This window comes from Brevibacillus sp. (assembly GCF_003521185.1).
Lineage (GTDB): Bacteria > Bacillota > Bacilli > Brevibacillales > Brevibacillaceae > Brevibacillus > Brevibacillus parabrevis.
On sequence record NZ_DOTK01000079.1, the window covers coordinates 1 to 57,671 of the forward strand.

Annotated in this window: 55 protein-coding genes (1 of these 55 running past the window's edge); 3 read left to right on the forward strand and 52 right to left on the reverse strand. The window is 52.5% G+C overall.

Features of this window, described 5'->3' with window-relative positions:
• Positions 1-54 precede the first annotated feature (54 nt).
• The 27 genes from DEP07_RS23285 to DEP07_RS23415 all read right to left on the reverse strand — a co-directional run bounded on the left by DEP07_RS23285 (position 55) and on the right by DEP07_RS23415 (position 32,255).
• The gene (locus tag DEP07_RS23285) at positions 55-2,127 is read right to left on the reverse strand and encodes a methyl-accepting chemotaxis protein (RefSeq protein ID WP_122965882.1); all 2,073 of its coding nucleotides are present in this window, start codon (positions 2,125-2,127) and stop codon (positions 55-57) included.
• 178 nt (positions 2,128-2,305) lie between these two features.
• Positions 2,306-3,265, reverse strand: a complete 960-nt coding sequence (locus tag DEP07_RS23290; RefSeq protein WP_122965881.1) for an ABC transporter ATP-binding protein — start codon at positions 3,263-3,265, stop codon at positions 2,306-2,308.
• A 14-nt stretch (positions 3,266-3,279) separates the two neighbouring features.
• A complete protein-coding gene (locus tag DEP07_RS23295) occupies positions 3,280-4,275 on the reverse strand; it encodes an ABC transporter ATP-binding protein (RefSeq protein WP_063226877.1) in 996 nt (331 codons plus the stop codon).
• Between the two features lie 14 nt (positions 4,276-4,289).
• Positions 4,290-5,207 carry an ABC transporter permease gene (locus tag DEP07_RS23300; protein ID WP_122965880.1) on the reverse strand — a complete coding sequence of 306 codons (918 nt, stop codon included), beginning with the start codon at positions 5,205-5,207 and terminating at the stop codon, positions 4,290-4,292.
• Between the two features lie 7 nt (positions 5,208-5,214).
• The gene (locus DEP07_RS23305) at positions 5,215-6,147 is read right to left on the reverse strand and encodes an ABC transporter permease (RefSeq protein ID WP_063226875.1); all 933 of its coding nucleotides are present in this window, start codon (positions 6,145-6,147) and stop codon (positions 5,215-5,217) included.
• A gap of 245 nt (positions 6,148-6,392) precedes the next feature.
• A complete protein-coding gene (locus DEP07_RS23310) occupies positions 6,393-8,048 on the reverse strand; it encodes a peptide ABC transporter substrate-binding protein (RefSeq protein ID WP_173599141.1) in 1,656 nt (551 codons plus the stop codon).
• A 112-nt stretch (positions 8,049-8,160) separates the two neighbouring features.
• Positions 8,161-8,631, reverse strand: coding sequence for an Lrp/AsnC family transcriptional regulator (locus tag DEP07_RS23315; protein WP_063226874.1), 471 nt, complete (start codon positions 8,629-8,631; stop codon positions 8,161-8,163).
• Between the two features lie 329 nt (positions 8,632-8,960).
• Entirely contained in the window at positions 8,961-10,268 is a 1,308-nt protein-coding gene (locus DEP07_RS23320; RefSeq protein ID WP_274875224.1) for a pyrimidine-nucleoside phosphorylase, read from the reverse strand.
• 24 nt (positions 10,269-10,292) lie between these two features.
• On the reverse strand, positions 10,293-11,102 hold the full coding sequence (locus DEP07_RS23325; protein WP_122965878.1) for a purine-nucleoside phosphorylase: 810 nt from the start codon (positions 11,100-11,102) through the stop codon (positions 10,293-10,295).
• Between the two features lie 59 nt (positions 11,103-11,161).
• Positions 11,162-12,334, reverse strand: a complete 1,173-nt coding sequence (gene deoB, locus DEP07_RS23330; RefSeq protein WP_122965877.1) for a phosphopentomutase — start codon at positions 12,332-12,334, stop codon at positions 11,162-11,164.
• Positions 12,335-12,458: 124 nt separating this feature from the next.
• The gene (xerD, locus tag DEP07_RS23335; RefSeq protein WP_122965899.1) at positions 12,459-13,346 is read right to left on the reverse strand and encodes a site-specific tyrosine recombinase XerD; all 888 of its coding nucleotides are present in this window, start codon (positions 13,344-13,346) and stop codon (positions 12,459-12,461) included.
• 91 nt (positions 13,347-13,437) lie between these two features.
• Positions 13,438-13,677, reverse strand: a complete 240-nt coding sequence (locus DEP07_RS23340; RefSeq protein ID WP_122965876.1) for a YqzK family protein — start codon at positions 13,675-13,677, stop codon at positions 13,438-13,440.
• 58 nt (positions 13,678-13,735) lie between these two features.
• A complete protein-coding gene (ald, locus tag DEP07_RS23345) occupies positions 13,736-14,866 on the reverse strand; it encodes an alanine dehydrogenase (protein WP_173599143.1) in 1,131 nt (376 codons plus the stop codon).
• A gap of 116 nt (positions 14,867-14,982) precedes the next feature.
• Positions 14,983-15,447: a ferric iron uptake transcriptional regulator gene (gene fur, locus DEP07_RS23350; protein ID WP_063226868.1), complete on the reverse strand. Its 465-nt coding sequence runs from the start codon at positions 15,445-15,447 to the stop codon at positions 14,983-14,985.
• A 94-nt stretch (positions 15,448-15,541) separates the two neighbouring features.
• On the reverse strand, positions 15,542-16,168 hold the full coding sequence (gene spoIIM, locus DEP07_RS23355; RefSeq protein ID WP_122965874.1) for a stage II sporulation protein M: 627 nt from the start codon (positions 16,166-16,168) through the stop codon (positions 15,542-15,544).
• Between the two features lie 66 nt (positions 16,169-16,234).
• A complete protein-coding gene (locus DEP07_RS23360) occupies positions 16,235-17,404 on the reverse strand; it encodes an endonuclease Q family protein (RefSeq protein WP_173595782.1) in 1,170 nt (389 codons plus the stop codon).
• Positions 17,404-17,967 (reverse strand): NUDIX domain-containing protein, encoded by a 564-nt coding sequence (locus DEP07_RS23365; RefSeq protein WP_122965898.1) that lies wholly within the window; start codon positions 17,965-17,967, stop codon positions 17,404-17,406. The genes DEP07_RS23360 and DEP07_RS23365 overlap by 1 nt, the downstream gene beginning before the upstream one ends.
• A 157-nt stretch (positions 17,968-18,124) precedes the next feature.
• Positions 18,125-19,333 (reverse strand): DUF3866 family protein, encoded by a 1,209-nt coding sequence (locus DEP07_RS23370; RefSeq protein ID WP_280648296.1) that lies wholly within the window; start codon positions 19,331-19,333, stop codon positions 18,125-18,127.
• Between the two features lie 118 nt (positions 19,334-19,451).
• Entirely contained in the window at positions 19,452-20,573 is a 1,122-nt protein-coding gene (locus DEP07_RS23375; protein ID WP_122965870.1) for a M20/M25/M40 family metallo-hydrolase, read from the reverse strand.
• Positions 20,574-20,680: 107 nt separating this feature from the next.
• Positions 20,681-21,118 (reverse strand): methylmalonyl-CoA epimerase, encoded by a 438-nt coding sequence (mce, locus tag DEP07_RS23380; protein WP_173595780.1) that lies wholly within the window; start codon positions 21,116-21,118, stop codon positions 20,681-20,683.
• A gap of 346 nt (positions 21,119-21,464) precedes the next feature.
• Complete coding sequence (locus tag DEP07_RS23385; RefSeq protein ID WP_287103101.1) at positions 21,465-23,603, reverse strand: copper amine oxidase N-terminal domain-containing protein; 2,139 nt, start codon at positions 23,601-23,603, stop codon at positions 21,465-21,467.
• A gap of 249 nt (positions 23,604-23,852) precedes the next feature.
• The gene (locus tag DEP07_RS23390; RefSeq protein WP_280648295.1) at positions 23,853-25,226 is read right to left on the reverse strand and encodes a dihydrolipoamide acetyltransferase family protein; all 1,374 of its coding nucleotides are present in this window, start codon (positions 25,224-25,226) and stop codon (positions 23,853-23,855) included.
• Positions 25,227-25,247: 21 nt separating this feature from the next.
• Entirely contained in the window at positions 25,248-26,231 is a 984-nt protein-coding gene (locus DEP07_RS23395; RefSeq protein WP_063226862.1) for an alpha-ketoacid dehydrogenase subunit beta, read from the reverse strand.
• A gap of 13 nt (positions 26,232-26,244) precedes the next feature.
• A complete protein-coding gene (locus DEP07_RS23400) occupies positions 26,245-27,237 on the reverse strand; it encodes a thiamine pyrophosphate-dependent dehydrogenase E1 component subunit alpha (RefSeq protein WP_063226861.1) in 993 nt (330 codons plus the stop codon).
• Between the two features lie 17 nt (positions 27,238-27,254).
• Positions 27,255-28,676, reverse strand: a complete 1,422-nt coding sequence (gene lpdA / locus DEP07_RS23405) for a dihydrolipoyl dehydrogenase (RefSeq protein WP_280648294.1) — start codon at positions 28,674-28,676, stop codon at positions 27,255-27,257.
• Positions 28,677-28,878: 202 nt separating this feature from the next.
• On the reverse strand, positions 28,879-29,970 hold the full coding sequence (locus DEP07_RS23410; RefSeq protein ID WP_063226859.1) for a Glu/Leu/Phe/Val dehydrogenase dimerization domain-containing protein: 1,092 nt from the start codon (positions 29,968-29,970) through the stop codon (positions 28,879-28,881).
• 209 nt (positions 29,971-30,179) lie between these two features.
• Positions 30,180-32,255, reverse strand: a complete 2,076-nt coding sequence (locus tag DEP07_RS23415; protein WP_122965866.1) for a sigma 54-interacting transcriptional regulator — start codon at positions 32,253-32,255, stop codon at positions 30,180-30,182.
• A gap of 173 nt (positions 32,256-32,428) precedes the next feature.
• Between DEP07_RS23415 and DEP07_RS23420 the strand changes: the two genes are divergently transcribed.
• Positions 32,429-32,689 carry a DUF2627 domain-containing protein gene (locus DEP07_RS23420; RefSeq protein ID WP_063226857.1) on the forward strand — a complete coding sequence of 87 codons (261 nt, stop codon included), beginning with the start codon at positions 32,429-32,431 and terminating at the stop codon, positions 32,687-32,689.
• A gap of 40 nt (positions 32,690-32,729) precedes the next feature.
• Here the strand turns inward: DEP07_RS23420 and DEP07_RS23425 are convergent, their stop codons facing one another.
• The 8 genes from DEP07_RS23425 to DEP07_RS23460 all read right to left on the reverse strand — a co-directional run bounded on the left by DEP07_RS23425 (position 32,730) and on the right by DEP07_RS23460 (position 38,364).
• Positions 32,730-33,593 carry a UDP-N-acetylmuramyl pentapeptide phosphotransferase gene (locus tag DEP07_RS23425; RefSeq protein ID WP_287103171.1) on the reverse strand — a complete coding sequence of 288 codons (864 nt, stop codon included), beginning with the start codon at positions 33,591-33,593 and terminating at the stop codon, positions 32,730-32,732.
• The gene (locus DEP07_RS23430) at positions 33,590-34,273 is read right to left on the reverse strand and encodes a glycosyltransferase family 2 protein (protein ID WP_287103104.1); all 684 of its coding nucleotides are present in this window, start codon (positions 34,271-34,273) and stop codon (positions 33,590-33,592) included. Before DEP07_RS23430 ends, DEP07_RS23425 begins: the two co-directional genes overlap by 4 nt.
• Complete coding sequence (locus DEP07_RS23435; RefSeq protein WP_217021757.1) at positions 34,260-34,817, reverse strand: copper transporter; 558 nt, start codon at positions 34,815-34,817, stop codon at positions 34,260-34,262. The genes DEP07_RS23430 and DEP07_RS23435 overlap by 14 nt, the downstream gene beginning before the upstream one ends.
• Positions 34,818-34,826: 9 nt before the next feature.
• Entirely contained in the window at positions 34,827-35,999 is a 1,173-nt protein-coding gene (gene steA / locus DEP07_RS23440) for a putative cytokinetic ring protein SteA (protein ID WP_287103105.1), read from the reverse strand.
• Positions 36,000-36,111: 112 nt separating this feature from the next.
• Positions 36,112-36,288 carry a DUF2759 family protein gene (locus tag DEP07_RS23445; protein ID WP_122965862.1) on the reverse strand — a complete coding sequence of 59 codons (177 nt, stop codon included), beginning with the start codon at positions 36,286-36,288 and terminating at the stop codon, positions 36,112-36,114.
• Positions 36,289-36,409: 121 nt separating this feature from the next.
• The gene (locus tag DEP07_RS23450) at positions 36,410-37,201 is read right to left on the reverse strand and encodes a class I SAM-dependent methyltransferase (protein ID WP_287103106.1); all 792 of its coding nucleotides are present in this window, start codon (positions 37,199-37,201) and stop codon (positions 36,410-36,412) included.
• A 1-nt stretch (position 37,202) separates the two neighbouring features.
• Entirely contained in the window at positions 37,203-37,577 is a 375-nt protein-coding gene (locus DEP07_RS23455) for a VOC family protein (RefSeq protein ID WP_122965860.1), read from the reverse strand.
• The gene (locus tag DEP07_RS23460; RefSeq protein WP_287103107.1) at positions 37,561-38,364 is read right to left on the reverse strand and encodes a class I SAM-dependent methyltransferase; all 804 of its coding nucleotides are present in this window, start codon (positions 38,362-38,364) and stop codon (positions 37,561-37,563) included. Before DEP07_RS23460 ends, DEP07_RS23455 begins: the two co-directional genes overlap by 17 nt.
• Positions 38,365-38,461: 97 nt before the next feature.
• Here DEP07_RS23460 and DEP07_RS23465 point away from each other — a divergent pair, with 97 nt between their 5' ends.
• Positions 38,462-39,328: a LysR family transcriptional regulator gene (locus DEP07_RS23465; protein ID WP_173595774.1), complete on the forward strand. Its 867-nt coding sequence runs from the start codon at positions 38,462-38,464 to the stop codon at positions 39,326-39,328.
• On the opposite strand, the gene DEP07_RS23470 is transcribed toward DEP07_RS23465, so the two are convergent.
• From DEP07_RS23470 to dxs, 11 genes are all read right to left on the reverse strand, one after another.
• Positions 39,322-40,212, reverse strand: a complete 891-nt coding sequence (locus DEP07_RS23470) for a metallophosphoesterase (RefSeq protein ID WP_122965857.1) — start codon at positions 40,210-40,212, stop codon at positions 39,322-39,324. The genes DEP07_RS23465 and DEP07_RS23470 overlap by 7 nt on opposite strands.
• The gene (locus DEP07_RS23475) at positions 40,181-40,759 is read right to left on the reverse strand and encodes a beta-class carbonic anhydrase (RefSeq protein ID WP_122965856.1); all 579 of its coding nucleotides are present in this window, start codon (positions 40,757-40,759) and stop codon (positions 40,181-40,183) included. Before DEP07_RS23475 ends, DEP07_RS23470 begins: the two co-directional genes overlap by 32 nt.
• A 94-nt stretch (positions 40,760-40,853) precedes the next feature.
• A complete protein-coding gene (locus DEP07_RS23480) occupies positions 40,854-41,081 on the reverse strand; it encodes a hypothetical protein (protein ID WP_122965855.1) in 228 nt (75 codons plus the stop codon).
• A 589-nt stretch (positions 41,082-41,670) separates the two neighbouring features.
• A complete protein-coding gene (locus DEP07_RS23490) occupies positions 41,671-42,042 on the reverse strand; it encodes a hypothetical protein (RefSeq protein ID WP_287103109.1) in 372 nt (123 codons plus the stop codon).
• Positions 42,043-42,406: 364 nt separating this feature from the next.
• The gene (gene spo0A / locus DEP07_RS23495) at positions 42,407-43,195 is read right to left on the reverse strand and encodes a sporulation transcription factor Spo0A (RefSeq protein WP_005827306.1); all 789 of its coding nucleotides are present in this window, start codon (positions 43,193-43,195) and stop codon (positions 42,407-42,409) included.
• Between the two features lie 338 nt (positions 43,196-43,533).
• A complete protein-coding gene (gene spoIVB / locus DEP07_RS23500; RefSeq protein WP_063226844.1) occupies positions 43,534-44,868 on the reverse strand; it encodes a SpoIVB peptidase in 1,335 nt (444 codons plus the stop codon).
• Between the two features lie 164 nt (positions 44,869-45,032).
• Positions 45,033-46,757 carry a DNA repair protein RecN gene (gene recN / locus DEP07_RS23505; protein ID WP_242771795.1) on the reverse strand — a complete coding sequence of 575 codons (1,725 nt, stop codon included), beginning with the start codon at positions 46,755-46,757 and terminating at the stop codon, positions 45,033-45,035.
• Positions 46,758-46,773: 16 nt separating this feature from the next.
• On the reverse strand, positions 46,774-47,223 hold the full coding sequence (ahrC, locus tag DEP07_RS23510; RefSeq protein ID WP_122965851.1) for a transcriptional regulator AhrC/ArgR: 450 nt from the start codon (positions 47,221-47,223) through the stop codon (positions 46,774-46,776).
• Between the two features lie 5 nt (positions 47,224-47,228).
• Entirely contained in the window at positions 47,229-48,086 is an 858-nt protein-coding gene (locus DEP07_RS23515) for an NAD(+)/NADH kinase (RefSeq protein WP_173595769.1), read from the reverse strand.
• 113 nt (positions 48,087-48,199) lie between these two features.
• On the reverse strand, positions 48,200-49,018 hold the full coding sequence (locus DEP07_RS23520; protein WP_122965849.1) for a TlyA family rRNA (cytidine-2'-O)-methyltransferase: 819 nt from the start codon (positions 49,016-49,018) through the stop codon (positions 48,200-48,202).
• Positions 49,015-50,898 carry a 1-deoxy-D-xylulose-5-phosphate synthase gene (gene dxs, locus DEP07_RS23525; RefSeq protein WP_063226839.1) on the reverse strand — a complete coding sequence of 628 codons (1,884 nt, stop codon included), beginning with the start codon at positions 50,896-50,898 and terminating at the stop codon, positions 49,015-49,017. The genes DEP07_RS23520 and dxs overlap by 4 nt, the downstream gene beginning before the upstream one ends.
• Before the next feature lie 255 nt (positions 50,899-51,153).
• Here dxs and DEP07_RS23530 point away from each other — a divergent pair, with 255 nt between their 5' ends.
• Complete coding sequence (locus DEP07_RS23530) at positions 51,154-52,848, forward strand: M3 family oligoendopeptidase (RefSeq protein ID WP_173595768.1); 1,695 nt, start codon at positions 51,154-51,156, stop codon at positions 52,846-52,848.
• A gap of 140 nt (positions 52,849-52,988) precedes the next feature.
• Here the strand turns inward: DEP07_RS23530 and DEP07_RS23535 are convergent, their stop codons facing one another.
• The 6 genes from DEP07_RS23535 to nusB all read right to left on the reverse strand — a co-directional run.
• A complete protein-coding gene (locus DEP07_RS23535; protein ID WP_173599155.1) occupies positions 52,989-53,882 on the reverse strand; it encodes a polyprenyl synthetase family protein in 894 nt (297 codons plus the stop codon).
• Positions 53,883-53,889: 7 nt separating this feature from the next.
• Entirely contained in the window at positions 53,890-54,141 is a 252-nt protein-coding gene (xseB, locus tag DEP07_RS23540; protein WP_005827293.1) for an exodeoxyribonuclease VII small subunit, read from the reverse strand.
• Positions 54,110-55,489 (reverse strand): exodeoxyribonuclease VII large subunit, encoded by a 1,380-nt coding sequence (xseA, locus tag DEP07_RS23545; protein WP_122965845.1) that lies wholly within the window; start codon positions 55,487-55,489, stop codon positions 54,110-54,112. Before xseA ends, xseB begins: the two co-directional genes overlap by 32 nt.
• A 104-nt stretch (positions 55,490-55,593) precedes the next feature.
• Entirely contained in the window at positions 55,594-56,448 is an 855-nt protein-coding gene (folD, locus tag DEP07_RS23550; protein WP_122965844.1) for a bifunctional methylenetetrahydrofolate dehydrogenase/methenyltetrahydrofolate cyclohydrolase FolD, read from the reverse strand.
• Positions 56,449-56,536: 88 nt separating this feature from the next.
• Entirely contained in the window at positions 56,537-57,499 is a 963-nt protein-coding gene (locus DEP07_RS23555; RefSeq protein WP_287103112.1) for an O-sialoglycoprotein endopeptidase, read from the reverse strand.
• A gap of 18 nt (positions 57,500-57,517) precedes the next feature.
• Positions 57,518-57,671 carry the final stretch of a transcription antitermination factor NusB gene (gene nusB, locus DEP07_RS23560; RefSeq protein WP_122965842.1) on the reverse strand. It continues 251 nt past the right edge of the window, so 154 of the gene's 405 nt are visible here — the last part of the coding sequence; its start codon lies off the right edge, out of view; the stop codon is at positions 57,518-57,520.

A 57,671-nucleotide genomic window follows, 5' to 3' on the forward strand; every position in this document is an offset into this window, starting at 1 on the left:
CATGCTGGGCGCACCAAGAAAAAACCCTTCCACATTTCGCAGAAGGGTTTCGTTTTAGATCACAAACCGGCTGACGTTCTCGGTCAAGTCGTCTGCCATCTTTTTCAGTTGTTCCACATTTTCATTGATGCGTGCAATCGAATTGAGCTGTTCGTCGACCGTCTCGACGACGCCTGAGATCGAATCGCTGATCTCATCCGACATGCTTGCCAGACGTTGCATCGAGTTGGTGACCACCTGATTGCCCGCAGCCATTTCCTCGGATGTTGCCGTCATCGATTCGCTCTGCTCGGCAGCCGATTGAATCTCGGCTACAATGTTTTGGAAGGTCGTACCCACAGACTCGACAGACTTCAGTCCGCCGCCGACCATGGTGACGATTTCGTCCATGTGCTTGCTCATGTCCATCGCTTCGTCGTTAATCGAATGGGCAATCGCCGCAATCCGCTCGGAGAAAGAACTGCTCTCCTCGGCCAGCTTGCGCACTTCGCTCGCTACGACAGAGAAGCCGCGTCCGGCATCGCCAGCGCGTGCAGCTTCAATCGCCGCGTTCAACGCCAGCAAATTGGTCTGCGATGCGATACTCGTAATCATTTCGACAATGCTGGTAATCTCGCGCGCACGCTCGCGCAAACTGTGCATCTGCGTAGCGGTACGCTCTACCTCGTCTGTCGCCTTGCGAACGGTATCGATTACGTTTTCCACCAGCTGCATACCGCCCTGGGCACGCTCAAACGTCCGTGTCGTCGCAATAGACGTCGACTCCGCTGCAATCGCTACCTGCTCAACCCCTTGCGAAATCTCGGAGACGGTCGTTGCCGTCGCCTGCACTTCGTTGGTTTGAGTGGACACGCGCTGCGCGATCGTCGAGATGTTATCCGTAATGACGCTGATTGCCCCTTTGTTGTCCTGGGCAAACTGCGTCAGTTCGTCAGTCGCCACGTTCAACTGGGTTGCTTGTCCTTGTACAAGCGCAATCAGCTTGCGCAACTCGGCAGCCATCTCATTCATTTTGCGGCCGACCATCGCCAGCTCGTCATTGCCGTTTACTTTGACATGAACATCGAAGTGACCGGAGCCGATGCGATCCATGTCTCTTGCAATCGCAAACAGCGAGAGGCGAATCCGCTTGGCGAACCACCAGATTGCCCATACAGACAAGCCGATAATCGGCAGGCTGAACAGGACAAAGTACAGCCACATTCCGTTTACTTCCCCGTATACTTCATCGCTGCCTGTCGACAGGACGATATTCCACTTCAACAGTTGAATCGGTGCAAAAGCTGCAAAGGAGCCTTTGCCGTGATCGGAATACAACAAGCTGTTGCTTGTATCGTGCTTCATCAGTTCGAGCATTTCTGCGTAGTCTGCTTGTCCCGCCAAAACAAGCTTGTTGTTGTTTTGCGGGTTTTGGTGCGCCACAACCAGACCATCCTGGCGAACAACAAAAGCGTAGCCATTTTGCATGAAGGAGATTTCAGGGATTTTCTGGATCATTTGATCGATCGTGAATCCGACAATAAACAAGCGGCTCTTGTCGCTGTTTTTCTCTCCTACAGGTGTCGCAATATAAAGAAAACTTTTATTAATGCCTTCAGCGATTTCCTCGTCAGAAATGACCGTTTTCCCGGTACTCATGACCCTTTGGAAATACTGCTTTTGCTTGAAGTCGATTTCGTTTTTCCCGGTCAACGAGTAGAGCGATTTCCCGGTATTGCTGTCTACTAAGTAAATTTTGGAGATTTCCTTATGGGATTGACGCATGAGCGTGAACTGCTCCATGATCAGCGGCTCCAGCTCTGTCATCATCACGCGCTTGGATGCTGTCGATTCGCTCGTTTTGACGATCGTCTGTATCCAGTCTTCCATGCTGGCTGCGTGCTGCTCTGCCAACATTTTTGCTTGCTTGGATGTAATGGAGAACAAAGTTGATTTGGAGAAAGAAAGCGCTATGTATTGCAAAGAACCAATAATGATAAGTACAAGAATCAGGCCAAAGACTATCATCTTTGTTGCCAGGGAGCCGCGCAGTTTTTCCGTTGCGAGCAGGCTCTTGATGTTTACTTTACCTGAAAGCGAGAATCCAGCCCCTTTCTTTTTCCATTTCGGCGACAAAAATCGGCTCATGATGCTGCCCCCTTTTCATACCCTACATTTTACCAGTAATGGTGTTGAAAAAAAATACCCCTGAGAAAGCTATCAAGGGTACTTATACCCCGTTTTCCAAGTGGTAAAACCTCCATTTATGAAAGGGAAGCGAGTCCCGGTCAGACTCAACCGAGAGCTCGCTTTCTTCATGAAAGGACTAGTTGTACAAATGACAAGCAGCGAAGTGTCCTGGCTCGACTTCCTTCCATACTGGCACAGAAGCAGCGCATTCCGGCATTGCTTTCGGGCAACGCGTGCGGAAATGGCAACCGCTTGGCGGGTTCATTGGGCTTGGCACGTCGCCTTGCAGGACGATGCGCTCACGGTTGCGCTCGATCTCTGGGTCTGGAATCGGAATTGCAGACAGCAGAGCTTGCGTATACGGATGAAGCGGCTTTTCATACAAAGCATCACTTTCAGCCAATTCAACCATTTTACCCAGGTACATAACGGCTACACGGTCCGAAATGTATTTTACCATCGACAGGTCATGGGCGATGAACATGTATGTCAGGCCCATTTTTTCCTGAAGCTGCTCAAGCAAGTTGACAACCTGCGCCTGAACGGATACGTCCAGCGCGGAAATCGGCTCGTCACAAACGATGAATTTCGGTTCTACTGCCAGCGCACGGGCAATCCCGATCCGCTGACGCTGACCACCGGAAAATTCATGTGGAAAACGGTTCATATGCTCAGGGTTCAAGCTAACCAAAGAGAGCAGCTCTTGGATGCGCTCTTTGCGCTTTTGCCCGGATGCCAGATTGTGAATGTCCAGCGCTTCGCCGATGATGTCTCCAACCGTCATACGCGGGTTCAAGGAAGCGTACGGGTCTTGGAAAATCATTTGCATGTTTCGGCGCATCGCCTTCATTTCCTGATGATTCAAATTCATGATGCTTTTGCCTTCAAAGAGGACGTCCCCGCCAGTCGCGTCATATAGACGCAAAATCGTACGACCCGCGGTGGACTTCCCACAGCCTGATTCTCCTACAACGCCGAGAGTTTCTCCCCGTTTAATTTCAAACGAGATATCATTCACAGCTTTCAGAGTATTATCTCCAATGGAAAAGAACTTTTTCAAGTTGCGTACTTCAATGAGTGTATCGCGGTTATCCACTGTTTACCCTCCTCCTACGATCCTGCGTGGTTCTGAGCGAGCGGATGCTGCAACCAGCAAGCTGCTCGTTGGGTCGTGCTGATTTCGTTCAACTCAGGATCGATCTCCTGGCAAACACGCATAGCCGATTCGCAGCGAGCGGTAAAACCACAGCCCACTGGCGGACGCAGAAGATCCGGTGGTGTTCCGAAAATCGGCGTCAGCGGCTCGTCGCGGTTCAAGTCCAGGCGCGGTACAGAGCGCAGCAGACCTTTTGTATACGGGTGTTGCGGATTGTAGAAAATGTCATCTACCGTTCCGGTTTCAATCACTTTCCCCGCATACATAACGATAACGCGGTCACACATCTCGGCAACGACACCCAAGTCATGTGTAATGAGGATAATGGAGGTACCCGTTTTCTTTTGGAGATCTTTCATCAAATCCAAAATCTGAGCCTGAATAGTTACATCCAAAGCTGTTGTCGGCTCATCTGCTATCAACAGCTTGGGCGAACAGGCGAGGGAAATAGCGATCATCGCCCGTTGGCGCATACCGCCGGAAAACTCGTGTGGATATTGCTCCACACGTTTTTCCGGTTGCGGAATGCCAACCATGGTCAACAGTTCAATCGCACGATCACGAGCAGCTGCGCGGCTCATGTTTTGGTGCTTGATCAAACCTTCTGTGATTTGGTTCCCGATGGTCATCGTTGGGTTCAACGATGTCATCGGGTCTTGGAAGATCATCCCGATATCTTTCCCGCGGATGGATTCCATTTCTTTATTGGACTTTTTGACGATATTCTCTCCATTGAAGAGGATTTCGCCTTTTTTTATATCGCCTGGCGGCATCGGGATCAGCTTCATGAGGGTTTGAGCGGTTACGGATTTACCGCAACCGGACTCCCCTACAATCGCTACTGCTTCCCCGCGATTTACGTGAAAATTAACGCCTCGTACTGCTTTAACTTCACCTGCATACGTATGGAAGGAAACATGCAGGTCTTTTACTTCGAGAATGCGTTCCATAACGATGATCCCTCCTATTTACGCAGGCGTGGGTCTACTGCATCGCGCAGACCGTCACCAAACAAGTTGAATGCCAAGATGGTCACGGAGATGAAAATGGCCGGGAACATCAGACGCCACGGATAGTACTTCATGGCAGGCAAGCCTTCAGAGGACATGGTTCCCCACGACGCAACCGGCGCCGCTACCCCCAGACCGATAAAGGACAGGAAGGACTCTGCGAAAATCGCAGAAGGTACAGTCAAGCTCAGTGTAACGATGATTGGACCCAAAGCGTTTGGAATCAAGTGTTTGAAGATCAGGCGACCGCTGTCAGCACCAAGGGAGCGAGCTGCCAGGACGAACTCCTGTGATTTGAGCTGCAAAATCTGCCCGCGCACAATCCGGGCCATCCCAATCCACCCCGTTATCGTCAAGGCGATAATAATCGTTCCGACCCCCGGGGATAAGACGACCATCAGCAAAATAACAACGAGCAAGTAAGGAATAGCGAACAAAATATCAGCGAAACGCATCATCAATTCATCTACTTTTCCGCCGTAGAAACCAGCGATACCGCCCCAGATTACACCAATGATCAAGTCGATGAAGGCAGCAGCAAGACCAACCTCCAAGGAAATACGAGCACCATACCAGATACGGACAAACATGTCGCGACCGAGGTCATCGGTACCAAACCAGTGTTCAGCAGACGGCTTTTTGTTTTTGCCCGCCAGGTCTGTAGTGAAATAGTCATTGGAAGACACCATCGGGATGACGATTGCACATACCATCAGTGCAACGATAAAAATCAGGGAAGCCATAGCAACTTTATTCATTTTCAAGCGACGCCATACATCCGCCCAGAAAGAAAGGCTAGGACGCTTGATCGCTTCAGCTTGACGAAGATCGACTGAAACCGGTTGAAAATGCTCTTTAGTCAATTGCTGCATGTTCACATTACTCCTTTCCTGCGTCTGCCAGTTTAATTCGTGGGTCTACCAAGGTATACGCCATGTCTACGATCAGAATCATCACAACGAGGATGATGGAGTAGAAGACCGTTGTCCCCATGATAACCGTGTAGTCACGGTTAGTGATAGACAGTACGAACTCACGACCCAGACCAGGAACACCAAAGATACGCTCGATAACGAATGCACCAGTCAAGATGTTGGCAATCAGTGGACCGAGGTAAGTAATAACAGGCAGCAAGGCGTTACGAATAGCGTGCTTCACTGTGATAGTGAAAGTGTGAAGACCTTTCGCTTTTGCCGTTTTGATGTAGTCTTGTCCAAGAACTTCAATCATATTGGAACGCGTCAAGCGGGCGATAAAGGCCATTGGCGACGCGGCGAGTGCGAGAGATGGCAAAATCGTGTACTCGAAACCTTCCCATTTTGCGATAGGCAGAAGGCCCCATTGAATCGCGAAGAAATACTGATAAAATGATGCCAAGATGAATCCTGGAACGGATAGCCCCAAAACCGCTATCACCATGGCGGAGTAGTCTTGCCACTTGTTATGCTTCAGTGCGGCAATTACCCCAAGGATGATACCCCCGAAGATTGCAAGAAGCAGTGCTTGTGCGCCCAAGTGAGCAGATACAGGGAAACCACGATTGATCATTTCGTTTACAGTAGAAGATTTTTCTGTGAACGATGGGCCAAGATCCCAAGTAACGACACCCTTCAAATATTCGAGATATTGCTCATGCATTGGCAAATTGAGTTTGTATTTAGCCTCAAGAGCTGCTTTGATCTCATCCGGAACGTTTTTCTCTGATGTAAATGGTCCACCCGGTACCGCTTTCATAATGAAGAAGGTGGCCGTTACAATCAGGAAGAGCGAGATGAGCATGAAGATGATGCGCTTACCAAGATAACGGATCAACTAACTTACCCCCTTGACAGATTTTGAATGCTTTCACGTCCCATCTTTACACTGCGGACGTTACCGACACAGTGCAAAAATCGGCTGTGTAAATAACCCAAATGATCTCTTGCGTTGAAGCTTCTCTCTCTATTTTTTCTTCGCTGACTTTTTTGCCAGCTGGTATTTATGGGAAGGGACTGCATAGCAGAAGGTATATGGGTTTCCATATACCCTCTGCCGCAATACCCGATCCTTCAGTTAGGTTACTCTACAGTCGCCCATTTCCAGTCAACGTCACCCAGACCGCCAATGACGATGCCTTTGACGTTTTCTTTTGCCACCCAAGAGTTGGTATAGAAGTAAATTGGCATGATTGGCATTTCATCCATCAGGATTTGCTCAGCATCTGCGAGAATTTTCTTACGCTTCTCCGGATCAGCCTCCAGAGCGGATTGGTTCAGGAGTTCCTTGAACTTCGGATTTTCCCAACGAGTATCGTTGTTTCCACCCATTTTGTCCTTGTACAGCTCCAGGAAGTTGATTGGGTCGTTGAAGTCACCCAGCCAGCCCATGCGGCCCACTTGGAAGTTACCCGCATGCATGTCTTCCAAGTATACTTTCCACTCTTTGTTCTCCAGCTTCACGTCCACGCCAAGGTTTTTCTTCCATTGGTCTTGGATCGCTTCGGCAATCTTCTTGTGGCCTTCAGAGGTGTTGTACGACAGGGTGATCGGCGGCAGCTTGGTCAGACCTTTTTCTTTCAGGCCCTCTTCCAAGAGCTTTTTCGCTGTCTCCAGATCGTTGTCCTTGAAGTAGCCATTCGGATTGAGAACCATGGATGGCGGTACTGCGCCTGTAGCCGGGATTTGTCCCGTTTGCAGAATATTGTCAATCAGGGCTTGGCGATTAACCGCGTAAGCGAATGCTTTCCGAATCTTCACATTATCGAACGGAGGCTTTTCTACGTTGAATTTGTACCAGTACGTGCCCGCGATTGGCTGGGTAGTGATTTTACCCTGCTCTTTCAAGGCCGGAATCGCGTCTGTCGGCAGCGCACTCATCGGTGCACCAGCCCAATCCAACTCGCCGTTTTCGAACATGGACAATTCTGTGTTCTCGTCTTCTACCATGGAGAACTCGATGCGATCAAGCTTTACGGTATCCTTGTCCCAATAGTTGTCGTTTTTCACGAGCACCAGCTTGCTCTTGTGCTCCCAGGATTCCATTTTGAACGGGCCGTTGCCCACATGTGTTTTCGCTTCGCCAGCCCACTTCGCATTGGCAGAAATCACTTTTTCGTTAACCGGGAAGTAGGTTGGGAATGCAGTCAGCTCCAGGAAGAATGGAGTTGGATTTTCAAGTTTTACTTCCAGCGTCTTGTCATCCAGTGCCTTCACACCAATATCGTCAAGCTTTGCTTCTTTTTTGTTCGCTTTTTCACCGTTCTTTACATAGTAGAGCTGATATGCGTAGTTGGCTCCGGTTGCCGGATCCAGCGCCCGCTTCCAGGCGTATTCGAAGTCTTTCGCTGTTACAGGCTCTCCATTGCTCCATTTTGCATCGCGAATGGTAAACTTGTAAGTCAGCATGTCCTCGGAAACTTCCACTTTTTCAGCAGCAGCCATTTGCGGCTTTCCGTCTTGACCGATGCGGGTGAGACCGTCAAAGGTAGCGCGGATAATTGCTGCGGAAGTTGTGTCCTCGGAGAGACCAGGGTCAGCCGTAGGTGGCTCAGAGTGCAGGTTCAATTTCAGAACTTGTGGTTTTTTCTCTGCCTCTGGTGTTGCCGCAGGCTGCTGGGTAGTTGTATTGTTCGCTGGTTGAGCTGGAGTCGAAGCCTGTTGGCCGCCACCGCAACCTGCCAATGCCGTACCCAATACCGCAATCGAGCTTACAAGTGCAAACACATTCTTTTTCAACGCAATAACCCCCCGTACGTTTTCTTTTTTGTCTTTTTTCAGAAAATAAAGGACGAAAAAAACGAACATGTTCCGAAGCTTCCTGACTTCGGCTAGAAGGCATCAACCCCTTTCATTGCAGGGTCACTTCGTCATCCGGAACGAAAGAGAAAGAATCTTTGTACTGCTTCAGCTCCAGTGAAACATCGGCAGCGGCAATTCCTTCAATTTGAGAGAGTCGTTCGTTAACGAAAGTGATCAGCTCGTCATTGCTATGGAAACACGCTTGGATGATCAAGTCGTGCTTACCGCTAAAGGCACCCACAAACCGGACGGCAGAGAATTTGCTCAATTCTTCTGCCACACTTTTCTGTAAACCTAGCTTTGTGGTTAACCCGATGATCGCTTGTACTTTCAAGCCAAGCTTCGCCGGGTCGGGGTGAATAACGAATTGAAAGACTCCATCTTGTAACAGACGGGTAATGCGCGATCGAATGGTTCCCTCGCTCACGCCAAGTTGATGCGCGATTTCTGTATACGGGATTCGTCCGTCTTCCTGGAGGATTTGCAGAATCTGCTTGTCAACATGGTCCAGCTTTTTCATAAATACGTTTTTCCGGGAACCTCCATCCTATTTTTACGAAATTCGAAAAAAACTTTAATAATTTGTCTGTTACATTAAAAGTAATCTGAAATGATAGCGGTGTCAACGAAATTTGACAAGTAGAATTATAAAACATTATAAAGTGAAGCCGAACAGTAAAAAATTTTTTATATTATCAAACAAGCACTTCCTCTTACATATTGAAAAGGAAAATGACAATTTAATCAACTATATTTTCTCGAAAAACTGTATTTTTAAGCAAGAAAGGAGTGCGTACCCCGCTTGAGGCACACTCCTTTCTTTGTTGATCTTTCAAACATCCGCCTGCTTTACGCTTCGATGATTTTATAAATCAGCGGCTGCTCAAGCGGGATTTTTGTCGAAATCGCGAAGGCATTGCCCAATTCTTCCAGGGCGCTTTGCAAAAGTTTCTCGTCATTTGCATGAACGGTAACAAGAACCTCTCCGGCACGCACCTGATCCCCGCGCTTTTTGTGCAGGACGAAGCCCACTGCCAGATCAATCGGCATTTCCTTGGTCAAACGGCCTGCGCCAAGCACGACAGAAGCATGGCCTACCGCTTCGGCGTCAATCGCCTCGACATAGCCGTCCTCGGACGCGACAACCTCATGGATGATCTTCGCTTGCGGCAAACGGGACAGGTCATACACGTCCTGCTTGTCGCCGCCTTGCGCTTCCACCATTTCAGCCAGCTTGTCGACAGCCTTGCCAGTCGCCATCAAGTCCTCAAGCTTCGCACGTCCTTCTTCGACGGTTGCAACGAGTCCGCCCAATAGGAGCATGCGGGAGCCGATCGAAAGCACCAGCTCAGTCAAGTCTTTTGGACCTCTGCCAGCCAATGTTTCTACTGCTTCCTTCACTTCCAGCGCATTCCCCACGGCAAAGCCCAGCGGCTGGTTCATGTCGCTGATGACCGCCACTGTTTTGCGTCCTACCTGGGTGCCGATCGCTACCATCGCTTTCGCCAATGTCTCGGCTTCCTCCAGGTTTTTCATGAAGGCTCCCTTGCCTACCTTCACGTCGAGCAGGATCGCATCAGCACCCGCTGCGATCTTTTTGGACATGATGGAGCTGGCGATCAGGGGAACGGTGTCTACTGTGCCCGTCACATCGCGCAAGGCGTACAGCTTTTTGTCTGCCGGAGTCAGGTTGCCGGACTGCCCGATGACGGACACGCCAATATCGCGCACCTGCTGCAAAAACTGCTCGCGCGTGCGCTCTACCTGAAAGCCGCTGAAGGACTCCAGCTTGTCGATCGTTCCGCCTGAATAGCCCAAGCCGCGTCCGGACATTTTGGCCACAGGAATCCCTGCTGCCGCCACCAAAGGCGCAACGACAAGTGTGGTCTTGTCGCCTACTCCGCCTGTGCTGTGCTTGTCTACCTTGATTCCTGAAAGCGAGGACAGGTCGAGCTGTTCGCCCGATCCCGCCATGGCAAGTGTCAAGTCGCCTGTCTCGCGCGCAGTCATGCCCTTGAGCAATACAGCCATTGCCCATGCGGACATCTGGTAGTCAGGGATGCTTCCGTCTGTATATCCGTCCACGAGAAACTGAATTTCCTCAGTCGTCAGCTCGCCGCCATCCCGCTTTTTGATGATGATATCGACCATGCGCATAGGTGGTCCCTCCGTTTCTGTGTCTTACAGCTTCGCTACAATCCCGTTGACCAGCGCCAGGAACTGCGCTTTAACCTTTTCGGTTGTCTCCATTACTTCATCGTGGGAAAGCGGCTGTTCGAGAATGCCCGCTGCCATGTTGCTGATGCAAGAAATGCCCAGCACGTTTACTTTCATATGACGCGCCACAATCACTTCAGGAACGGTGGACATGCCCACGGCATCCCCGCCCAATTGACGCAGCATGCGGATCTCTGCCGGAGTTTCGTAGCTAGGACCAAGCAGACCTACGTATACGCCTTCGCGCAGGTTGATGCCTTGTTCGGACGCAACTTGGCGAGCCAATTGGCGCAGTTCTTTGGAGTACGCTTCGGACATGTCCGGGAAACGCGCGCCCAGCTCGTCGTCGTTTGGCCCGATCAACGGGTTGCGGAAAGTCATGTTGAGGTGGTCAGAAATCAGCATCAGATCGCCTGGATCGTAGCCTTCGTTAATGCCGCCCGCTGCGTTGGTTACGATAATCGTTTCCACGCCGAGAAGCTTCATCACGCGGATCGGGAACACAACTGCGTCCAGTCCGTGGCCTTCATAGAAGTGAAAACGTCCTTGCATCGCTACGACTTGCTTGCCTTGCAGCTTCCCGATCACGAGCTGTCCTTTGTGTCCCACTACAGTGGAAACAGTGAAGCCAGGAATTTCATGGTAAGGAATGACGACCGGATTTTCGATTTCGTCCGCCAAAACGCCAAGACCCGATCCCAGTACGAGACCGATTGTCGGTTTTTCCGAAAGTTTTGGTTCGATAAACGCTACTGCTTCATGCAAGTTTGCCATGTTTGAACACTCCTCTTTATTTTGTTTCTTCTATATAAATGTTTATAATTACTTAACCTTTATACACGATTCAGGAAGCTTTTTCCGATTGCCGGAGCAGCTACGCCAAAATTGTCTGCAATCGTTGCGCCCAAGTCAGCGAATGTTTCGCGAATGCCGAGGTTCTCGCCGTTCGCAATTCCTTTGTGATAGACGATCAGCGGAACGTATTCGCGCGTATGGTCGGTTCCGTGGTGCACCGGATCGTTGCCGTGGTCTGCCGTAATGACGAGCAAATCGTTTTCTTGCATCGCAGCCAAAATCTCCGGGATGCGCGCATCGAACTCCATCAACGCCTGACCGTACCCTTCCGGATCACGGCGATGACCGAACTTCGCGTCAAAGTCCACGAGATTCACAAAGGACAGACCTGTAAAAGACTGCTTCATCGTACCGAGCAATTGGTCGACGCCGTCCATGTTGTCTTTGGTGCGGATCGATTGGGTGATTCCTTCCTCGGCGTAAATGTCGCTGATTTTTCCAATCGCAATCGAAGTCAGCCCGGCATCCTGCAAACGGTTCATGACGGTCGCTTCGAATGGTTTTACGGAATAGTCGTGACGGTTGGAGGTACGCGCGAAGTTGCCCGGCTCGCCGACAAACGGTCTGGCAATCACGCGGGTAACGGCAAATTCATCGCGCAAAGTCAGCTCACGCGCAATTTGGCAAATGCGGTACAGCTCGTCCAATGGCACAACTTCTTCATGAGCCGCCACCTGGAAAACGCTATCAGCGGAAGTGTACACAATGACAGCACCTGTCTTCATGTGCTCTTCGCCAAGTTCGTCGAGAATATCTGTGCCGGAAGCTACTTTGTTGCCCAGCACTTTGCGTCCGATGCGCTGCTCAAATTCTGTGATCAGTTCAGCGGGAAAACCGTCCGGGTACGTATTGAACGGCGTAGACACATGCAGGCCCATGATCTCCCAATGGCCTGTCGTCGTATCTTTTCCCATGGAGATTTCCTGCATTTTTCCGTAGTGAGCCGCAGGAGCTTCTGCCGCAGGCACTCCTTTTAGCGGCGCAATGTTGCCGAGACCGAGCTTTTGCAGGTTCGGCAAGGAAAAGCCGGCGACGCGCTCCGCAATGTGACCAAGCGTATGCGCTCCCTCGTCCCGGAATTTCGGAGCATCCGGCTGTTCGCCAATCCCTACGCTATCCATAACGATTAAAAATACGCGAGAATACCGCAATGTTAACGCCTCCAGTTCAAAAAAGGAATAGTGTTCCAAAACAGGTCGTCAGACGTCTGACCTGATGGAGATAAGTTTGCTCCGCCTCAGACTCGGGCGGAGTCATCTGTTTGCCGCATCCGCCTTACGCTCTTGGATGCGTTTTGGCATAAATGTCCTTGATTCTCGTTCGGGTCACATGCGTGTATATTTGCGTCGTGGAAATATCCGCGTGCCCGAGCATCTCCTGCACCGAACGCAGGTCTGCTCCGTTTTCCAGCAGGTGCGTCGCAAAGGAATGGCGCAATGTATGTGGCGTAATCTCTGCCCGGATGTTGGCTTTCAAGGCATAGCGCTTGATGATTTTCCAAAATCCTTGGCGTGTGATCTGTTTGCCCAAATGATTGAGGAACAGCGCGGAGTCGCCGCTTCCCTTCACCAATTTGGGACGTCCGGCCTGCAAGTAGTGGCGGACCATTTGAATCGCAACAGAGCCAAGCGGAATAATCCGTTCCTTGGACCCTTTTCCCATACATTTGACAAAGCCCATGTCCAGATTGACGTCCGCTTTATCCAGATTGACCAGCTCGGAAACGCGAATGCCTGTCGCATACAACAGCTCAAGCATGGCTTTATCCCGCAGTCCGGCAGGATGATTGACAGGAGGACTGTCCAAAAGGCGCTCCACTTCGTCAACCGAGAGCACTTTTGGCAAGCGCTTCTCGATTTTGGGCGTCTCCAGATGGATCGAAGGGTCTTTGTCAATGAGTTTGTCCCGAACGAGAAACTGGTAAAAAGCACGGATCGATGCCATGTTGCGCGACAGCGTTGCCGTTGCCCGTCCTTTTTCCCGCAAGACGAGCAAATAGCCAATGATATGTGTCCGCGCCGATTCCTCGATACGGGTTACGCCCTGCTCGTTCAGATACGAGGTGTAGGCCACCATGTCGCGCTGATACGATTCCAGGGTATTGCGCGCTAACCCTTTTTCCACAGAAAGGAAGTGGATAAATTGATCAATCAGACTGTCCATGAAGCTGTCCCCTTCAAGGTGATAAGTATCCAGTATTGCTTTCCACACCAAGTAAAAATCTCCTGCTGCCCGTACACAAAAAAATGTGCAATTACTCTCCCGTCAAATAAAACAGCTGCAAACGGGCGAGATAACCGTCCCAATCTTGTGTCTGTGGGGAGTTGATGATTTTTACGACCTTGACGGCATTGCCGTGCGGTTCATGATAAGGATCAGCGGGCAAAAGTTTATCCGCCAACAAGGTGACGATACCGTACGAGAGCAATGAGCATGTCACGAATAACAGCAAAAAGCGAAGCGCCTCCATAATCCGGCGATACGGGACCCCCATTTTGTCCACCTCCCTGCTCTCTCCATATGTATGCATCTGCCACCTCGCCCATTCTGCCCTACAGCGGCAAGTCCTGCAACACATCATCCAGAGGGGTGTACGGCAAGGACAAGGAACGGGCAACGGCTTCGTAAACGATATGGCCGTTCAGCACGTTGACGCCTCTCGCCAAAGCACGGTGTTGGGCAATCGCCGCCCGGTACCCTTTGTTTGCCAGCAACAGCCCGTACGGCAGCGTGACGTTGGACAGCGCAATCGTCGAGGTGCGCGGCACAGCTCCCGGCATATTCGCGACCGAGTAGTGGACAACGCCGTGTCTGACATACGTAGGATCACTGTGCGTAGAAATCCGGTCTACCGTCTCGATGGAGCCTCCCTGGTCAATCGCCACATCGACAATGACAGAGCCAGGCGTCATGGACTTGACCATTTCCTCTGTGACCAGCCGCGGAGCGCGGGCGCCGGGAATGAGCACCGCGCCGATCAGCAAGTCTGCGCGCCTTACCGCTTCGGCAATATTGTACGAGTTGGACATCAGCGTATGCAGTCTGCCGCCAAATATCTCATCCAGCTCGCGCAGCCGATTCGCATTAATATCGAGCAGCGTAACGTTCGCTCCCAGCCCGATTGCCATCCGCGCCGCATTCGTTCCGACGATGCCACCGCCGACGATGACGACATGACCGGGCAGTACGCCAGGCACTCCTCCCAGGAGAACGCCTTTGCCACCGTGCGGCTTCTCCAGGAACTGCGCTCCGATCTGCACAGACATTCTCCCCGCCACTTCGCTCATCGGCATGAGCAAAGGCAGGGCACCGCTGTCGGTTTGAATCGTCTCGTACGCAACCGCCACCACCTTTTTCGCCCGCAACTGTTCGGTCAATTCCCGTTCAGGGGCGAGATGCAGATACGTAAACAAGATTTGATTTTCCCGAAAATAAGCGTACTCGTCTGGCAACGGCTCTTTTACCTTGCAAATCATGTCCGCCTTTTTCCATACTTCCTCAGCGGACGGCTGAATTTCGGCCCCGGCTGCTGCGTAGTCTTCATCGGTAAAGCCGGAACCGACACCTGCTTGCGTCTCCACCAGCACGCGATGTCCCGCTTGCTTGTAGGAACTTGCACCAGCAGGCGTCAGTCCGACGCGATTTTCATTGTTTTTGATTTCTTTTGGCACACCAATAATCAAAAGCCATCTCGCCTCCTGTCTCCATGTACTGTTTTAGGATGCCACAGGAAAACGCAGGCCATTACAAAAGCTCTCCCGGAAAAAGAAAAAACTTCTCCGTTCCCAGAGAAGTTGGCTTATTTGAAGTCCTCTACGTTCACTTTATCGATGCAGCGGCTGCAAACGCCGTAAAAGGTAAGTCGGTGGTCGGTAATAGCAAAGTTATAAACATTCTTGACCTTTTCTTCTGCACTGACAAGCAAGTCTTCAAAAATTTCGTCCACGGTTCCGCAATTGAGGCAGATCAGGTGATGGTGGTGGTAAGCTGCGTTGTCATCGCGCAAATCGTATCTCGCTACCCCATCGCCAAAGTTCATTTTATGAAGGATTTTCAAGTCGCTCAAAAGCTCAAGTGTCCTGTATACAGTAGCAAGCCCGATTTCCGGAGCTTTATCCTTCACCAGCAAATAAACATCTTCCGCGCTCAAGTGATCTTCTTCGTTTTCCAGCAAGACGCGAACAGTGGCTTCACGCTGTGGTGTCAGCTTGTAGTTCTGTGAATGCAACTGTTGCTTGATCTTCTCTAATTTTTCTTCCAACATTAATGCCCCTCCCCGCTCGCATGAAACCTGTTCCTATTATAGTAGAGGGGCGTCGAATAAGTCAAATGCATAAGTTATTACCTGATAATAATTCTTAATTAATTACGAGCTGCATCAGCCTCGGTGAAACAAAAGTCTCGAACAAAGCAGCCAGCGTCAGCACGCCGAGCATCGATATGACAAGGACGGTGTAGCCCATAAAATGTGGCATGATCCCGTCTCGCTTGCTTAACAACCGGGTTTGAATCAGCCGCATGGAAAAAGAAATTCCGCTTACACCTACAATGAACAAGGCCGGGACGACGAGCAAGTTTTGCGGGAGAACGCCCAGCATGGCGAACGTTACTCCTTTCCACTGCAACTGGCTGACCAAAAAGCCGACAGTAAATCCGATGACGACCCCTTTGAGAAACAGCATCAACAAAATCATTGGCAGGCCGATGATGGACAAGCCCAATACCCACATGATCGCAACTGTCTTCGAATAATGCCCGAACGACTGCTGAAAATGGGCGCTCGTTTCCGGGATGCCGCTTGTGCTCAGGCTGTTAAAAAAATATTGGAGAAATCCGTACAACTCCTGCTTTTGCGAGAGCGGCAGCGAGTTGACGAGCACAGCACCGAAGATGATCCCCATGGTAAACAGGACGATCGTAAACCAATAGAGCGACTGATGTTCTCTCATATAGGATTGGATAGTTTGTCCGACTCGTGAACGCACGGTTCGTCCCCTCCCGCTTCGCTGATTACTGTACAGCTTATGCGCCGGGGGTGGCGACTATGACCGCTATGACAAAATCACCTTTCCGTAAGTACCCGCGCCGCCTTTTTGCACGTTCAACGATCCGTCCCTGCCCGCGACAATGAGCTTGGCGATTTTTTCTCCGACGACCTTTGCCAACTCGTCCTCCGTGGCTCTATGCACCACATTCATTTGCGTCCCGAAGGCTTGGTACAGCTTCTCAAGCAGTTTCGGCCCGATTCCGGGGATAAACTCCAGCGGAAACTGCTCGATATAAGGAGGACGAAACGCAGGGTGCGCTCCCGCCTCCCGATCGGCCAACTCATCAATGCGGGCTGCCACACCCCGCACAATCCGCTTGTGACCGCACTCCGGGCATCTCCCCGCAGCATCGGCCGGCAAGAGCGACTGGCAGCCTTGGCAAGCCGTCTGATGATATTTGCCCAGTTGCGGATGCAAACCGTAGTTGACCGCAACAGCTCTGCCGTCCTGGCGGCGAATCGCCTTTTCCCATTCGGCAAAAGAACGCTCAGCCATGCGGATGCTCTGATACTCCCTGCCAATTTTCCCGAGCGAATGCGCGTCCGAATTGGTGAGAAACGTTTTGGTGTGCAGCTCGGACAACCGATCCGCCATGTCCGTATTGGCACTCAGCCCAAGCTCCACAGCATGTACCAAGGTTGGGTCCAGCACGTCAGCCAAATGATCGGTACAACTGCCGTACAGCCCCTTGTGCGGCGTAAAAATATGGGCAGGAATCAACAGGCCGCCAAGGTGCTCCACCCATTCCTGAAGCTCGCGCAAACGCGCCGACACACGCTGCGAGCTTAACTGGACATTTTTGCAGCGCTGCGAGAGCCAGCGTGTCCATTGCTGCATGGCGCAAAGCGTCGGCAAGTAGACAAGAAAATGCGCTTCTCCCCTGCCCGGCTCCTTGATTTCCAGTTCGCAGCCCAAGATGAGCATCGTTCCCTTGTACAAAATCCCTCCGTGCTCGTGCTCCGCCGCTACACCCGCTTCCAGAAGGGACAGCAGCTCGTCCTGCACCTCGGGCGAGTGCGAATCAATGATCCCGATGACGTCCATGCCCTTTTTTTCCGAAGCTTCCTCCAATATTTTGGTCAGCGTCATCTGCCGTGAAGCCGTTATTTTCACCGGCTTGCCCGTCCACGTGCCGCCAATATGGATGTGCATGTCGCAAAAGTAGTTGTGCATCAGCCCTTCAACTGCTCTCTCAGCAATTTGTTCTCCCAGGCAAACAAGGCTACGACCGTTTTGGCATCGCGAATCTCCCCGTTTTTATGCAACTCGCGCGCCTCCTCCAGCGTCAATTCGAGGGTGTCCACAAATTCGTCCTCGTCCGGCTTGCTCTCGCCCTTTGTCAGCCCTGTAGCGACAAACACATGCAAAAGCTCATCGGCAAATCCCGGAGACGTGTAAAAAGCACTGAGCGGCTCGTAATGGCTCGCCACATAGCCTGTCTCTTCTTCCAGTTCGCGCATGGCGCAAGTCAACGGCTCCTCGCCCGCTTCCAGCTTACCCGCCGGGATTTCCACGATCGTTTGCTCCAGCGGCTTGCGGAATTGGCGTACAGCTACGAGCTTGTTATCGTCGGTCAAGGCGAGAACCGCAACAGCCCCCGGATGATTGACAATCTCGCGCTTCGCCGTGTTTCCGTTAGGCAAAAGCACGTCATCCACTTTCAGTTTAATGATTCGCCCTTCGTAAATCGATTGGCTGGCAATCGTTTTTTCGTACAAATGATCTTGCTTGCTCACATTCATCATCCTTTTTTCAGCTTGGCGTTCTAAATCCACTTGTCCCTCCATAAGTTGGGAGCATGAAGCTTGTCCACCCTATTGTATCGGAGGAGATTGTGGATGAAAACCTATGTCAGCGAAAAGCAATTGCGAATGGTCGGGAAAGCTTGGGAAATCAAGGCTGCTCTTCGTTCCTGGTCAAGTAAAGACCTAACGCTTCAAGAGTACCTGACGAAACGGGCAAACGCGGCTCGCCGTTAGCAGCGAGCTTGCCGCTTTGCATGCTTTTTCCCAGCATATCTGCCGCCAACACAGCGGTTTGAAACGGCACGCAGTCCACTTCCCAGCTTCTGCCCATCGTAGAAAAGGACAAGCCGTGCCTTTGCTCCAACGCCTTCAAACGCTCGCTTGCAGGAGCCTTGCCTCTGACCAGAACGTGTTTGGCGGAACTGTTGACAATCGCCTGCGCCTGCTGCTCAATGAGACAATCGCGCTCGTCTCCGAGAACAGGCAACGTCACGATTGTCGGCGCCAGGGCAAACCGCCCCAAAATTGCGGTCGTATGATGGCTGATTCCGTAATGCCTGCTGCGCTGGTCAGCAAAGCTGATGCGCGGGATAAAAAAAGGGGTCCCGCCAAGAGCCGACACGGCGTGAATGACTTCCGCCAGTTGAACGCCGGAAAATCCGTACACTGTACCCGTACCTGCGACGCCAGGCCCAAGCATGCACAGGATGACATCTGCCTTTTCCACATGACGTGCGGCCAGCAAACCGCTGTGAATCGTCACCGCCTCGCGATTTCCTCCCCAGGCGTGTCCAGTCGTGACTGTCGCTGTCAAATGGCCTGCTCGCGACAACTGCCGGACGTGCTGGCTGAAAGCAATCGGCAGCGAAGCAGCGTCAGGCATCACATAGACGATCCGCAACTGCGGATGCTTCTCTTTTAAGGCAAGAACAGCTGGCGGCAACAAGCTGTGCAGCTCTCCGATCAACACAGGCGTACCTTCCAGCGTCAAGTCTGCCTGCAAAAACAGCTCATGAAAAGGGCTTGCCTGTTCTTCCACGGCATCCACTGCCAATTGCCACGGGGAATAACGCATTTTCATAATATGCCCCCATTCGCTCGGAGCCACATCACAATCGACTTCCCCGGCGCTTTTGCCCACGACCAGATGAAATCCGCCTGTCCCCAACTGCAGCTGAAGCGCTGTCGTGTTGAGCAAAAGATTGTCTCCTGGGGAGTATTCCTCCCGGGCAAAAGAAATCGCCTTTTGCGTTTGCAGGCTTCCCGCTTCTTGCCTGCTCAGCTTTACCTCCAGCACTTGCATGCCTGTTTGCCGCTCCAACACGCGAATGACCGTACCCGTTGCCAAATGCAGCATGCTCTTCCCCCTCGTCCGCTCCTTCCTACAGTGTATGACAGACCACGATTGTCCCAATCATCCAACCCGAAAAGAAGCAAAAAAGCGGAACCCTCTGAAGGATTCCGCCACCTGTCGTTTACTCTTGTACTTCTGCGATGATCGCCAGCACCAGTTCTGCCGCTTTGTTCAGCTCGGAGATTGGCATGCGCTCGCTTTTCGTATGGATTTCTTCATAACCGATCGCAAAGTTCACGCTCGGAATGTTGTATCCGTTGAATACGTTGCCGTCGCTGCCTCCGCCACTTGCAACCAGCTCCGGATTGCGGTCAATACGCTTCACCGCTCCAATCGCTTTGTTTACAACTGGGGTAGATTCATCGAATTTGTAGCCATGGTACATGAAAATGACTTCGTTCTCGCACGTAGCGCCCATCTCGGCAGCCGCTTCCTCGAATGCCGTCGTCATTTTTTTCACTTGCGCTTCCAGCTTGTCCATGACCAGGCTGCGCGCTTCCGACCAGATTTCCACATAGTCCGTAACGATGTTGTACGCCCGGCCACCTTCAAAACGACCGATGTTCGCAGTCGTGTCCGCATCGATGCGCCCCAGAGGCATGCGGGAAATCGCCTTGCTAGCAACAGTAATCGCACTGATTCCATCCTCTGGATTCACGCCAGCGTGAGCCGCTTTGCCGTGGATTTTGGTGATGATTCTGTACTGCCCAGCACCTGCAACGGTGATTTTGCCAACCGGACCTTCGGAGTCGAGAATGAAGCCCATCTCCGCTTTCAGCAGGCTGGAATCCAAAGCGCGGGAACCTACCAGGCCGGATTCTTCCCCGACTGTCAGAACAACCTGGATCGTTGGATGCGGCAGGTTTTGTTCCTTCAGCGTGCGAATGCCTTCAAAAATCGCAGCAATGCCGGCTTTGTCGTCCGCTCCCAGAATGGTCGTGCCATCGGAGTATACATAGCCATCGCGGATTTGCGGTTTGATCCCGTTTCCTGGCACTACCGTGTCCATATGGCTGCTGAACAAAATAACCGGGCCGTTTCCTGTGCCTTCCAAGGTAGCAATCAGGTTGTTGGCGCCGTGTCCTGTTTTCGCTGCCGCATCGTCTTCTTGGACGGTAAAGCCCATCTCGATCAGCTTTTCTTTCAGCACTTTGTTTACGGCTGCTTCGTTTTTCGTTTCGCTGTCAATTTGCACAAGCTCCAGAAACTCGTTTAGCAAACGCTCTTCGTTGATCACACTCACACTCGTTACCTCCCGATTACTTGCCCGATTTTGGTACATATTCACAAGTTCCAGTATACCGCAAAAAATTTTTTTCTACTACGAAATCACTCGCGATTCTTTTTCACTCATTGCTCGTCCACATGCGAATTTTCGTTTTTCGGGTATTGGCACAGCTCGTACAGCACTCCGCCAGCCGCTTTTGGATGCAAAAACCCGATCAGGGCGTCATGCGCACCTGTTTTGGGTGTCTCGTGAATGAGCGGCACTCCCTGTTCCTTCAACTGCTGCAAACGGGTTGTGACGTCGTCTACATCCAGTGCGATATGGTGGATTCCTTCTCCCCGCTTCTCGATGAACTTGGCAATCGGGCTGTCTTCGCCAAGCGGCTCCAAAAGCTCAATTCGGCTTTCTCCGATTGCCAGAAACGCTACCTTGACCTGCTCGCTTTCTACCACTTCTGATCCTACCAATCGCAAGCCCAACTGCTCCGTGTAAAAAGGAAGCGTCTTCTCCAGACTCTTTACCGCGATCCCGATATGGGCAATTTTGTTTGGGGTGCTCACAGCCATCATCCTTTTTTCAAATGGTTGTCTCGAAAGCGACATTTCGGTACAATCCTGTTGAGGTCATTCGATCGTACTTTTTTTATTCTAGCATAGCCAGGGTCGAAATTACCTGATCTTTTCCTTTTATTTGGGCATTTTCCGATCTGAAAGGAGGTTTTTTCTGTTATGAAATTTCAATCCCTGTTCGCAAAAATCCTCATCGGGTTGTTGATTCTCTCCCTGATCATCCCAACGTTCTTTTACTATCTGTAAGCGGCGAGACTCAACTGTCTTGCAAGCAAAAACCCCCTGCTGCAGCCTTTGTCAAGCTGTGCAGGGGGTTTCTCGTTTTGTTGCCTTGTTTTTATTTGTAGACAAACACGCTGGATGTTTTCGCATCCCAGCCTACTTTATAACCGAGGTTATCGGTTACCGTACGGATTGGAACCATCGGCATGCCATTGTTCAAAACAACTGGCGCAGGGAGCGTAATTTCTTGAGCGCCCAGCTTCGCTTTATTGGAGCCAACAGTAAACTTCAACACTTTTGTGCCGCTGATTACCGCGACGTCTTTGTTGTTCCATTGTGTAGTCAAGGACAGCGCTTCTTTGAAAAATTGCGCAGGCACCATTGTCGTGTTGCCATTCACAATCGTAGGCGCTACTTGCAGCGGATACGCTTTTCCGTTTACGGTGAAGTTCGCAGTACCTACTTTGAACAGAGCCGCATTTGCAGGCACAGCTACAGAAGGTTGTGCTGGCTGAGCAGGTTGAGCTGGAGCAGGCATACCTACACCTACCGCCCGTGCAAACAGCAGACCTTTTTCTTCAGAGGTAAACACGCTGATGCTGTAAGTGCTTTTCACCGCTGGATTCACGATATTCGCAGCTGCATTGATGCTGATGTTCGCCGCAGTGGCAGCAGGGATGTCCTGCGATGGGTAAATCAGCACATTTTGGCCGCGCACAGCAACATAGTTGGCTGCCACGCCGTTCACAGACACGTTCGCCGGAGCGATGTAAGCCGGAACTTTGTAACCTGCCGGGAATACAAGCTCAACGAAATCGCGTTGCTTCACAAGCCCTACACCCAATGTTTTGATTGCCACATTGACGCCTGTCGCTTTTCCAACCGCTGTGGAAGTCAGACCGATCGTCGCAGTGCTGTTGTTCACTGTGGTGTTCGGCACTGGAGTCGGCGTTGGGGTTGGAGTCGGATTTGGCGTTGGATTTACCGAAGATCCGCTAACAGAAAACGATTTGGATTCCAAAGTGCGGCCTGCAACCGTTGCTTTGAGCGTGTAGCTACCCGCCGATTTCGGATTGGTGATCCATGCTCCCACAGCAACAACGACTTTCACTTCGCTGGTCGAAGAGAAGTTGGAAGGAGCTGTTACGTATACTTTGTTGCCCGCAGCGCTTACACGCTTCGCCGTTTTTCCGTTCAATGTAAATTCGGATGCGCTCAAGATGCCTGGCACCATGTCGGAAGAAGGAAATTCCAAAATGAGGTCTTCGTCCGCTCGGAGCTGTTTGTTGCCGAAGTCCGCATCAAAAGTGTAGCTGGTGCGCGCGCCAGCAGCTGGATCAGACAAATTGACGGAGAAAGCACTGGTAGCCGTGCTGGTGCTGGAACCGGATTTGGTGATCTCGAATTTTTCGGACTCGTATGTAACTCCGTCGTACTTCACTTTGAATGTATATTTGTCAGCACTGCTCGGATTTTCAATACCAGCCGATTTGCTGAACTCGATGGTCATGTAGTCATCTCCGTCAACGGAGCTTGGAACTTTGATTTCCACTTCGCCTTTACTCACGCTGACAGACTTGGCAGTCGTTCCGTTGACTTTGACATCGCTCGAATCAATGCTGGACGGCAGCATGTTTTTGTCTGGGAAAACTACAGTGATGTATTCGTTCGTTTCCAGTTCGTCGCTGCCTTTGAGCGAGATTTTTCCCAGCTTGATGCTGGTTTCATCGCCAGCTCCCTTGGAACCGAGCGAAACCGCGTAGTCACTGCTTGAACCGCTGCTAGAGCTGGAGCTGCCGCTCTTTTTGATTTCGATCTCGCCGGTATCTTCATCGTCGTCATTGCTAGTACCTACGGTGACATCGTACGTGCCTTTGCTTTTCGGGTTAGTGATGCCGGAAGTGATATCGATGGTAATTTTTCCAGCGTCAACACTTTCGTTTACCGTGATTTTGATTTCATTGCTGCTGACTTTTACGGTTTTTATGTCGAAATCGGCATCGATGTCGCTTTCGTCGATGTTTTTGCTGATTTTGAAATCAGAGTCAAATTCGATTGTGATGGAGTCGCCTTTTTCCAGGTCGTCCTTCATCGTAAATTTAATCGTGTACTTGCTATCTTCATCTACCCCGTCATCTTTTGCCGTGACAGACACCTTGCTTACGGCATGCGCCTCTTGCGGTACAGCAACAAAAGGTGTAGCGGCCAGCGCTGATGCCAGCACTAATGGTAGTGCTTTTTTACTTTTCTCCATGTTTTTCCTCCCACATTTGCCTATAATCTGGAAATTTTTCTCTAGCAGGTCGCTACCAGTTTACCATAAATGATATCTGGTGGGAATCTCTTCTATGGAAGATTCGAGACCCATTGGCTACTATTGCTAAGACGATGTCGCCCGCGAAAAAGTTACAGTCCAAAAAGAAACAGCTCAAAAATTTTTATCAAGCAAAAAACCAGGTCTGCTTCGACCTGGTTGCAGGGTGTAACCCGTCCTTCGGCAAAATCAGTACAGCTTGGTGTCCGGCCCGATGCTCTCCAGCTTCTGCTTCACGCTTTGCAGGAAACGTCCGCAAATGAGCCCGTCGAGCACGCGGTGATCCAAAGACATGCACAAGTTCACCATCGAACGTACCGCGATCATGTCGTTGATGACAACCGGGCGTTTTACGATGGATTCCACGCTGAGAATCGCTGCCTGTGGTGCATTGATGATCGGCTGGGACAGAACAGAGCCGAAAGACCCGGTATTGTTCACGGTGAACGTACCGCCAGTCATGTCGTCCATCGTCAGCTTGCCGGCGCGCGTGCGCGCAGCCAGATCGTCAACCGACTTGGCGATGCCCAGGATGGATTTTTGATCGGCATCCTTGATGACAGGCACATACAGGGCATCTTCTGTCGCAACGGCGATCGAGATGTTGATGTCTTTTTTCACGATGATCTTGTCATTCGCCCAGGTGGAATTGATCATCGGAAATTCTTTCAGCGCTTCCACGACCGCCTTGATAAAGAACGGCAAGAAAGTCAGATTGAGCCCTTCTTTTTTGGCGAACTCAGATTTGGCCTGGTTGCGGAAGTTGACCAGATTGGTTACGTCCACCTCGATCATCGTCCAGGCATGCGGAGCTTCGTGCTTGCTCTGCACCATGCGGCTGGCGATCGTGCGGCGGATAGGCGTCACCGGAACGACTTGATCGCCGCTGGCAACCGGGATGTCGATTGAAGCTGCTGGTGTCGCAACTGGAGCAGCGGTCGCTTGTGGTGCAGGGGTTGTCGCAGCAGGCGCAGGCGTTGCCGCCACTGGCGCTTGGGCAACAGCTTCCACTACTGGTTCAGCAGGTTTTTGACCACCTGCATCAATGATTGCTTGCACGTCCTTGCGCGTAATGCGCCCTCCCGCACCCGTGCCTGCGACGCGCGACAAATCAATGCCATGCTGCTGGGAAAGCATCATCACAGCAGGAGAATAACGTTGCTTAGGCCCTTCGTTTCCAGCTGCCTGTGGAGCAGCGGCAGAAGCAGATGGCACCGAGATCGCTGCCACCGCAGGCGCTGCGCTTGGTTGGCTGGCTGCCACGGCTGGTGTAGCTGGGGCAGCCGCCTCAGCTGCCGGACTCGCTTGCTCCGCCGATCCTCCGCCACTTTCTTCGATATATAGAATCAACGTTCCGACTGCTACAGTTTCTCCTTCCGCAACCACGATCTCCGTTACCCGACCGGATACGGTAGAAGGAACTTCCGCATTCACTTTGTCCGTCGTCACTTCAGCCAATGAATCGTATTTTTTGACGGTATCGCCAACATTGACCAGCCATTTGCTGATAGTCCCCTCGGTTACACTCTCACCCAGTTGGGGCATAAGTACTTTCGTTGCCATGACCTGTGGTCCTCCTCGCCTTTAAAAGTTGGCCAACTCGCGCATTGCTTCCAACACTTTATCCGGATTCAGCATGAAAAATTTCTCCATCGGAGGACTGTACGGCATTGCAGGTACATCCGGTCCGCACAGACGTTTGATTGGCGCATCGAGATCGAACAGGCAATGCTCGGCAACGATCGCCGCCACCTCTCCGCCGACTCCGCCCTCTTTGTTGTCTTCGTGCACGATCAGCACTTTTCCGGTCTTGGAGGCAGCTTCTGCAATCGCTTCCTTATCCAATGGGTACAAGGTGCGCAAGTCGAGAACATGCGCGCTGATACCTTCCTGTGCGAGCTTCTCGGCTGCTTGCAGGCAGAAGTGCAGGGCGAGTCCGTAAGAAATAACCGTAATGTCCGTACCTTCACGCTTGACGTCCGCTTTTCCGATCGGCAGGACATAGTCGTGCTCAGGCACTTCGCCTTTGATCAGGCGATAGCAACGCTTGTGCTCGAAAAAGAGAACCGGGTCCTCGTCGCGGATCGCCGCTTTGAGCAAGCCTTTTGCATCGTACGGGGTGGACGGAGCCACCACTTTCAGCCCAGGGATATTCGTAAACATCGCTTCCACCGACTGCGAGTGATAGAGAGCGCCGTGCACGCCGCCGCCGAATGGAGCCCGGATCGTGAGCGGGCAATTCCAGTCGTTGTTGGAACGGTAGCGCATCTTCGCCGCTTCGCTGACAATCTGGTTGACGGCTGGCATGATGAAGTCGGCAAACTGGATTTCCGCAATCGGCCGCATGCCGTAAGCAGCCGCCCCGATCCCTACCCCGACAATCGCCGATTCAGCCAGCGGAGTATCAATCACGCGCTCCTCGCCAAATTCATCAATCAATCCATTGGTCGCACGGAATACGCCACCGCGTACCCCTACGTCTTCTCCAAGAATAAACACATTGGGATCGCGACGCATTTCTTCCCGCATCGCCATCGTAATCGCATCAATAAACGAAATGACTGCCATGAAAGATCCCCCCTTAGTTCCCGTATACGTGAGTCAATGTCGATTCAGGTGTCGGATATGGTGCGTTTTCCGCATACTCGGTCGCTTCGTCCACTTCCAGCTGCACACGAGCCAGCATATCCGCTTCTGTATTTTCATCGAGCAAGCCGATTTCTCTCAAGTAAGCCGCGAAAACGATCAACGGATCTTTTTTCTTCGCTTCTTCGACTTCTTCACGCGTGCGATAGACGCGGTCGTCGTCGTCACTCGAATGGGGAACCAGACGGTACATGACCGCTTCGATCAAGGTTGCTCCTTCACCGCGACGAGCGCGATCAACAGCTTCCTTCATGACGCGATACACTTCAATCGGATCGTTGCCGTCTACGCTGACACCCGGGAAGCCGTAGCCAAGAGCGCGGTCCGCCACGCTTTCGCAAGCCAGTTGCTTCTTCAATGGAACAGAGATAGCGTACTTGTTGTTTTCACAGAAAAAGATGACCGGGAGCTTGTGCACGCCCGCAAAGTTGGCACCCTCGTGGAAATCCCCCTGGTTGCTGGAGCCTTCCCCGAAAGAGGTGTACACGACAAAATCTTTGTTTTGCATTTTGCCTGCCAAGGCCATGCCCACCGCATGCGGCACTTGGGTCGTAACCGGGCTGGAACCTGTCAGGATGTTGTATTTTTTACCGCCGAAGTGACCAGGCATTTGGCGGCCGCCACTGTTCGGATCTTCTGCTTTGGCAAAAGCGGAGAGCATGCAATCACGGGCAGTCTGACCAAATACCAGCACCAGGCCGAGATCGCGATAGTACGGGCACAAGAAGTCTTTGTCCGTCTCCAGAGCGAAAGCTGCTCCTACCTGTGCTGCCTCCTGACCCTGGCAGGAAATGACGAATGGCACTTTGCCCGCCCGATTCAACAGCCACTGGCGTTCGTCAATTTTTCGCGCGAGCAGCATGTAATAGTACATGTCCAGAACTTGCGCATCTGTCAAACCAACTTGTTCATGCCGTTTGGTTGTCATTGTGGATACCCTCCTTGCTAATTGTGAATCGCTTTTCCATCGACGGCCAATGCCGCTTCCATAATCGCCTCTGAGAGAGATGGATGCGGATGGATGGTCTGTCCAATCTCCCATGGCGTCGCATCCAGTACCCGGGCCAAGCCCGCCTCGGAGATCATGTCGGTCACGTGCGTACCGATCATGTGAACCCCTAGCAAATCATTCGTTTTGGCATCAACGACCAACTTCACAAAGCCGTCATTCTCGCCATGGATCAGTGCCTTGCCCAATGGCTTGAAGCTGAATTTGCCTACCTTTACTTCAAAGCCTTGCTCGCGCGCCTCTTTTTCCGTCAAGCCGACATTCGCCACTTCCGGACGGCTGTACGTGCATTTGGGAATCTTCGTGTAATCGAGCGGATGCGGATTCAGCCCAGCCATGTGCTCGACAGCCAAAATTCCTTCGTGCGAAGCAACGTGAGCCAGCTGCAAGCCGCCAATCACATCGCCAATGGCATATATATGCGATTCTGCCGTCTGGAAATGTTCGTTGACCACGACGACTCCACGCTCGATCTTGATCTCGGTCGCTTCGAGGCCGATGTTTTCTACATTGGCTTGGCGGCCTACCGAGACGAGAACTTTTTCTGCTTCAAAACGGTCGACGCCGTTTTTCGTCTCAGCCGAAATGCTGACTTTGCCCTCGCCTTTTTCCAGCATCTCGGGAAGCACCTTCGCCCCTGTGACGATGTTGACTTTGCGTTTTTTCAGCAAGCGAGCCAGTTCCTTGCTCACTTCTTCGTCTTCGAATGGCAAAATGCGATCTGCGTACTCGACAATCGTCACATCGACGCCAAAGTCGTTCAGCATGGACGCCCACTCGATTCCGATCACGCCGCCTCCGACGATCACGACCGACTTCGGCAACTGTTCCCACTGGAGTGCCTCGTCGCTCGTCACTACATAAGAGCCGTCAATGACCAGCCCAGGAAGCGTACGCGGGCGGGAACCCGTCGCGAGCAGCAAAAAGCGCGGCACGATCATTTCCTGATCGCCGTTTTCTTTTTCAATGCGGACAGCACCTGCTTGCGGCGAAAAGATGGATGGCCCCATCACGCGACCGAAGCCTTCGAAAATCGTGATGCTGCCTTTTTTCATCAAGTATTGAATCCCTTTATGAAGTTGGTCGATAATGCCTTGCTTGCGCTCCTGGATTTTGCTGAAATCATAGCCAACCGCGCCTGCCGATACACCGTATTTGTCCGCTTCCTTCAAGGTCGAAAATACTTCTGCGCTGCGCAAAAGCGCTTTGGACGGAATGCAGCCGCGATGCAGGCACGTTCCACCCAGCTTTTCTTTTTCCACAATCGCGACTTTCATTCCCAACTGGGACGCACGGATCGCTGCTACATAGCCGCCGGTTCCTCCACCGAGAACGACCAGATCAAATTCTTGTGACATGCTTGAGCTCTCCTTTCATAGAAGCGCCTTCACGCATTGGCGAAGACAGTCGAAAAAGCTGGTTGCTGCTCTTTTGTGGCGTTTGCCTACGTTTTTATGAGAATGAGAATATTCTAAGAACAGAGGATATGTACCCCCTGACCGCCCATTCATCGAGAAAAAGAAAGAGCGGGAGCAGGGGAATGGTTTCATTTAGGAACGATTAGCGGTGGTAAACCGTTTTTCCGTTTTGCAGGAAAGTATTGCGGGATTTGCCCACGCTGGCAATGCGCTCTTCTGCCATGCGGTCAGCCGCCTTGTAGGATGGCATGCCGTCGCGCTCAGCAATTTCGTACACTTTCAAGATCGTGTCGTAGATGGTTTCTACTTTTTTCAGGGCGCGCTCGCGGTTATAGCCTTGCAGTTCGTCAGCCACGTTGATAACGCCGCCTGCGTTGATCACATAGTCTGGCGCGTAGATCAGACCCATTTCGTGGATTTGATCGCCGTGACGCTCTTCTTTCAGCTGGTTGTTCGCCGCACCGGCAATTACTTTTGCTTTCAACAGCGGAATGGTGTCGTCGTTGATGATCGCACCAAGCGCGCAAGGAGAGAAGATGTCGCACTCTACGCCAAAGATGTCGTTGACGCCAACTGCTTTTGCTCCGAAATCGTTGACAGCGCGGTTTACGTTTTCTTCATTGATGTCGGTTACGATCAGGTGTGCGCCTTCCTCATGCAGGTGGCGGCACAGGTTGTATGCCACGTTTCCTACACCTTGTACAGCAACGACACGGCCGGACAAGGAATCAGATCCGAAAGCGAGCTTCGCAGATGCCTTCATACCGCGATATACCCCGTAAGCTGTTACCGGAGACGGGTTGCCGCTGGAGCCGAATGCAGGAGAAACGCCTGTTACGTAGTCTGTTTCCAGGTGGATCATGTCCATGTCAGCAACAGTCGTACCTACGTCTTCTGCTGTGATGTAACGGCCATTCAAGCCTTGGATGTAACGGCCGAATGCGCGGAACAGCTCTTCACTTTTATGCTGGCGCGGATCTCCGATGATCACGGCTTTACCGCCGCCGATATTGAGGCCAGCAGCAGCATTTTTGTAAGTCATGCCGCGACCGAGACGCAGTACGTCGATGATCGCTTCTTCTTCGGTTTTGTACGGCCACATGCGCGTGCCGCCCAATGCTGGTCCGAGTGTCGTATCATGAATGCAAATGATTGCTTTCAAACCGGAATTTTCGTCTTGGCAAAATACCAGTTGCTCGTAGTCGTACTTTTGCATGTAGTCAAAGATGTTCAATGAAGAAACCTCCCTAGTCTCATTCTTCTGGGTTAACAGTGGGCTCCGTGTGGAGAATTTCCCGTCAAGCAGTTTATGCAAAAGTCATGCCAACACCCTCTGCGTTTTGAAAGCGCTTTATTATTAGGGACGTGGATGAAATCTCCATCCGTCAAGTGTGCATGTTTTTGCATGGTCGCGCAGGAATTTGCATGCAAAAAATTGCACACTTAATTTCTTTCTTCCTGCTCATCCATGATTCCCAATTTTTCCATCTTGTAATACAAACTGCGAATGGCAATTCCCAACCGCTTCGCCGCCACGGTCCGGTTCCCTTTGGCCGCAGCCAGCTCCCGGATGATATGCTGACGTTCTGCTTCCTCCATCGCTTGCTTCAATGTTTTCCCTGTGGAGCTTGCCGTCACTTCTGCTTCCTGGCGGGCATGGCTTATTTTCCGCTCCAGCGGGGGCAAATGCTCAGGCAAAATGGTGCGCTCATTGATGCGCATATGTATCATCGCCCTGCCCAAAACGTTCTCCAGCTCCCGCACATTGCCCGGCCAATGATAGGACAACAGCATTTGCAACGTTTCTTCGTGCAGCTCCTCGACATTGCGGCCGTATTCCAGATTCGCCTTGCGCAGCAAGTACATCGCAATCGGCTTGATGTCTTCCAGGCGCTGTCTGAGCGGAGGAATATGGATGGGCACCACATGCAGGCGATAGTACAAGTCTTCCCGAAATTTCCCGGCTCCTATCGCCGCTTCGAGATTCACATGCGTGGCTGCGATCACCCGGACATCGATGTTGATCGGTTTCGTACCGCCGACCCGGACGACTTCGCGCTCTTGCAGGACGCGCAAAAGCATGACCTGCATCCCCATGGACAGCTCACCGATTTCGTCTAAAAATATCGTGCCTCCGCTTGCTTCCTCGAACAATCCGCGCTTGCCGCCGCGCCTCGCACCCGTGAAAGCCCCTTCCTCGTAGCCGAACAGCTCGCTCTCCAGCAAGCTTTCGGAGATCGCTGCGCAGTTGACGCGGATAAACTGGTTGTACTTGCGCTCGCTCGCGTTGTGGATCGCATGGGCAAACAGTTCCTTACCCGTGCCGGATTCGCCGCGCAGCAGCACGGTGGCTGGCGTCAACGCCGCCTTTTTTGCTTGCTCGATGGCGCTTTTCATCTGTTCGCTGTAGCCGATAATATCTGCGAAGCTGTATTTCGCCTCCAGCGTTCGGATGATCCGTCTCGCTTTTTCCAGTTCCTCGGTCAGCCGCTTGAACTCGGATACGTCGTGAATGACCCCGACGCTGCCTTTCAACTCGCCATCAACCACGACCGGAGCGACGTTCACCACGACGTCCTTGCGCTTGGGGCCGAGCTTCATCGGCACGCCCCTGACAGGCCGCTTCGTCTTCAACACTTGCATGTGCATGCTGTCGCCTTCGGAGATATCGACTGTAGCCGGCTTGCCGATAATATCGTCCGGCGAAAGCCCGGTCAGTCTCGTGTAGGCCGGGTTGATTAACAGACCGATGCCGTTTTGATCCACGACAGAAATCGCTTCGTCGGAAGACTGAATAATCGCTTGCAGCATGCTTTGCAATTCTTTCAGATCGGTCACTTCCTCCGCCAGCGCCATGACCTCGGTAATGTCGCGGAAAATCGCTACGGCTCCCACTACTTCTCCCTTGTCGTTTCGCACGGGAACGCGGTTCGTAATGATTCTCGTCTGATTGGGCAAAATCTGCTCCTGATTCAGTTCAGGACAGCCCGTCTCTAATACAATATGTAGTCTGGTGTTGGGTATACGCTCGGATACTTTTGTATCCAGCACTTCGCTTGCTTCAATGTCCATCAAGCGTTCTGCCGCTTTGTTGAACAACGTGATAATGCCTTGCCGATTGACCCCGATAATCGCATCGTGCGTGGAGTCGAGCATCGTTTCCCGCTCCCGCTGGTTTTGCATCATGACGGCAATCAGCTTGTCACGCTCGCGAATGAGCCGCATGACAATTCTCGTAAAGGTCCCTGGGATGAGCACCGTCTTGTCCTGCTTTAGCTGCCTGAGGTGCTCGTATTCGTTCAAGTCGCCCGTCGCTTCCAAAATGACGTCCAGCTCGTCGTCCAAATAAGGCCGATAATCCGTATCGACCTTGATTCCAAACGATTTCGCCAGGGCAATTCCGGGAGCGTCAGGCCGATGATCCACTACGGCTACAATTTTCAGCCTGTCCATCTGGTTCAGCATCCGCAGCAGAGCCGTTCCGCCTCGTCCAGCACCTACTATAAGCAGCTTGTGCATGCGCTAGACCCCTCACTTTTCATCTTACTCGTTACCATTGTACTGCAACAAACCGTTGATGGACAGGCTCTTCTCCCTAACGTGCGCTCGCTCGTGTGCACACACGGACTTGTGGACAAGCAACCAGGCATTCGCTATGATGAAGAAATGAGAGAGAAAGGTGTGAACCACCAGTGATCGTACAGAAAGTCATTGCCCTTTTAATCATGGTCATCCCGGCTGCGATTGCCATGTACGGAATCAAGCTGATCCGTGATGCTTTCTTTTATTCCACGGCACCCGATGTGGGTTTCATGTGGGGTCAACTGATCCTCGGCGTGCTTGCTCTGGTCATCCCTATTTTGTTTATTGCGGGCTTCATTTTACACCATGAACGAAAAAAAAATCGGGTTCAGCCCCGCTTTATGATTCGCGAGCCAGAAGACGACGAGTAGAACAGGCAGGTAATGATCTGCCTGTTTTTTAATGCCCCGTTCATCTCCCCCACTCATCCAGCCTGCGCAACCACGCCTGTCGTTCAATGACCCGCGAAAAGGACACAAACTCCGCCGCAACCTGCAACGTCACGAACCCGGCGAGAAATGTCACTTGCCACAAAAGCGGTACGGTCGTCACATACAAATAGCCGATGGAAAATCCAAGCGCATTTGCCCCGGTATCCCCGAGCATCATCCTGCCTCCTGCGTCGTGCGGAAACAACAGGACGCTGGCCACGAGAAGTGGCAGCAGGAACAGCCAGACAAACAACGCTTCCTCTGACGTCGCCGCAAGCACCCCGACAGCGATCGCCATGCAGACGAGCAGCCAATACACTTTGATCGCCCGCCCCGGTCTTAGGTCAAACAAGTTGAGGATGTTCGGAGAAATCGCCAGCAAGCCGCAGGCGACCAGCCAGGCGAAAATGTCGCTGGTGAGGAAGAGCGAGACAGCCACTGCGGTAAGCCCTCCGCCGATCAGCTTCCACATGCCGCTGGTCACTCGCCTTTCTTGCCACAAGACGCGAAAATGACCGCGAAAGCCTTTTGTCGCGCCATCGTTGGAGCGGTCGTCGATCCAGCCCCAGCAAGCCATTGCCGCCATTCCGCATGCAAGAAGAATGCCGTGCAGCAGCACAGTCTGGAAAGCCGCTGTCCACGCCTCCCAAAAAAGCTGGACGGCTGTCGAAAGCAGCGTGCTTGCTACAAGCACCAGCCCTCCCGCCGTAAGCACTTGTTCTCCAGCGTAATTGAATCGAGTCATGCCCTGGTTCAACAGAAACCGCGAAAAAAACGCGAGCAGCGGGCGATGCCAGGCGAGCGGCAAGCCTAGAGCGAGCGCAAGCCCGAGGACGACCTTCATCTCCAAGCTTTTCCCTCCCACCACTTTCGGCACAACGTCCTGCCGATTGCCACAAATTCTTTGCCGCGATGAGCGTAGCCTTGCCAGTCGTTGCCTGTTTCCCGATGCTGAAACAAGACGGGCACTTCGTGAATGCGGTACCCTGCCCGCAACGCATCGACTGTAAGCCCGACCTCGATGCCAAAGCCTTTGTCGACTTTGCCGAGATGGGCCAGCAAGTCGCGGCGCATGGCTCTTTGCCCGGACAAGGGCGCTCGCGCTTCAAAGCCGGTCAGCCATTTGATCCCTTGATGAGCGAGCCCTTTTGCCAGGCCCATCCCGGCCTTTTGCTTGGGCGGCGGCAAAATCGCCACGGTCATGTCGCAGGCGTCAGCCAAAAGCGGAGGGAGCAAATGCTCAGCCTCGGCAGCACTTTCCCGCAAGTCTCCATCCAAAAGCATGATCACATCGCCACGCGCGCGCTGCCAGCCCAGTTGGACAGCCGCCCCTTTGCCCAGGTTGTACGGGTGGGATATCACCGTATCTGCCCATTTTTTGGCCAAGGTCGCTGTCTCATCCTCGCTGCCGTCGTCCACGACGATCAGCTCATCGCAAAAGAAGCGTTCGCGAATCGCCCGCAGCGTAACGCCAATCGCCTCTGCTTCGTTATAGGCCGGAATGATGACGCTAACTTTTCTCACGCGCTACCCTCATTTCCGTCAGTCGCTGCTGCATTTTTTCCAGCAAGGCCCACTGCTTGCCGACCGAGTCCGGCACTTGCTCGACCAGCAGCCATTTCCCTGCTGTCGCCCCTTGTTGCAGCCAGTGCGGCGGCTGCTTGGCAACGACGAGCAACAAACCGTCTTCCCACGACTTGCCCTGCTCGTAAGGAACAACCTCAACCCCCATGGCGTGCATCAAGCGGGTAATAGGCCGGGCTTCCTTGTCGCCCTCCTGCCAGACGTATACCTTTTTTCCTCCCAATTCATTGCCGTAGCGCATCGCCATCATGTGGACGACTTCCTCGTTGCGTTGCTCGACTTCCTGAAGCAGCCGATTGATTTGCTGCTTCAAGTCCTGGTTGCTTTTGAGTGCCCGGTCGTACTTCGCCTCCATTTTCAGCAAAATTTCTTGAGCGCCCTGGGAAAACCAGGGATGTCCCGCTGTTCCGCCCAGCAGGATACCGACTCCGAGAGCGATGAATACAGCAGCCAGTGTAATCAGGTGATGCCGGAAAGAAATCATAGCGCCTCCTTAGAAAGCCCATGTCCGCCATTGCGTCCAGAGCATTTGGGCAGCGTGGCGGGCAATCGGATTGACCATCAAGGCTGCCGTAACGGGCAAAAGCATCGCAGCGAGACACCAGCCCCACAGCTTCCACGACCCGGAAGGCTGGTACAGCTGACTGACCCCTTTGGCGTCGATCAGCCTCGGTCCGATTTTCGTCCGCACCAAAAGCGTGCTCGCCATCCCTTTGCGTCCCTTTTCCAGAAAATCAATCATGTTCGTATGCGCCCCGATCGTCACAATCAGCTCGGCCTGATTTTCGTAGGCCAAAAGCATGGCGACATCTTCGCTTGTCCCCGGAGCAGGTAGCACGTGGTGAGCCATCCCCAGCCGCTCGACTCGCGCTTTCCCCGGCGCAGTGCCGTCCACATAGGCATGCACAACGATTTCTGCACCGCATTGCAAAGCTTTATCAGAGATGCTGTCCATATCGCCTACGATCAGGTCGGGCTTGTACCCCGATTGCAACAGCGCGTCCGCGCCACCGTCGACTCCGATCAAAACCGGATCGTATTCGCGGATGTACGACGAGAGCGTCTGCAAGTCTTCCCTGTAGTGCTTGCCGCGCACAACGACCACGACATGCTTTTTTTCCAATGGCGTTTTCAGCGGCGTGGCGTGCAGCGGCTTCAGAAACAAGTCTTTTTCTTTTTGCGCGTAAAGCAGCGTGTTATCTATAAATAAAGAAAGGGTGTCATCCAGTCTGCTTTGCGCCTCGGCCCATTTGCTGACCACGACGTCCATTCTTACTTCGCGAAGCGGCAGCACCATTTCCCATTGCGCTTCTCGCCGCAATTCCAGCCGGCCATCGCGGATCGCGGCATCCTGGCCGTCCCACGCTTCCCAGGCTGTCGGGATCGGCTGGGCTGAATCGGACTCTGCCTCAAACAAAGCCACGCCCGCGCCAAGCAACAATCGCGCTCCTTCGGCTGGATACTGTCCGGTCATAAAAGGGGCAAGATTGACAATCACCCGCGTTCCCGCTTCCAATAGCGATCGCGCTGCCATTTCATCCACATCCGGATGATCGATGACAGCGATCTGGTGGGGGTGGAGCCGCTTGCAAAGCTGCTTCGTTTTTCGATCCGCAGCAATCACTCCCGTATAGGTAAGAAAACCGCGGCTTTTTCGCTTGCCCATCTTTTCCACCTCCAGCCATTAGTATGCTAAAAATTTCCTCGGAGCATGCAAAAAAAGAGGCTGTGCATGTATCGCACAACCTCTCTTCTGGCGGAAACGCTGGCCTGGTCGACTAGGCTCCCTTGGTTATGTAGTAAATAATCAAGCCGTCAGCAAACAGGAATACTACCAGCGAAACCACGCCAAATCCGATCGCGAATTTGTTCTTCGCCTTGATCGAGTTAAGACAGCCCCAAGCAATAAAGAACGTGAAGACGAACATCAGGAAATCAAACAACACAATCTTCATGTACGACAACTCCTTCACCATGATGACGCTAACCGATAATACAATGGCAATATTATTATATCTCCTTGCCTATTAAGAGACAAGCATATCCAAATTTGTGACAAACAAATTCACAATTCCTTTATTTTATTGTGCCACAAATGTTTTTGCCTATCCAGATGCTCCAGCGGTCTTGTTCATAAATCGGTTGTTGTCCTGCCATTTTCGCAGAAATAGCGGAAATCAGTTGCTCCAGCTCGCCGTCTGTCAATTCATGCAGCAAGGAACGGCCTTTGCGCGAGCGCAAATCGGCCTGCAAAACAGCGATGTCGTCATACACACGCCTGACCTCCCACAGCGAACGCATCTGGATTTGCTCCAGCCCTGCCTGCTGCATGGCTTGCCTTACTTGCTGTTCTTTTGGTCGCCGTTTTGCCTCCACTTCCAGCAAGCGCGGGAATTGCTCGAAAAAATAACCGCGCAAGTGCTCAGGCGAAGCCGGAACAGCACAGTCTTCCAGCGTCCGATCTTGGATCAGGCAGATTCCGTCAGGTGCGAGGATGCGCTTCACCTCGACGAAAAATCCGTTCAGATCGTCAAGATGGTGGATGAGCGCTCTGGCAAAAACAATATCCGCGCTTCGCTCCGGCAGTCCTGTGTGCAGGGCGTCACCATGGACAAACGAGATGCCCGGTTCGTCTGCACACTCTTTTTGCGCCGCTTCCAGCATGACCTGCGAAAAGTCGACTCCTGTGACGCTGCCTGCCCCCAGCTTTGCCCATGCCTTGCTGTAAATCCCGCCACCGCAGCCAAGATCGACCACCCGTTTTTGCGAAGGGTCGACGATGGAGAGCATCGTGCTCGCCCATGTGTCGTCTGCCGCTCTGCCTGTATAGCTTTCCTTATTTTCCTGCGCGTGGAAATCCATTTTCATGCTACTTCGCCTCCATGAACTCCAATCGGTTGCCGAATGGATCTTCGGTGAAAAAGCGGATCAGTCCAGGAATCTCGTCGTCGAGCCGGAGCGGGACGCCTGCTTTTTCCAAGTGGGCGATCAGCGCTTCAATATTTTGCACAACAAAGGCAGGATGCGCCTTTTTCGCGGGAATAAAACCTTGTTCAATCCCGAGGTGAATCAACTGCGCTCCACAGCGAAACCAGGCTCCTCCCCGCGCCCGAAGCTTTTCCGGCTTGGGCACTTCCGGCATCCCGAGCAATCCGGTGAAAAAGCGCCGCGCCTCCTCCTCGGCTCCCGGTGGCGCTGCGAGCTGAATGTGATCCAATCCTACCCATTCAAATGTTTGTGTCATGTTGTGTTCCTCCCTGTTTTTGGCACATGACCATCCATTCGTCAATCTGGTAGGTCATGACTCTTCCTTGCTCGATCTGCAATCCTACATAAGCTTGGATGTCTTTCGGGGCAGCAAGCAGCATCTGCTCCACGGCTTTTTCTTGCTCGGGCGACTCGGACGTTCTTTGCACCCACGGCAAAAAGGCAAATGGCTTTTTGCGTAGCCGTTGCTTGCACTCGACCAAATCATGCGCGCTGTGCAGCTCTCTCCACTCCGTGACAGAAAGGCAGCGAACGTGGCTCGGATCGCGTGTTTGCTCGACAAGGTTCACGAAGCTTGCCAGCTCGTTTGCTTCCGGCGAAACGTTGTCGATAAAAAGGAACCAGCCGCCCGGTCGCAGCACGCGACTGACTTCCCGGACAAAAGCGCTCGGGTCGGGGAAATGGTGAGCCGCGATCCGGCAAGTGACCAGATCGAACGACTCGTTCAGAAACGGCAGCGACTCCGCGTCAGCCTGGACGTACAAAATGTTGTTTTCCGCCTGGTTGGCTTGTGCCGCCGCTGCAAGCATAGGGCGCGTCAGATCCGTTGCCACTACTTGCGCAACGTGCGGCGCAAGCGTCCTGGCGACATGCCCGCCACCTGTGGCGATGTCGAGCACCTTCCAGCTTGTCTGCGGAGCGAGCCATTGCACCAAAAGTTGCAAGTCATCTCCTTGGGCGTGTGTCTTGCTTTCTACATACTGCTGCGCATTTTTGCCGAATTGCTCTTGTACCGCGTGTTTTACTTCATCGCTTCTATCCATCGTTCCACCTCCTGCTTGTATTCTATTCCAATCGTTGGCGGTTTTGTTATAGAATACTGATAACCAGTTATCGAGTTTTTAGATAGGAGGGGCGTTCGTGGACAAAGAAAGTTTGGAAGTGTTTTTGACCATCGCCCACCACGGGTCCATCAATCGGGCTGCACAGGCGCTGTTTCTGGCCCAATCTACTTTGACCCATCGGCTCAAGCAGTTGGAACGGCAAATCGGCAGTCCGCTGTTTGTGCGAACCGCCTCTGGCGTAAGTCTGACCGGAGAAGGCCGCAGATTGCTGCCTGTTGCCGCCTCGATCGTCGAGCAGATGCGCTCTTTCATCGAACAAAAGGAGCAAGCCCAGTCGATGACGATCGTCGCCGGAAAAGCATTTGTCGCCTACGAGCTTCCCCGCCTGATCGGCGAATACCGCCAGGCCAATCCCGGTTTCACCTGTTACGTGCGCTCTACGCTGTATGAAGAATCACTCAGCGCCCTCTTGACCGGAACAGCCGATATCGCCTTTCTCGGCAGCGAAATGTATCACCCGCACATCCACCAGGAGTTTTTGCCCAGCGACCGGATTTTGCTCGTCATGTCGCCCGAGCATCCTTGGGCCAATCATTTTCCCGGCTTTTCCGGCTGGGGGTCGCAGGAGATGATTTTGTTCGGCAACCATACCGCCCCCTATCGCCAGCGCATCGATCATTTTCTGGCGCGCAACAGCATTTTTCCAAACGTCATCATGGAGCTGGACAGCTTCAGCGCCGTCAAAAAAATGGTCGAACGCCAGCTCGGAATCACGATGCTGCCGGAGCGAACCATTTTGCGCGAGGTAGAGGAAGGCAGACTGGTCGCCCACGATATAGCAGAAGGAACTTTGCAGCGCCCGACGCTCATCGCCTATTTGCATCAAAAAAAAGAGGACGACGCTTTTCAGCAATTCGTCCAATGGATCAAAGATGCTTATTGATGCAAAGTCAACACGGTCAGCTCGGGCCTGCACAAAAACCGGACAGGCAAAATCGTCGTGCCCAGCCCTCTGTTCACATAGACTTGCATTTCGCTTTCGCCCGCGAGATACAAGCCGTTGACGTATTTGTTCGCAAGCTTGGGCGTCAAGACATGCCCGACAAAAGGCAACCGCACCTGCCCGCCGTGGCTATGTCCAGACAATTGCAAATCAATCGGATACAACGCCGCTTCGTCCGCTACGTCCGGCTCATGGGCGAGCAAAATTACGCTGCTTCCCTCGGGAATCCCGATCAGCGCTTTCGGCAAATCCGGCACGCCATTTAGAGCATCGTCTATTCCCGCTATGTACAAGGTGTCTGCCTTTTGGCGAATAGCCACATTGCGGTTGTCCAACACTGCAAACCCGGCAGATATCCACCCTTGGCGAATCCCGTGCTGCTGACCCGCCCGGTAATCGTGGTTGCCCAATACCGCAAACTTCCCCATCGGCGCCTGAAGCTGCGCCAGGATGGGGATAGCGGCAAAAAAGGGGCGCGTCTCTTCATCGACAATATCGCCCGTAAAGCAAATAATATCCGGCTGCTCGCGCATGATCAGGTCGACAATGCCTTGCAGTTGCTCCGGCTTGAAATAGTGTCCCAGATGCGCGTCGCTGAACTGGATCAACTTGCAGCCGCTAAAGGCGTCTGGCAGTCTGGGCAGTCGGAGTGTCATCCGCTCGATTTGCAGCCAGGTTCGCTCCCATGCATATCCGTATGTACCAGCAGCCAGACCGACTCCAATCAAGCCACCCAGCCACTTCATCGAACGCTGTAAAAAGGTCCGCCTTGAGACCGTGACAAGCTTGGGATCATTCACTAGCTTCCGTTCGCTCGTAGCCATTCACCACAACATCCAGGCGGCCTGTCGCCGGATCGATCAGCAATCCGTGGACATCGACATTGGCTGGCAGCAGCGGATGCTTTTTAATCGTCTCCACGCTGTTTCTCACGCTGTCCTCCACCCGGTCGAACCCGTGGAGCCATTTGTGCAGATTGATTCCTGCGTGTTGCAGCGTAGAGAAAGTCTGCTCAGAAACGCCTTTTTCCAGCATCTTCGCCATGGTGCGCTTGCTGTCGATGGCGCTCATCCCACAGTCGTAATGGCCGACGACGATCACTTCCTCGGCATTCAGTTCATAAATCGCCACAAGAATACTGCGCATAATACTTCCAAACGGATGCGATACGATCGCCCCCGCGCTCTTTACGTGCTTGATGTCGCCGTTGCGCATGTTCATGGCCTTCGGCAGCAACTCCTCCAGACGCGTGTCCATGCAGGAGAGAACTACCAAGCGTTTGTCGGGAAACTTGGTTGTCTGGTATTTTTCATACTCACGATTCGCTACAAAATCACGGTTAAATGCGAGAATTTCATCTAAATTGCGCATGCTGCAACACCTTCCTCGCTTTTAGTGGGTTGTATGTTTTCTATTGTACATACTTCTTCGTGTCGTTCAAGCGACTGCGGCAGTTCGCGGCGGATTATTTTCCTTTGTTCCTGTTCCGGTAGAGCTTCCAACCTTCCACAAGGTAGGTGACGATGAGCAGTCCAAGGCCCAGCGGCCAAAAATCGGGCTTGATCATCACAACGACGCAGGACAATGCTCCTCCGCTGATCAGGGTCAATTGGCGATAGGCGGGAAATTTCACGGTAAAGATCGTGACGATCACACCGAGCAGCAGGACGATGGTAGGGAAGTAAGTTGCCATGTTTACTCCTTTTTTGGGTGCGTTTTTGGGGATGGTTTGTTTGATTCCTAGTATATATTTTACAGGATTATCCATGGTGCTGTAATTGTTTTTTGAAAAGAACAAAAACGCCGAGTTCTGGTGCGGCCAGCTTGGCGTTTATTTTTTCATGAACCATTTTACTTTTTAAATTTAGCCGGATTTTCAACGTAACTTTCAATGACATAGCCGCAGCCCGTACATATGTGATAAGTGATGAGAGAACCGAGAACAAAAAACTTGTCTACGGGGAATATTCTCGCATCCCCGGACGGTTTCCCTTTTCCGATCTCACTGCACCCGCATTTTGGGCATTGTTCTTTTGGGTTTTCCATTTGGCACCTCGCTTTGTGGCTTATTTATGTTTTTCATTTGCCCTTAATTGTCCAATCTAAAGAAGTATGCTGGATATCATGCTTAATACCTAGTCGGTTCAGTTGATCAATCACGGATGGGAGTAAAAACTTATCGTTTATCTTGCATTCCCCTACCGTTTTCACTTTGAAAATGGCCTCTTCTACAGAGTTGACATACATAGATACTCTCTTCCTTTTCTATTGAAAATTTGTTTTTATTTGATTCCGAAATGCTCATTTATTTTTTGAAGATACTCATCATCCAATAACTCTATTTCCACTTTGACAATTCGTTTTCCCCAACCGTCAATATTCTTATTCAACTGTTTCATGTCATTTGCTAAAAACTCGATTTTTTTAATAAGGGTTTCAGCCTCTTCTGTCATTACCCGATATTTTCCACCAAGCTTTTCTGACTCAATGCCATCGTCTTTTAACAGTCTATAAATTTTTTCTTGTGCCTGGCCCCAATAATCAACACCAAGAATTGACCCTGTTCCTTTCCATTCACTCTCAATGTAACGCGGATCGATAATAACCAATTGACCTGAGTCTACTCCTACTTGACCTAGTAATTTGCGCTCCATTTGCTGGGCTCCTCATTTTCAAATTGAATCAAGTCATCGTTTTATCTTGCTCTTTGCTTGCGCGAGTATTGAGTGAGTCAGGCAAGTTAAATAATCTGAGAACTCTTTGGATTAACTACCCCTTCTCATCATACCAAAGATTTCCACAACCTTCGACTTGTTGAAGAATTACAAAGTGGCCAAATATGATTTTCGTCCGATCCATACAAAAAGACACTAGCTGGTGTGCTAGTGTCCTTTTTGTATTTTACATTTCGTTCAAATGAGCCGATGGACTACATCTGAAAAATTCGTTGATTACATCTACCTAATCGAGAAGGTGGGATAATACTCCATGTGACTCAAACCCGTGATATTTCTATCCCTAACTAATCTTCGCCTCAATCCTTAACTTATCCGCGACCATCGCAATAAACTCGCTGTTGGTCGGCTTCGCCTTCGTGTTCGAAATCGTGTATCCAAACAGGCTGGAAATTGAATCGAGATTCCCGCGGGACCAGGCGACTTCGATTGCGTGGCGGATGGCGCGTTCTACGCGGCTTGCCGTTGTGTTGAATTTTTTGGCGATGTCCGGGTACAGGACTTTTGTGATCGAACCGAGCAGCTCGACATCGTTGTACACCATCGTGATCGCTTCGCGCAAATACAAATAGCCTTTGATGTGTGCGGGCACTCCGATTTCGTGGATGATGCTCGTAATGCTGGCGTCCAGGTTGCGGCCCCGCACTTGCAGGGTGGACTGTGGCTTCACCGATGTGACGAAGGAGGAGGCTGGCTTCGTTGTGATGATCTGGCGGATGCGCTGCGCAAGGACCTCCATGTCAAACGGCTTGAGGATGTAGTAGGCAGCTCCCAGTTCAACCGCTTTTTTCGTAATCTCTTCCTGTCCGAATGCTGTCAGCATAATAATTTTGGGCTGCGGGCTTAACCGCATGGCTTGGATTTGCTCCAGGACGGCGAGGCCATCCAAGTGGGGCATGATAATGTCCAAAATCAGTACATCCGGTACTCGCTCCTGCAGCAAACGCACAACTTCATTGCCGTTGTACGCGACGCCAATGACGTTCATGTCATACTGGCTGCTGATATACTCTTCTAACAGGCTTACAAATTCTCGGTTATCATCTGCCAACAACACTTCAATCTTGCTCAAGGTCGTTCCTCCTAACAATGGACGGTCTTTTGGAAAGAAGGTGGCGTTCTAGAGGTTTTCATTTCTACAAACGATAAGTCCATACCATCTTTTTCTCTGAGAAAAATAATTCGACAAAGGCATATTCATTCCTGCCTATGACGAAAGATTGAATGATTTTACTGATATTTCGACAAAGAATACCTTCCTTTTTCCTTCATTCGTCAAGAGCCTCCACGACTTTACCATGCAAGCTGGCTTTGTTCCAGTGGAAGGTTATACATGTCGAGCAGAGAGACTTGACAGCATGAAATTAGCCGCCTCGCTTGATTGGCGTGACGGCTCGTCTCTTCGTATTCTCAGGCAGCCTGCCCGGTTTTGGCGTTCGATTGCGGCGCATTGCGCACCTGCACGCCTGCGTCCTGCAGCATCCACTCAATGTAGCAGCCGTAGCCGGATGTCGGGTCGTTGACGAAGACGTGCGTGACCGCTCCGACGATTTTTCCATTTTGAATGATCGGGCTGCCGCTCATCCCTTGGACAATGCCACCCGTTTTTTCCAGCAGGCGTTTGTCCGTTACCTTGATGATCATGCCTTTTGTCGCCGGAAAATGCTGCTTGATGACGTTGGCGATCTCGATATCGAACTCCTCCACCTTTTGCCCTTCGACGACGGTGAGGATTTTCGCCGGGCCTTCCACGACTTGCTCGGCAAGCGCTACCGGGAGCGGCTCGCGGTAATAGCTGCGCTTCGGTTCGTCCTTCATTTTGCCGAAAATGCCAAACGGTGTATTTTTGGTGATGTTCCCCAGCACTTCGCTTTCGTTGTAAAAGCGGGCGAATTTCTCTCCGGGATTGCCGCTCTGCCCTTTTTCGATGGACGTCACGCTTGCCTGCACGATTTGCCCATCCCCGACTACGATAGCCTGGCCTGTATCGACGTCGGAAATGACGTGCCCCAGTGCTCCGTACGCTTTGGAGTTGGGATCGTAGAAGGTCAGGGTGCCTACTCCGGCAGCCGAATCGCGAATGTACAGTCCCATCCGGTACTCCCCGTCTTTTTGGTCTTTTGCCGGTTGGAGCGTCAGATTCAGCTTTTCTTTTCCGCGCACGACCAAAAGCTGTACCGTGCTATTCTTTTTTCCGGCTTCGTTGATCAGCTTTTTGACTTCATTCATGTCATTGATGTACAGATCATTCATTTTGACAATCATGTCGCCGACGTGAATACCTGCCTGCTCGCCAGGGGAAGACTTGCTTTTGCCATTGTCCACGAGATGATGACCGACAACCAATACCCCCGCCGTTTGCAGCTTGACCCCGATCGACTGTCCACCAGGGTACAGACGCAAATCCGGCAGCACATTTACTTTGACAGCTGTCAGCGGAATGTTTCGCCATTTTACTTGCAATTGTGCTTCCCCAGCTCTGCGCGGCTCTACGGACATAGGCTGGCTCAGATCAACGGATACTTCGCGCGCTTCCGTCCCGTTGACGTGCAAAATGTCGGGATTGCTGTTGATTAGCGTGCCCATCACCGGCACGGAGACCTTGAGTTCTTCCAGAGACCCTTCCATCAAGCGCAATTCGCGGGGAAAGGAGGACAGATCGCGAAACGGGGTGGAACTCACGACAAGCGCCGTGATGAGGAGAAGGAGACTTCCCATCCATTTTCTTTTGTTTTGTCGGATCACCAGCAATCACTCCTACCGTTCCCTACCTACACCTACAAAGAGACACCTCCACCTTGTGTACCTTTAATGTTGCCCCCAGCCAAGCGGATTATGTCAGGAAATTGACTCATGTTTGTTAGCCAGCTGCAATCTTTTTGCCCATAAAAAAGACTGCCAACCAAAGCTTAGTTGACAGCCTTTCTTTCCCGCCCGAGCAAAATCATTTCCCGCGCGTGCTCTTCTGTTTTTGCCGTTACTTCTGCCCCGCTCAGCATGCGGGCAAGCTCTGTCACCGTCTCTTCTTCCGACAGCTTCGTCACGATCGTTTTCGTCTCGTTTTCGCTCATTTCCTTTTTGATCAGAAAATGGGCATCCGCCATGGAAGCTACTTGCGGCAAATGCGTAATGCACAGCACTTGCCGTTTTTGCGCGACGCGGGCGAGCTTTTCCGCAATCGCCTGGGCCGCTCTGCCGCTGACTCCCGTGTCTACCTCGTCAAAAATCAGCGTCTCGACCTGATCGGTTCCAGCCAGGATCGTCTTGATCGCCAGCATGACGCGGGACAGCTCCCCGCCAGAAGCGATTTTCGCTAACGGCCGCAACGGTTCCCCCGGGTTTGGCGAAATCAAAAACTCGATCTGGTCCATGCCATTCGCATCCACGAGCCGCTTGATGCCTTCGATTTCAACGCCTTCTTCATCAGGGGTTTGTCTGACGTCGATGGCAAAACGCGCCCGTTCCATATGCAGCTCTTTCAGCTGCTGCTCGATTTCCTGCGCGAGCTTCGTGGCGCATTCCTGACGAATGACGGACAGCTCCAGCGCCTCGACAGCCAAATCAGCCGCCAGCTCCTGCAGCCGTTTTTCCACCTGTTGCAACCGATCCTCATAGTGATGCATTTCGTCCAGCTCGTCGGAGATGGTCGCTGCATACTCCAAAATGTCATCCACGCTTTTTCCGTACTTGCGCTTCAAGGACTGAATCTGGTCGAGCCTGCGCTCTACTTCTGCCAGCTGCTCCGGTTCAAAGTCCAGATGGTACGAAAGCTGGCGCAGCTTGTGCACCACGTCCTCAATCTGGTAATACGCAGACTGCACCGTCTCCAAAATCGGCGCAAGCTGCTCCTCGTAGATCACGCCGCGCTCCAGCTCTCCCATGGCGTGACCGAGCCAATCCATGCCCTTCTGATCGCCGTGCAGCGAGCGGTAGGCGTCCTGGACGGTCGCGTAAACCTTCTCAATGTTCATCCACTTTTTGCGCTGCTGCAGCAACTTCTCGTCCTCACCCGGAGTAAGCGAAGCGCTTTCGATTTCGTCAAGCTGGTATTGCAAAAGGTCTATGCGCTGTACCAGCTCGCGTTCGTTGCGGGCCATCCGTTCGAGATCCTGTCGCGTTTTCCGGTAGGAGGAGTACAGTTTGCCGTATTCCTGCTTCGCCGCTCCCAAAGCAACTTCGCCGTACGCATCCAACCAGTTGATATGCTTGTCCGCCTGCATCAGCATGTGCGTGTCGTGCTGGCCGTGAACCGTGACCAGCCAAGGTCCAAGCTCGCGCAGCATGGCAAGCGTCACCAGTTGGCCGTTCAGACGAATAATGCTTTTTCCCTGGTTGGAAATGTCCCGGCGGACGACGAGCATGCCGTCTTGCTCTACTTGCACACCTACGCTGGCACACACCGCAAGCGCAGGATGGCCCGCAGGCAGTTCAAACAGCCCTTCCACCTCTGCGCGCAACTCGCCGTAGCGCACAAAATCTGCGGACGCACGACCACCGAGCAGCAGTCCGAGCGCATCGATGATGATCGATTTTCCGGCGCCGGTTTCCCCTGTCAGGATGTTCAACCCGCGTTGAAACGAGACCGTAACCGATTTAATGATGGCAAAATTTCGGATAGAGAGTTCCACTAGCATCTGTTGCGACCACCTTCTACAGCATTTCCATGAAACGCTTTGTGACTTCCGCTGTATTTTCCTTGGAACGGCAAATGATCAAAATGGTATTGTCTCCACTGATCGTTCCCATGATCTCGTCCCACGGCAGGTTGTCGATCAGCTCGGCTACCGCATTTGCATGACCGGAAAGGGTTTTCAGCACGATAAAATGGTCTGCCTGGTCAATGCTGACGAAAGAGTCGACCATCATCCGTTTGAGCTTTTGCATCGGGTTAAACTTTTGTTCAGCAGGCATGGAATATTTATATCGCCCATCAGGGAGTGGCACCTTCACGAGATGCAATTCCTTGATGTCTCGGGATACGGTCGCCTGCGTGACGTTGAATCCAGCAGCGCGCAGACGCTCCACCAGTTCGTCTTGAGTTTCTACCTCTTGGTTACTGATGATATCCCGAATACGGATATGTCGTTGCCCCTTGTTCATATGGATTACTCCCATTCACCTTGTAGTTTCGTGCGTATTGCTTCAAAAAAGCCGCCCTTTTTCCACTTGATCAGCGGTGTGACGTACGGAGACTTTTTAATGTAAATATGATCGCCGCCCTCCAGTCGATAGCCGAACTGGCCGTCAATCGACAGCCCCATCTCCTGATGGATGGCGTCGACTTCCACGCGAATCGTCTGGTTGCCAGACAGCACCATTGGCCGCGCTGTCAGCGAATGCGGCGCTACCGGAGTCAATAATAGCATATCCACATTCGGGGCGACGATAGGCCCGCCAGCTGACAAGGAATACGCTGTCGACCCTGTCGGAGTCGACACGATGACACCATCGCCGCTGAAAGTCGCGACATATTCGTCATCCAAGTAAACAGCACATTGAATGATGCGGCAAAAAGACCCTTTGGCGATCCCGATATCATTCATCGCTGTGTATGTCCCAAGCGTGCTGCCTTTGCGGACGAGAGCTGCTTCCAGCATGGCCCGTTCCTCAATGTCGTACTTGCCTGAAAGCAAATTGTCGACGGCAAGCGGCAAGTGCTCCGGCTCTGCTTCTGACAAAAAGCCCAATGTACCGAGATTGATCCCGAAAATGGGGATCGATCTCCCGGCGAGCTTGCGTGCGATGCCGAGCAAGGTCCCGTCACCGCCAAGCACACAGACCAGGTCGGCATGGTTACCGATCTCCTCAATCGGAGCGCCCAATTCCGCGCGCCCTAAATCAGATGCAATCGTCTCGTCCAGCAATACATTCGCTCCCCTGACCTCCAGGAGGTAGACAAGCTCCCGCGCCACAATTCTGGCCTCGGGCTTTCCTTTGTTTGCAATAATTCCTATCTTCTTCACATGGTCCACCCCAAACTGGTTGGTTGGAAATCCTTATACAAGTATACAACTTTTCATGCATAAATAAAAAGCCTCGTTTGCAACAAAACTCCCGAGGCTTTTGTTTTTTGTCCCTATTTTAATTTGGCATGAGCCTGCGCGACCACATCGCTGACGAGCTTCAGCCATTCTTCGGCGTTCATGCCGCCAGCGCTTTTGGTCACATGCATAACAAATTCAATATTGCCCTCTCCCCCTGTGATCGGAGAAAAGTCCAGCCCTTTCAGCGCAAATCCGAGGCCGCTGGCGAACTGGCCGATGTCTGTCAGCACCGCTTCATGCACTTGCGGTTCGCGGACGATGCCGTTTTTCCCGACCTTGTCCTTGCCCGCTTCAAACTGCGGCTTGACCAGCGCGACGACATCGCCATCCTGCTTCAAAAAACGGTACAAGACAGGCAAAATCAGCCGGAGCGAAATAAACGACACGTCAATCGAAGCGGCATCCGGACGTTCCTGTTCGAAAGCGTCCGGGTCCATATGGCGGAAATTGGTCCGCTCCATGACGACAACCCGCTCATCCTGGCGCAACGTCCAGGCGAGCTGTCCGTAGCCGACATCGATTGCATAGACGAGGCGTGCGCCATTTTGCAAGGCACAGTCCGTAAACCCGCCTGTGGAAGCGCCGATGTCCATCATGACTTTGTCCGTCATGTCGATGCCAAATACTTTTAATGCCTTCTCTAGCTTCAGTCCGCCGCGACTGACGTACGGATGAACCTCGCCTTTGACCGTGATGGCGACATCCTCGGTGAATTTCGTGCCGGGCTTGTCACATCGCTCCCCGGCCACTTGAACCAGTCCCGCCATCACGGCTGCTTTTGCTTTTTCCCGAGTCTCGTAATGACCTCGCTCGACGAGCAAAACGTCGATTCGTTCTTTTCTCACGCTCATGCTTCCAGTACACCCTTCGATATCGGCATCAAGGCGCGTACACGGGAAGCGATGTTCTCCGCTGTCAGCCCAACCTCTTGACGCTGTTCTTTTACACTGCCGTGTTCTACAAAATAATCAGGGACAGCCACGATCTGCACATTCATGCCATAGTAGCCCGCCCGATTGTAACATTCGATAACCGCGCTGCCGAATCCGCCCATCTCCGAGCCTTCCTCCACAGTCACGATGTCGTAGCCTTCCTTCGCCAGCCTGAACAGCAACTCCTCATCCAGCGGCTTGCAAAAGCGGGCGTTTACCAGCATCGGTCTGATTCCTTCCGCATTCAGCTGGTTGACCGCCTGCTCCGCGATCTCAAATACATGGCCAAAGGACAAAATCGCTACCTTTTTCCCTTCGCGGACGATTTCTGCCTTCCCGATCGGCAAAGCTTGCAACTCTTTATCGAGCGTCACGCCGCGAGCCGGCAGACGCGGATAACGGTACGAAATCGGCCCGTCGTACTCCATCGCTGTTTTCATCATGTGGCGCAGCTCGTTCTCGTCTTTTGGTGCCATGATGACCATGTTCGGAATGATACGCATGAAGGCAATGTCGTACATCCCTTGATGCGTCTCCCCGTCTGCACCGACGAGTCCTGCGCGGTCGACGGCAAACACCACGTTCAGCTTTTGCCGGGCAACGTCGTGAATCAGTTGGTCGTACGCTCTTTGCAAAAAGGTCGAGTAGATCGCAAGCACTGGCTTCAAGCCTTGTGTCGCAAGGCCAGCCGCAAAGGTACAAGCATGCTGCTCCGCGATCCCTACGTCAAACAGGCGATCCGGGTATTTTTGTCCGAACGGAATCAGGCCGGAGCCTGCTGGCATGGCAGGAGTAACCGCCACCAGCGACTTGTACTCGGCAGCAAGCTCGATCATCGTATCGGCAAACACCGAGGTGTACGTCGGAGCGGATTTTGGCGTGTCTCCAGACTCGATCTTGTACGTGCCGATGCCGTGCCACTTCACGGAATCCGCTTCGGCTGGCGCGTAGCCTTTGCCTTTTTTCGTGATCGCGTGGATCAGTACCGGCCCTTTGGTCTGCTTCGCCGTTTTCAGCGTATCGACCAAAAGATCCAAGTTGTGACCGTCGATCGGCCCGATGTACGTGAAGCCAAGCTCCTCGAATAGAACGCCGGACACGAGCAAATACTTCATGCTGTCTTTGAAGCGCTCGGCAATCGATGCCAGTTTGCCGCCGACAGCCGGAATGGACTTCAACAGCCCTTCAACCTCGTCCTTCGCCCACTGGTAGTTTTCCGTGGAGCGAATTTTACCCAGGTAGTTGTGCAGGGCGCCTACGTTCGGAGCAATCGACATTTCGTTGTCGTTCAGCACGACGATGACATTTTTGCGTTCGTGACCGATATGGTTCAACGCTTCCAGCGCCATTCCACCCGTCAGCGCGCCGTCGCCGATAACCGCCACGACATGGTTTTTTTCTTTTTTCAAATCGCGGGCCGTTGCCATCCCCATCGCTGCCGACAAGGAGGTGCTGCTGTGTCCGGTTTCCCAGACGTCATGCGGGCTTTCGATCATTTTCGGGAAGCCGCACAGCCCTTTGTACTGGCGCAAAGTCGGAAACATCTCCCGGCGGCCAGTCAACATTTTATGTACGTATGCCTGATGCCCGACATCCCAAATCAGCTTGTCCTTGGGACTGTTGAACACGTAGTGCAAAGCAAGCGTCAGCTCCACTACTCCGAGGTTGGGCGCAAGATGGCCGCCTGTCTGGGAGAGCGTCTCGACGAGAAATTGCCTGATTTCGGATGCCAGCGTATGTAACTGCTGCGAAGTGCACTTTTTCAGGTCTTGAGGATCATTTATGGTAGTAAGCAGCATTGGTATTCCTCACTTTCCACTGTTCGTTCTCCGGCGATTGTGCATGCTGCATTTCAATCCACCCCATGGAAAACTAGGCTTCTTCGGTGTTGCCCGAAGCCTAAACTCCGCTGAAATTCAACTTGATTCATTATAACGGTTTCTTCATAAAAACACCACTTTTGATCAGCAAGCGCAATCTTGCACGCAATTTCCTGCTACATTCTGGTAAAATAAAATGGATCATTCAAATTCAAGAAATCGAGGTGGACTCCCGTGAAGTTCTCGCAAATACCGTACACACGCGTCGACATGGCAAATGTCGAAGAACGATTTTCCAGCCTGTTGGAAGCGTTTCAACAAGCGGCCAGCTTTGAAGAGCAAGACAAGGTAATGGGACAGTTGAACGAGCTGCGGCAAGAGGTGGAATCTGCGCGAGAAGTGGCGCAAATTCGCCATACGATCAATACGGAGGACCCTTTTTACAAAGAAGAGCAAGACTATTGGGATGAAGCAGGCCCTGTGTATCAAGGGATCATTTCACGTTACTACGCCGCCATCACCCAGTCCGCTTTCCGCTCCGAGCTGGAACAAAAATGGGGCGCCCAGCTTTTCCGCATTGCCGAGACAACTCTGCGCACCTTCTCTCCTGAAGTTGTTGCCGATTTGCAGGAAGAGAACCGTCTGGCGAGCCAGTACGTTGCCCTGATCGCCTCGGCGAAAATCATGTTTGAAGGCGAAGAGCGCACGCTTCCGCAGCTGCTCCCGTTCCAGACGTCCACGGACAGAAACATGCGCAAGAAAGCAAACGAAGCGAAGTACGAGTTTCTGAGCAAGCATACCGAAGAACTGGACCGCATCTACGACAATCTGGTAAAAGTTCGCGACCGGATCGCCAAAAAGCTCGGTTTCACCACCTTCGTGGAACTGGCCTATGCACGCTTGAACCGGACGGACTACAACGCCGAAATGGTGGCCAACTTCCGCCGTCAAGTGGAGGAACAAATCGTGCCAGTAGCCGCTCGGCTGGTCGAACGTCAACGCGAACGGATTGGCGTCGATGTTATGAAGTATTACGATCTGGCCTTCGACTTCGCTACGGGCAATCCGACGCCAAAAGGCTCCCCGGACTGGATCGTGGAAAACGGGAAAAAGATGTACGAACAGCTGTCTCCGGAAACGGATGCTTTCTACAACTTCATGCTGGAAAATGAATGTCTGGACTTGCTCAGCAAAAAAGGCAAAGCGACAGGCGGATATTGCACCTACATGAGCAAGTACAAGCTGCCGTACATATTCGCCAATTTCAATGGCACCTCCGGCGATATCGACGTGCTGACCCACGAAGCGGGCCACGCCTTCCAGGTGTACGTCAGCCGCGGTTACGAAGTACCGGAGTACCACTTCCCGACGTATGAAGCGTGCGAAATTCATTCGATGAGCATGGAGTTTTTGACCTGGCCTTGGATGGAGCTGTTCTTCGAGGACGATACCGCCAAGTACAAGTTCTCGCATTTGAGCGGCTCGCTGCTGTTCATTCCGTATGGCGTCGCGGTCGACGAATACCAGCATGCCGTCTACGAAAAGCCGGAGATGACTCCAGCGGAGCGCAAACGCACCTGGCGCGAAATCGAGCGCAAATACTTGCCGTACCGCAATTACGACGAGAACGAGTTTTTGGAGGAAGGCGGCTTCTGGCAACAGCAAGGACACATTTTCCGCGATCCGTTCTACTACATCGATTACACATTGGCGCAAATTTGTGCCTTCCAGTTCTGGAAACGGGCACAGGAAAACCCGGAACAGGCTTGGTCCGATTACTTGACACTGTGCAAAGAGGGCGGCAGCAAATCGTTCACGGAACTGGTGAAGGTGGCGAAGCTGTACTCGCCGTTTGAAGACGGTTGCATTCAGTCGGTCATCGGTGAAATCGAGACGTGGCTGAACGGTATAGACGACAAGCAATTGTAATCGCAAGAAAACAGAACGGTCATGGCCGCTTTATTTACCGCAAGCGCTCACAGCCAATTTCATGAAAAAAGTCGAGACGCTTGTCATAGCAAAAAGCTGGCACCCCACGTGGATGCCAGCTTTTTTGCCTATCATTTCATTTACTTGTTGCGGTTTTGAACGTAATCTGCCAAAGGGCTCAATGCGGAATGCTCGATGCCTGCAATGGCGAGAGCCGCTTTTGCCTCTGCGATCAAAGCAGACAGCCTTTCTTTGGACTCAGCAAGTCCCAACAGCGAAGGATAGGTCGATTTGTTCCGGTCCGCGTCGCTGCCAACCGCTTTTCCCAGCTTTGCCGCGTCCCCTTCCACGTTGAGGATGTCGTCCTGAATTTGAAAAGCCAGTCCGATGCAGACGCCGTAGCGGGTCAAAGCATCCATCTGCGCTTCGCTCGCTTCCGCCAAATAGCCTCCGCCCCTGAGCGCTGCCACGAGCAGATCGCCTGTCTTGTGGCGATGGATGAACTCCAACTGCTTCAGATCGAGCTGCTTGCTCTCTCCTTCGATGTCGGCCATCTGCCCGCCCACCATGCCTGTCGCGCCTGCGCGCTTGCCCAGCTCGGCAATCAGTTTGACAATCGTCGCAGATGTCACATCTGTCCGCTCCTGATAGGCTTCCGCTACGTGAGAAAAGGCGCGCGTCAAGAGGGCGTCGCCCGCCAAAATCGCGGTCGCCTCACCGTACACTTTGTGGTTGGTCGGCTTTCCACGGCGCAGGTCATCGTCGTCCATCGCTGGCAGATCATCGTGGATCAGCGAGTATGTATGAATCATCTCCAGGGCAACGGCAAAAGGAACGCCGCGCTCCATCGGTTTGTCCAGCGCTTCCAGCACAGCGAGAACGAGCATCGGACGAAGCCTTTTGCCGCCTGCCATGAGTGAATACTTCATGGATTCGTACAAATGGGTCGGGACGCCTTCCTGCTCCAGGGCAGGCGTGAGATGTTGTTCAATGTAGGCTGTTTTTTCCGCCAAATACGATTGGAATGTATCCACGATGTCGTTATTCCCCTTCCACACGAAAAGCCTTCTGCTTCAGTTGGCCGTCTTCTTCTACCAGCTGAATGATTTTGGCTTCAATCGCATCCAGCTTCTGTCCGCAAATACGCGAGAGAGTGACGCCCTCTTGATACAGCGTAATTGCTTCCTCCAGCGGGATGTCTCCTTCTTCCAGCTTCCCGACGACTTCTTCCAGCCGCTTCATCGCTTCTTCGAACTGCATGTCAGTCTCTTGGTCCGTTTTCTTGCGAGCCATTGCGCTTCTCCTCCCGATTCAACTGTTCCACCCGTGCCGTAGCACTGCCATCACTTAATCGTACCACGATCTGATCGCCAGGGGCAAATTGTTCCACGGACTTCACCAGCTGATCATTCGTGTACACCAGCGAAAAGCCGCGCTTCATAACCGCCAGCGGACTGAGCGCCTCCAGAGTGGCTACCCTTGAAGCAAAAGCCATCCGGTTCTGGTTCAGCCGCGCCAGCATTTTTTCATCCAGACGCGCGCGAATCGACGCAACCGCTTTCCTTCTCTCCCCGACCTGATCCGACAGCCGATATTTTTTGATCTGTTCGGAAAGCCGCGTGTAGCGCTCCCGCCTTCTTTCCATCAAATGCTTCATCGCCTGGCGCATTCGCATATACGTCCGATCGAGCCGCTCTGCCGCTTCCTCCAGCCTGCGCTGCGGCTGACGCATCGCGTACGAACCGCTCAACCGATCCAGCCGCGTACGCTCTTCTGCGAGCTGATTGCGCACCGCCCTGTGCATCCGGATTTCAAGCTGGCGAACGCGCTCCACCCACTCCAAATAATGCGGGACAGCAAGCTCTGCCGCTGCGGTTGGCGTCGCCGCCCGCACGTCTGCCACGAAATCCGCGATCGTCACATCCGTCTCATGTCCGACTGCGGAAATGACCGGAATCGGCGACCCGGCGATCGCCCGCGCCACGTTTTCATCGTTGAAAGCCCACAATTCTTCAATCGAGCCTCCACCTCTGCCGACGATCAAGACGTCGATGTCAGGGTGCTGATTGATAATCCGAATCGCCGAAACGATCGATGCCGGGGCATCTTTCCCTTGCACGACGGCAGGCGACAGGACAATCTCCGCCTGCGGATACCGTCTGCGGATGGTGGTGCAAATATCGCGAATCGCCGCTCCTGTCGGGGATGTCACGACCCCGACCCTTTTCGGGAAGCGCGGCAGTGTCCGCTTGCGCTCAGCAGCAAACAAGCCTTCTTTGGTCAGCTTTTCTTTCAACTGCTCAAAAGCGAGGTACAAGGAGCCAAGACCGTCCGGCTGCATTTCTTTTGCATAGAGCTGATACGCTCCGTCCCGTTCAAAAGCGGAGATGGAGCCGCGCACGATCGCCTTCGTTCCATCCTTGGGCAAAAAGCGCAAGAAGCGGTTATAGCTGGCAAACATCACGACCTTGATCCGCGATGTGTTGTCCTTCAAGGTAAAGTACATGTGCCCGCTTGCGTGATGCGTGAAGTTGGAGATTTCTCCCCTCACCCAGACGTCTTGCAAGTTCGTCTCTTTTTCCAGGACGAGCTTGATGTAGCGGTTCAGATCACTGACAGACAAAATGTTTGATGCAGCCATGTGCCCCTCCTCTGTTCAAGCCCTGGTCTGATTGACTTTTCGTATACGCATGCAAAAAAGAAATGGATAAAGCGCAGGCCCTATCCATTCCCTCAGTCGTTCCTCTAAAGTTGCGCTTGCTTTCTCGCTGCCACAACCGTGTTTTTCAACAGCATGGTGATGGTCATTGGGCCAACACCGCCAGGTACCGGAGTCAAAAAGCTTGCGATCTCTTGCACTTCGTCAAATTTGACGTCCCCGACGAGCTTCCCGGAATCGATCCGGTTTACCCCTACGTCGATGACAACTGCGCCCGGCTTTACATGCTCTTTTCCGATCATATGCGCCCGGCCTGTCGCTACCACGAGGATGTCCGCTTTCGTCGTGAACTCCTCCAGGTTTTGCGTGCGGGAATGGCACATGGTCACAGTTGCGTTTTCCTGTTGCAGCAAAAGCGATACCGGCTTGCCGACGATGTTGCTTCGGCCGATGACGACGGCGTGCTTGCCGGAAATCTCCGTGCCTGTCCGCTTGATCAGCTCGATGACGCCATGCGGAGTGCAAGGCAGCAATGTTTCGTTGCCGAGCACCATGTTGCCCACGTTGATCGGATGGAAACCGTCGACATCTTTTTCCGGATGAATCGCAGCGATGACCGCTTTCTCCGAAATATGGGCTGGCAGAGGAAGTTGAACCAAAATCCCATGAACGTTCGGATTTTCGTTCAAATCCCGAATAATGCCCAGCAGCTCTTCTTCTGTCGTCGAAGCTTCCTTGAGAATCAGCTCGGAACGGATGCCGACTTCCTCGCAGCCTTTCGATTTTCCGCGTACATACGAATGCGATGCGGGATCATCACCCACAAGCACAACAGTCAGTCCAGGGACAAGTCCTTGTTTTTTCAGTTCCGCCACTTCAACCGCGAGTTCTTCGCGAATGCTTTTTGCTACTTCTTTTCCTTGGAGAATGGTTGCAGTCATGGAGAAAAAGCCTCCTTCTTAAACGTCGATACCATTAGTGTACCGATTTCGTTTGCAACTGTAAAGCCGAATCATAAAAAGTTTATCATTATTTAATGTTCGTCTTTTGCTTCATCCACCCAAGCATTGCCACTCCGTAGGCGTTATCGCCGGAGTAAACAGGGTCGCAAAAATACAGCTTGGCTTTTACCGCCGGATGCTGCAGACGCTTGATCAGGCGCTCGCGCATGTACTGATTGGCAGCTACCCCGCCCACAATCAGTATGTCCCTTGGATGCCCCAGCTCAACAGCGTGCCGCAATGTTTTTTCCAGCGCGTTGGCGATACACTGCTCGGTTGCCCGCGCAATATCCGCATGGCTCGTCTCGCCGCGCTCAATGGCGCGCAGCAAGGATGCTTCCGGCCCGGAAAAGCTGAAGGTCAAACCGTCCACGGCCGAGGAGATACGAAATTCCCCTGTCGATTCTTTTGCCAACTGCTCCAAGTACGGCCCGGCCGGAAATGCCATCCCGAGCGCCACTCCGATCCGATCGACCAACTGCCCTGCGTGCAGGTCAATCGTGCCGCCGATTTTTTCAATCGCATATCCGGCACTGTGACGCTCGCACAACAGCAACTCACTCGTTCCCCCTGACAGATGGACAGCCAAAAAGCGATCTTGTTCTGGCCGCTCATCGGCTGTGTACTCGCCCGCTGCGATATGCCCCTCCTGATGGGTGGTCAGATGCAGCGGAACACGCAGGTAGGTGGACAGCGATTTGGCCAAGCCCTCTCCCACCTTGAACACAGGCATGTACGACTGATCGACGGGCCGCGGCTTTTCACTGACGCAAATCGCTTCGATCTCATACTCGTTCCACTTCATTTGCTCGCTTAATTCCGGCAAGTTCATCACATGCTGAAAGACGGCTTCGGATTGTTGCAGCCCGCGTTTGCCTTCCTTCACTTTGAGGAGGCGTTTTGCTTCTGCAACAATTCGGCCGTCTTCCTGAGCCAAGCACAGCGATGTCCGGTAATTGCTCGTATCAATGCCCAACATTACCTTACTCATGCTTGTATCTCCTGCCTGTTATGCCTTTTGCGTTTCACGGGATTGCAAGAAGCTCGCCAGTACACCGTTGATATAGCGATAGGAGGCATCGTCACTGAACAGCTTCGCGATTTCGATCGCTTCGTTCATGACTACCTTGTCAGGCGTATCCGCTTCAAACATGATCTCATAA

Bases quoted from the DNA above. Each gene is read 5' to 3' on its own strand.
- fur (WP_063226868.1), bottom strand. From the start codon at position 15,447: ATGTTGGAAGAAAAATTAGAGAAGATCAAGCAACAGTTGCATTCACAG.
- DEP07_RS23460 (WP_287103107.1), bottom strand. From the start codon at position 38,364: ATGGATAGAAGCGATGAAGTAAAACACGCGGTACAAGAGCAATTCGGC.
- DEP07_RS23475 (WP_122965856.1), bottom strand. From the start codon at position 40,759: ATGCGCAATTTAGATGAAATTCTCGCATTTAACCGTGATTTTGTAGCG.
- DEP07_RS23400 (WP_063226861.1), bottom strand. From the start codon at position 27,237: ATGACAACCAAACGGCATGAACAAGTTGGTTTGACAGATGCGCAAGTT.
- folD (WP_122965844.1), bottom strand. From the start codon at position 56,448: ATGACTGCAACCATTCTCCAAGGAAAAGAAGTAGCAAAAAGCATTCGC.
- ahrC (WP_122965851.1), bottom strand. From the start codon at position 47,223: ATGAACAAGGGGCAACGACATATCCGTATTCGGGATATCATCAGTAAC.
- DEP07_RS23325 (WP_122965878.1), bottom strand. From the start codon at position 11,102: ATGGCAAACTTGCATGAAGCAGTAGCGTTTATCGAACCAAAACTTTCG.
- DEP07_RS23480 (WP_122965855.1), bottom strand. From the start codon at position 41,081: ATGGCAACTTACTTCCCTACCATCGTCCTGCTGCTCGGTGTGATCGTC.
- xseB (WP_005827293.1), bottom strand. From the start codon at position 54,141: ATGGCTCGCAAGAAAACGGACCAAGAGACTGACATGCAGTTCGAAGAA.
- DEP07_RS23390 (WP_280648295.1), bottom strand. From the start codon at position 25,226: ATGGCAACGAAAGTACTTATGCCCCAACTGGGTGAGAGTGTAACCGAG.
- DEP07_RS23295 (WP_063226877.1), bottom strand. From the start codon at position 4,275: ATGGAACGCATTCTCGAAGTAAAAGACCTGCATGTTTCCTTCCATACG.
- DEP07_RS23370 (WP_280648296.1), bottom strand. From the start codon at position 19,333: ATGCTGCATTTGGCAACGGGTACGGTCATTCGCGTGTTGGAGCGGCAA.
- DEP07_RS23385 (WP_287103101.1), bottom strand. From the start codon at position 23,603: ATGGAGAAAAGTAAAAAAGCACTACCATTAGTGCTGGCATCAGCGCTG.
- DEP07_RS23555 (WP_287103112.1), bottom strand. From the start codon at position 57,499: ATGAGTAAGGTAATGTTGGGCATTGATACGAGCAATTACCGGACATCG.
- steA (WP_287103105.1), bottom strand. From the start codon at position 35,999: ATGGGCAAGCGAAAAAGCCGCGGTTTTCTTACCTATACGGGAGTGATT.
- DEP07_RS23445 (WP_122965862.1), bottom strand. From the start codon at position 36,288: ATGAAGATTGTGTTGTTTGATTTCCTGATGTTCGTCTTCACGTTCTTT.
- DEP07_RS23285 (WP_122965882.1), bottom strand. From the start codon at position 2,127: ATGAGCCGATTTTTGTCGCCGAAATGGAAAAAGAAAGGGGCTGGATTC.
- DEP07_RS23320 (WP_274875224.1), bottom strand. From the start codon at position 10,268: ATGCGCATGGTCGATATCATCATCAAAAAGCGGGATGGCGGCGAGCTG.
- DEP07_RS23360 (WP_173595782.1), bottom strand. From the start codon at position 17,404: ATGCACAACTACTTTTGCGACATGCACATCCATATTGGCGGCACGTGG.
- DEP07_RS23450 (WP_287103106.1), bottom strand. From the start codon at position 37,201: ATGAAAATGGATTTCCACGCGCAGGAAAATAAGGAAAGCTATACAGGC.
- xseA (WP_122965845.1), bottom strand. From the start codon at position 55,489: ATGGCTGCATCAAACATTTTGTCTGTCAGTGATCTGAACCGCTACATC.
- DEP07_RS23520 (WP_122965849.1), bottom strand. From the start codon at position 49,018: ATGAGCGTGAGAAAAGAACGAATCGACGTTTTGCTCGTCGAGCGAGGT.
- lpdA (WP_280648294.1), bottom strand. From the start codon at position 28,676: ATGTCACAAGAATTTGATCTGGTCGTTCTCGGTGGAGGAACCGGCGGC.
- recN (WP_242771795.1), bottom strand. From the start codon at position 46,757: ATGCTAGTGGAACTCTCTATCCGAAATTTTGCCATCATTAAATCGGTT.
- DEP07_RS23435 (WP_217021757.1), bottom strand. From the start codon at position 34,817: ATGATTTCTTTCCGGCATCACCTGATTACACTGGCTGCTGTATTCATC.
- DEP07_RS23415 (WP_122965866.1), bottom strand. From the start codon at position 32,255: ATGCACAAGCTGCTTATAGTAGGTGCTGGACGAGGCGGAACGGCTCTG.
- DEP07_RS23455 (WP_122965860.1), bottom strand. From the start codon at position 37,577: ATGACACAAACATTTGAATGGGTAGGATTGGATCACATTCAGCTCGCA.
- DEP07_RS23425 (WP_287103171.1), bottom strand. From the start codon at position 33,593: ATGAAGGTCGTCCTCGGGCTTGCGCTCGCTCTAGGCTTGCCGCTCGCC.
- xerD (WP_122965899.1), bottom strand. From the start codon at position 13,346: ATGGACAGTCTGATTGATCAATTTATCCACTTCCTTTCTGTGGAAAAA.
- dxs (WP_063226839.1), bottom strand. From the start codon at position 50,898: ATGCTGCTTACTACCATAAATGATCCTCAAGACCTGAAAAAGTGCACT.
- DEP07_RS23395 (WP_063226862.1), bottom strand. From the start codon at position 26,231: ATGGCAGTCATTTCGTTTATTGATGCGATTACGATGGCGATGCGGGAA.
- DEP07_RS23315 (WP_063226874.1), bottom strand. From the start codon at position 8,631: ATGAAAAAGCTGGACCATGTTGACAAGCAGATTCTGCAAATCCTCCAG.
- DEP07_RS23470 (WP_122965857.1), bottom strand. From the start codon at position 40,212: ATGGCTACGAGCGAACGGAAGCTAGTGAATGATCCCAAGCTTGTCACG.
- DEP07_RS23300 (WP_122965880.1), bottom strand. From the start codon at position 5,207: ATGCAGCAATTGACTAAAGAGCATTTTCAACCGGTTTCAGTCGATCTT.
- DEP07_RS23490 (WP_287103109.1), bottom strand. From the start codon at position 42,042: ATGGAGCGCAAATTACTAGGTCAAGTAGGAGTAGACTCAGGTCAATTG.
- DEP07_RS23340 (WP_122965876.1), bottom strand. From the start codon at position 13,677: ATGGGGGTCCCGTATCGCCGGATTATGGAGGCGCTTCGCTTTTTGCTG.